Source organism: Paenibacillus agricola, assembly GCF_011440305.1.
GTDB lineage: Bacteria > Bacillota > Bacilli > Paenibacillales > NBRC-103111 > Paenibacillus_S > Paenibacillus_S agricola.
The window spans coordinates 57,672-101,808 of the sequence record NZ_JAAOIW010000023.1; the positions used below are offsets into that span (position 1 = coordinate 57,672).

The 44,137-nt window shown below is 39.5% G+C and carries 38 protein-coding genes and 2 pseudogenes (1 of these 40 running past the window's edge); 1 reads left to right on the forward strand and 39 read right to left on the reverse strand.

Translation table 11 applies throughout. The features are described 5' to 3' along the window. The 3 genes from G9U52_RS34550 to G9U52_RS34560 form a co-directional block, all read right to left on the reverse strand. On the reverse strand, nt 1-359 hold the 5' portion of the coding sequence (locus tag G9U52_RS34550; RefSeq protein ID WP_166156626.1) for a hypothetical protein. 70 nt of this gene lie to the left of the window's left edge; only the first 359 of its 429 coding nucleotides appear in the window; its start codon is at nt 357-359; its stop codon lies off the left edge, out of view. Nucleotides 360-535: 176 nt separating this feature from the next. Next, nucleotides 536-1,003, reverse strand: coding sequence for a hypothetical protein (locus tag G9U52_RS34555; protein ID WP_166156629.1), 468 nt, complete (start codon nt 1,001-1,003; stop codon nt 536-538). After that, nucleotides 1,000-1,542, reverse strand: coding sequence for an S-layer homology domain-containing protein (locus G9U52_RS34560; protein WP_166156632.1), 543 nt, complete (start codon nt 1,540-1,542; stop codon nt 1,000-1,002). The genes G9U52_RS34555 and G9U52_RS34560 overlap by 4 nt, the downstream gene beginning before the upstream one ends. Before the next feature lie 347 nt (nt 1,543-1,889). On the opposite strand from G9U52_RS34560, the gene G9U52_RS34565 reads away from it, so the two are divergent. Beyond that, a complete protein-coding gene (locus G9U52_RS34565) occupies nt 1,890-2,057 on the forward strand; it encodes a hypothetical protein (RefSeq protein WP_166156635.1) in 168 nt (55 codons plus the stop codon). A gap of 478 nt (nt 2,058-2,535) precedes the next feature. Here the strand turns inward: G9U52_RS34565 and G9U52_RS40480 are convergent, their stop codons facing one another. From G9U52_RS40480 to tnpA (G9U52_RS34735), 36 genes and pseudogenes are all read right to left on the reverse strand, one after another. Further along, nucleotides 2,536-4,065 carry a DUF4268 domain-containing protein gene (locus tag G9U52_RS40480; RefSeq protein WP_311764976.1) on the reverse strand — a complete coding sequence of 510 codons (1,530 nt, stop codon included), beginning with the start codon at nt 4,063-4,065 and terminating at the stop codon, nt 2,536-2,538. Then, entirely contained in the window at nt 4,062-5,078 is a 1,017-nt protein-coding gene (locus tag G9U52_RS40485) for a DUF262 domain-containing protein (protein ID WP_243767733.1), read from the reverse strand. The genes G9U52_RS40480 and G9U52_RS40485 overlap by 4 nt, the downstream gene beginning before the upstream one ends. Nucleotides 5,079-5,437: 359 nt before the next feature. After that, a complete protein-coding gene (locus tag G9U52_RS34575; RefSeq protein WP_166156638.1) occupies nt 5,438-6,166 on the reverse strand; it encodes a hypothetical protein in 729 nt (242 codons plus the stop codon). A 12-nt stretch (nt 6,167-6,178) separates the two neighbouring features. After that, complete coding sequence (locus tag G9U52_RS34580; RefSeq protein ID WP_166156641.1) at nt 6,179-7,009, reverse strand: S1 RNA-binding domain-containing protein; 831 nt, start codon at nt 7,007-7,009, stop codon at nt 6,179-6,181. Between the two features lie 17 nt (nt 7,010-7,026). Next, on the reverse strand, nt 7,027-8,781 hold the full coding sequence (locus G9U52_RS34585; RefSeq protein WP_166156644.1) for a type IV secretory system conjugative DNA transfer family protein: 1,755 nt from the start codon (nt 8,779-8,781) through the stop codon (nt 7,027-7,029). A gap of 27 nt (nt 8,782-8,808) precedes the next feature. Next, nucleotides 8,809-9,270 (reverse strand): hypothetical protein, encoded by a 462-nt coding sequence (locus tag G9U52_RS34590; protein WP_166156647.1) that lies wholly within the window; start codon nt 9,268-9,270, stop codon nt 8,809-8,811. Nucleotides 9,271-9,401: 131 nt separating this feature from the next. Next, the gene (locus tag G9U52_RS34595; RefSeq protein ID WP_166156650.1) at nt 9,402-10,427 is read right to left on the reverse strand and encodes a hypothetical protein; all 1,026 of its coding nucleotides are present in this window, start codon (nt 10,425-10,427) and stop codon (nt 9,402-9,404) included. 572 nt (nt 10,428-10,999) lie between these two features. After that, on the reverse strand, nt 11,000-11,587 hold the full coding sequence (locus G9U52_RS34600; RefSeq protein ID WP_166156653.1) for a RusA family crossover junction endodeoxyribonuclease: 588 nt from the start codon (nt 11,585-11,587) through the stop codon (nt 11,000-11,002). A gap of 9 nt (nt 11,588-11,596) precedes the next feature. Continuing rightward, entirely contained in the window at nt 11,597-12,022 is a 426-nt protein-coding gene (locus G9U52_RS34605) for a prepilin peptidase (RefSeq protein WP_166156655.1), read from the reverse strand. Nucleotides 12,023-12,216: 194 nt separating this feature from the next. Continuing rightward, a complete protein-coding gene (locus G9U52_RS34610; protein ID WP_166156657.1) occupies nt 12,217-12,789 on the reverse strand; it encodes a hypothetical protein in 573 nt (190 codons plus the stop codon). A gap of 28 nt (nt 12,790-12,817) precedes the next feature. Next, a pseudogene (locus G9U52_RS34615) lies at nt 12,818-13,971 on the reverse strand (IS256 family transposase). 32 nt (nt 13,972-14,003) lie between these two features. Further along, complete coding sequence (locus tag G9U52_RS34620) at nt 14,004-14,174, reverse strand: hypothetical protein (protein ID WP_166156659.1); 171 nt, start codon at nt 14,172-14,174, stop codon at nt 14,004-14,006. Between the two features lie 177 nt (nt 14,175-14,351). Beyond that, entirely contained in the window at nt 14,352-17,624 is a 3,273-nt protein-coding gene (locus tag G9U52_RS34625; protein ID WP_166156661.1) for a CARDB domain-containing protein, read from the reverse strand. Beyond that, on the reverse strand, nt 17,593-18,693 hold the full coding sequence (locus tag G9U52_RS34630) for a copper amine oxidase N-terminal domain-containing protein (protein WP_166156663.1): 1,101 nt from the start codon (nt 18,691-18,693) through the stop codon (nt 17,593-17,595). The genes G9U52_RS34625 and G9U52_RS34630 overlap by 32 nt, the downstream gene beginning before the upstream one ends. 7 nt (nt 18,694-18,700) lie before the next feature. Then, nucleotides 18,701-19,027, reverse strand: a complete 327-nt coding sequence (locus tag G9U52_RS34635) for a zinc ribbon domain-containing protein (RefSeq protein ID WP_207953393.1) — start codon at nt 19,025-19,027, stop codon at nt 18,701-18,703. A gap of 4 nt (nt 19,028-19,031) precedes the next feature. Next, nucleotides 19,032-19,448 (reverse strand): IS200/IS605 family transposase, encoded by a 417-nt coding sequence (gene tnpA / locus G9U52_RS34640; protein ID WP_166156667.1) that lies wholly within the window; start codon nt 19,446-19,448, stop codon nt 19,032-19,034. A 183-nt stretch (nt 19,449-19,631) separates the two neighbouring features. Next, nucleotides 19,632-25,007: an OmpL47-type beta-barrel domain-containing protein gene (locus G9U52_RS34645; protein ID WP_166156669.1), complete on the reverse strand. Its 5,376-nt coding sequence runs from the start codon at nt 25,005-25,007 to the stop codon at nt 19,632-19,634. A gap of 122 nt (nt 25,008-25,129) precedes the next feature. Beyond that, nucleotides 25,130-25,903, reverse strand: coding sequence for an RcpC/CpaB family pilus assembly protein (locus tag G9U52_RS34650; protein WP_166156671.1), 774 nt, complete (start codon nt 25,901-25,903; stop codon nt 25,130-25,132). Between the two features lie 13 nt (nt 25,904-25,916). Continuing rightward, entirely contained in the window at nt 25,917-26,348 is a 432-nt protein-coding gene (locus G9U52_RS34655) for a hypothetical protein (RefSeq protein WP_166156673.1), read from the reverse strand. Nucleotides 26,349-26,361: 13 nt separating this feature from the next. Then, a complete protein-coding gene (locus G9U52_RS34660) occupies nt 26,362-26,817 on the reverse strand; it encodes a DUF4320 family protein (RefSeq protein WP_207953394.1) in 456 nt (151 codons plus the stop codon). Nucleotides 26,818-26,819: 2 nt separating this feature from the next. Continuing rightward, nucleotides 26,820-27,050, reverse strand: a complete 231-nt coding sequence (locus G9U52_RS34665) for a hypothetical protein (protein WP_166156677.1) — start codon at nt 27,048-27,050, stop codon at nt 26,820-26,822. Nucleotides 27,051-27,065: 15 nt separating this feature from the next. Then, a complete protein-coding gene (locus tag G9U52_RS34670) occupies nt 27,066-27,296 on the reverse strand; it encodes a hypothetical protein (RefSeq protein WP_166156677.1) in 231 nt (76 codons plus the stop codon). Between the two features lie 30 nt (nt 27,297-27,326). Then, nucleotides 27,327-28,232 carry a hypothetical protein gene (locus G9U52_RS34675; RefSeq protein WP_166156679.1) on the reverse strand — a complete coding sequence of 302 codons (906 nt, stop codon included), beginning with the start codon at nt 28,230-28,232 and terminating at the stop codon, nt 27,327-27,329. A 10-nt stretch (nt 28,233-28,242) separates the two neighbouring features. Beyond that, nucleotides 28,243-29,124, reverse strand: coding sequence for a type II secretion system F family protein (locus G9U52_RS34680; protein WP_166156681.1), 882 nt, complete (start codon nt 29,122-29,124; stop codon nt 28,243-28,245). After that, nucleotides 29,121-31,256 carry an ATPase, T2SS/T4P/T4SS family gene (locus G9U52_RS34685; RefSeq protein ID WP_166156691.1) on the reverse strand — a complete coding sequence of 712 codons (2,136 nt, stop codon included), beginning with the start codon at nt 31,254-31,256 and terminating at the stop codon, nt 29,121-29,123. The genes G9U52_RS34680 and G9U52_RS34685 overlap by 4 nt, the downstream gene beginning before the upstream one ends. Before the next feature lie 198 nt (nt 31,257-31,454). Further along, on the reverse strand, nt 31,455-33,461 hold the full coding sequence (locus G9U52_RS34690) for a hypothetical protein (RefSeq protein WP_166156693.1): 2,007 nt from the start codon (nt 33,459-33,461) through the stop codon (nt 31,455-31,457). A 14-nt stretch (nt 33,462-33,475) separates the two neighbouring features. Further along, nucleotides 33,476-33,784, reverse strand: coding sequence for a hypothetical protein (locus G9U52_RS34695; RefSeq protein WP_166156695.1), 309 nt, complete (start codon nt 33,782-33,784; stop codon nt 33,476-33,478). A gap of 21 nt (nt 33,785-33,805) precedes the next feature. Next, nucleotides 33,806-34,231 (reverse strand): hypothetical protein, encoded by a 426-nt coding sequence (locus G9U52_RS34700; RefSeq protein ID WP_166156697.1) that lies wholly within the window; start codon nt 34,229-34,231, stop codon nt 33,806-33,808. Nucleotides 34,232-34,271: 40 nt separating this feature from the next. Beyond that, the gene (locus tag G9U52_RS41510; RefSeq protein ID WP_166156699.1) at nt 34,272-35,720 is read right to left on the reverse strand and encodes a M23 family metallopeptidase; all 1,449 of its coding nucleotides are present in this window, start codon (nt 35,718-35,720) and stop codon (nt 34,272-34,274) included. Beyond that, nucleotides 35,720-38,761 (reverse strand): hypothetical protein, encoded by a 3,042-nt coding sequence (locus G9U52_RS34710; protein WP_166156702.1) that lies wholly within the window; start codon nt 38,759-38,761, stop codon nt 35,720-35,722. The genes G9U52_RS41510 and G9U52_RS34710 overlap by 1 nt, the downstream gene beginning before the upstream one ends. Before the next feature lie 8 nt (nt 38,762-38,769). Next, nucleotides 38,770-40,797, reverse strand: a complete 2,028-nt coding sequence (locus tag G9U52_RS34715; RefSeq protein ID WP_243767734.1) for a VirB4 family type IV secretion system protein — start codon at nt 40,795-40,797, stop codon at nt 38,770-38,772. After that, the gene (locus G9U52_RS34720; RefSeq protein ID WP_166156705.1) at nt 40,772-41,617 is read right to left on the reverse strand and encodes a hypothetical protein; all 846 of its coding nucleotides are present in this window, start codon (nt 41,615-41,617) and stop codon (nt 40,772-40,774) included. The genes G9U52_RS34715 and G9U52_RS34720 overlap by 26 nt, the downstream gene beginning before the upstream one ends. A 362-nt stretch (nt 41,618-41,979) precedes the next feature. Beyond that, entirely contained in the window at nt 41,980-42,369 is a 390-nt protein-coding gene (locus G9U52_RS34725) for a hypothetical protein (RefSeq protein ID WP_166156708.1), read from the reverse strand. 95 nt (nt 42,370-42,464) lie between these two features. After that, nucleotides 42,465-42,653: an HD-GYP domain-containing protein gene (locus G9U52_RS41985; protein ID WP_375790315.1), complete on the reverse strand. Its 189-nt coding sequence runs from the start codon at nt 42,651-42,653 to the stop codon at nt 42,465-42,467. A gap of 122 nt (nt 42,654-42,775) precedes the next feature. Beyond that, nucleotides 42,776-43,879, reverse strand: coding sequence for an IS200/IS605 family element RNA-guided endonuclease TnpB (gene tnpB / locus G9U52_RS34730; protein ID WP_166156711.1), 1,104 nt, complete (start codon nt 43,877-43,879; stop codon nt 42,776-42,778). 6 nt (nt 43,880-43,885) lie between these two features. Next, nucleotides 43,886-44,137, reverse strand: a pseudogene (gene tnpA / locus G9U52_RS34735) (IS200/IS605 family transposase); the annotation flags it as partial.

Genomic DNA, 44,137 nt, shown 5'->3' on the forward strand with positions numbered 1-44,137 from the left:
ACGTCGTCCAGAACAATTTCAACATCCGGATAATAATCGTCATTATGAAGATATTCCAAGTGTTTTTTGGAATCCTCTATAATAGTATCAATGCTTTGGCGTATATCCTTGTTTTGTTTGATAAAACCTTCTGAATACACTAAGGTTGGAAAGTTATTAACGACAATTAGCAAACCATCTTTCAGTAAACTATGACAGTCATCGAATAGCGGATATTCATCTAGCAGTAACTCGTCATATTGTGTTTTGTAATCTTTAAGTAGCTGATGAACCTGTTGGTAAAAAGCACGTTCACTTTCATTTGATACCTTATTTCTATCAAACAATGTAAGAACTGTATCAAATATATCTTTCAGCATAATACAACCACCCTTATTTCCTAGTATTACTATATATAGTATTATATGTTGCTAAATAAATCATCTATTATTTTTGAGGCATACACACCACTAAACAACGACAGCAGCAATCGCACCAATTCAAACTGTGTAGTCAATCGAGTAGGAGGGGACTAGCCGTCCCCTCCTACTCGATCTTAATATCTTATGTGGATGGAAATATCTTTGTACAATTTAGTGGATGGTTCTACGGAAAGAGAGTATTTCCCTGCAATTAGTGTACTATTTTGACGAGTCTTAATGGCACCATTTAGTGTGTCAGCAAAAGAGTCATCGACTGGAATGCCGGCAGCTTGCATGACTTTAACCATCAATTCAAGTGTTGCTGTATCTTTTCCAGTACCTGTCGAAATCATTTCAACCCCTATCATTTTTGGATTGGATTCCAATTTAACTAATCCAATCTTTTTATCCACCGACAATACGACGACTGCATCCTTTTCAACCCGTACAGTTAGACCGTTATCTTCTGCAACTTTGGTTACAGCATCCTTGATTTCAGCAATACGTGGTAACAAGTCTGTAGTTGGCAGACTAGGCAGTGCAGTTGTAGGAGTAGGTGCTGTAGGTCTAGGTTTAATGCTACTTAAGCCTTTGTCTTTCAAGTTCTTAACAAATGGATTGCTTCGGCACGAGTCAAGCTGTCTGCACCTTTGTAGCCTTCGATAGTAGCGGAATCTTTACCTGAAGAATATCCTTTAGCCAACAAGTACTGGATGGCATCTCCACTTGTAAAATTGTAACCTACAGAACCGACAATGATTTCAGCAACCTTTTGACGATTAATCGCTTCGTTACGAATCGCGGCATCAGCAAAGCCGTTCATGGGGTAGTTTTGCTGTTTAGCGAAATCGTAAATAGCGTCTGCCCAGTGGTTCATTTTGTTGTTAGGAACGGGCTTAATACCATACGCTTTGGAAAACATGCCGAGGAACTCAGCTTCAGTAATTTGTTTGTCGGGAAGGAAAGAACCATCTGGGTAACCGTCGACCACTTCATTTTCTTGGGCCCACTTAATTGTGCTTTCTGCCCAGTGATTGCTGGTGTCCGTCAATGGGACTGCTGCCGCGTACATCAGTATGATGGTAGACAGCATGGTGCAAGTAACAACTACACTTGCAAACCATTTTGTAGATTTCTTCAAGCGTCTTCCTCCTCGTAGTCGTACTAATGATAACCCTATGTATAGTAAAATTTACCTATGAAATATTATCCTGTTTTCGAGGCATTATTACCTGAGCAACTGTACAACGCTGTGCTGGTAAGGGGATTATTCACTATGAATTCGACATACCCCATTGGCAGTGTAGCCGTAAGCAGTGCCAGTGTGAGATAGGTTATTTTGAAGAATATAGGCTTGCCTCCTTTTTCAAAACAGTTTAGCGCGGAGAAAGGCGTTGTGTCAGTGTAATTTCACGTGGTTTAACAGCGTTTAACCATGCTTCGGGCTTAGCGTCCGGTGAGACTCAGCGGCTTAGGGTGGTGTACGCCATGGGCTGGATGTTTGAGGTCGGGGAAGGTACAGCGCACGTTTTGGCGCGTGTGGCTCAGCGTTTGGAAGCAGAGGAAGCCTACACAGGAACAGCAGTAGTGGTGCGGCAGGGTGCAGTCGGCGGGCAGTGGAAGATTCTGTGTATACACGTTTCACGTGCCATGTAGCGTTGCGCTTGGTTTTGCTTGGAAGGGTACCCAAGTCCTACAAAGCGAGAGGGCGTCTTGTCGGTAAGGTTGCAGAGGTATACGGTTGATTTTGATCAGTTGGTTCCAGTTGGCGTTTGAATTGGCGTGTCGTCCCTTGGTGCTAACCTTCTCACGGCGCAGGCCAATGCACCGGCACGTGTTGCCCATTTGGTCAGAGAGCGCGGCTGGGGGCTGTAGCGGCAGTTTGGGGGTGTACAGATGGTTGGGCGGCGCAAGGTTTACTGGCGGCATTGCACAACGGGTCGGCAGTAGGGTTGGATGCCACCAGTGCCACTGTTGTGGTACTTAGTGCCACCCCTACCGCAACGCCGCGGCGTTCTTGTCCGCAAGGGCGAGCTGGGGTTCGGGTCTCTCCGGAACTGCCACCCCGGTGAGTGCGGTGGCAGTTCGTTATGAGTTCTGGTATAACATTTCCCGTCCATGATCTATCCACCAATTACAAAGCGTTTTTTAATGCATCAAAATGACGAATCAACCACTCGAAGTGTTGCTCGTATAATTCCGTATTGTGTATATCCGCCTCAATAGAATATAGAATTCGTTTTGCGGTACTTTTGTCTCGGCTGGTATACCACTCGAGAGAGAACCCACAGGTGTTTTCAATTTCTTCTTTATTTGATTCGAGCCGAGCAAAATCCTCTGGGCGATAAACGTAAATCCCAATACGCAGAATTTTCTTTCTAACAAGCTGAAAAAACAAGTGGTAGTCTCGGCTATCAACCGTTACGTCATACCAGTCGACATAGGATGGCTTCCGGGAAGCAATATCCTCTTCACGCCCATGATCACGGCAATACTGAACAAAGCGTGTCCAAAAATCTTTCCGAAGATAATGCCTTTCGGACAATTCCTTTGAAGTCGCTGCTGTGGTCTCTGTTAGCTCGGTAACCCCTGGAACGGGCAATTCGGGAGTGTCCAAGCGTTTATCCTTGACAAAGGATATATGAAGCAAGTCCATCATCTGTTTGTCCTCAAATTTAATGCACCAGCGTAACTCCAAAAAACGTAGCAGAGCAAGACCGCGGTTCAAAATATTCTCAGCTGTCCAATTCTGCTTTTTCGCTACTTCTATTTCCGAATGAGAGCCATTTTCGTAGCCTCTGCGCCCTGCCGCAGAGGAGCTTTTTTTATCTGGAAAACTGTCGTTTTGCAAACTGGAATTAATGCTTTGCGCCAGAGGAAGTAGATTTCCTAGCGATACGGACAGCAGTTTTATTTCGTTGTCCGTGTATTGCCGGAACTGGTTGCGCCAATACCATTTCGTAGGCGTCTGAGGCAAAATATGCTCTATTGTTATTTTGTCTTTATCAACCTTTGTAAAGAGATTCCAGTCAACCTTTTGCAGGTTGTTCTGCGTGGCTTTGTCGTACTCATATTCATAAAGAAAATAGCGCAAATCACGCCAGCCATAAAAGCCCTCGCCTGAAACAAACCGCCGATCCGTGCGTGCAATAAAATTAGTGATGATTGATGACATGTCTTTATCAACAGTATTATTGATATCCTGGGTAACCTCAGCAAGGGAAGTAATCCCACTTAAAACTTCTCTTGATTTGTTATAGTAGTCACTGCTTTTATAACTTGCCTGAAACCCGCCCATTCTGAACGCTAGAAATATATACCGTTCTATAGTTTGAAAAAGGCTTATACGGTCTGCTGCAGATGTGCTTTCCATTGAAGCGAGCGTGACGGCAACAAGTGGACGGAAATATCCAATTCCAATTCGATTGAGTTTATCAATCCACACTTTTTCTCCGTCGGTTAATGTGGTGCTGTCATTTGGAAAGAAGCTGTAATACCAATGTTCTGCCAGAGTCTTGAGGCTGTTAACATAATCGCTAATCTCTTTTGGCGCAAGACGACTGACTATAATTACTTCTGGCTCAGTCGTCTGGACTACTTCTTCATCTTCATGCTCCTGCTCAAAACCGGGTAATGGTTCGTCTATCTCCTCAGCCAGAGTCATGGTTTGCTTTTCGAAGATGTTTTTTGCTGAGAACTTACTAAGCAAAAATCGAATGTAGTCATCACCTTTTTTACGTGAATATTGGAAATATGTAATCCAGTGAGCGCGCAGAAAATCATCATCGGACAAAGGAGCATTTTGATTGCGACCAAGTTGATAGTAAATTCTTTCCACGAATCGTTGATATTTTTCCGCAACTGCTCTTTGTCAGTATTGTCAAGCTGATGATCTTCGAAAAGCGTTGTAAGATAAATCAACCGGTTTTTGAGTAGTTCTAGGTTTGTCAGTTTTTTGCCACGATTATTCATGGTTTCAAATGCCACAAATACATCATAATCATCTTCGATTTCGTGGATATTGAACATAAGCCTTAATGTAAGTTTTTTGTAAACACGTTCAATACCCCTAAACCCTTCACTGATATATAGCTGCTGTAGGTTTTCGGAAAAGAAGGTTTTTGCGTATTTCAGATTCTTTGTATAATAAGTTTCAAACACATAACCGCCAAAAGGTTCCTCAAACACTTTATATTTCAAGTAATCCGCGCTCGGATTATCGGTTTCATATCCGAACAAATAGGTAGTGACGAGATTCTGCGGCGGACGTTTTCTAAGGACATATTTAGCCTTTATATCTTTTAAGGACTCGTAGCCGATAAATATTTCCTCATCTGTTTTTTTGGCGTTTTCCGGAAGCCTTTGAACGAATGTTACAAGCTCATTCATAAGAATAGAAAATGTGGTCAATCGTTGTTGCCCGTCCACAACATGAAAAGCTGTAAAGCCAATGTCTAAAAGCCATGCATCATCTTTCCATGTTCGCGTTTCCATTTGGCTGACAGCCTTCAAAGAGAGCAAACCGGTATAGTGGTACCTATCCTCATGTAGATTCATCAAATCATCCCAAAAATCAACAAGCTGCTCATGCTTCCATGCATAACCGCGCTGGTAATCAGGTATACGAAAAAGTTTATTTTGAAACAGCACAGAAAGCGGCTGTAATTCGTTAGCCATTACTGTAAACCCCCTACCCAAATTCTGTTAACCGCGCTAATAATCTTTTCCAATACGACGGATATTTTCTTCAATGATTTTTTCAAATCGAAGTAAAGCTTTTGCATTTTCACTTAATCTCCGTGACAATTTTGTTGTAGTCGTTTGTATTGAACAGCAATGTAGCATAGTTTTTGAAATTCGACATATTCCATACATTTCCTGCTTTATTTGGTATTTGAATCTACAACTCTATTCCTCTACGCCATAAGATTCACAAATAAATAGGGCGTGCTTTTATGCACAGCCCATACAATATTCCTTCAATGTTTTTACTTGTAACAAACCGTCAACTCAATCCGTTTATCCTCCCGTATAACCTATGCCTTGACCCATTCCATACTTTTCTCATTCCATTTGTAAAACAATTCAGAAAGCGGCGAATTTAACTCGCTTTCTAAAACAACTCTAACTTTAAAATCTACCAGCAGTTCCTCAATCGGCTTCAGCCAATTTATATTCTCAGTGAGAACAATGATTCGCCGCTGCTGATTTGGCTTCCTAAATCGCCATTCTTGCTGGATTTCCCGTGTGTTTTCTTTGACGACCAAGATATCAATAGGCTCCGCCATCTCTATGGTGCCAACAAAAGGTTGGCCAGAACAATAGATGGCAGGCTTATTTGAAATAAACTTGCTAAATAATTTAAAAAAAGCAAATCGCTGCAACACTTCAGCCGTTTTATAGTCCATCCAGTAGTTGACTTCATCAACCATATCGAAATATTTCAAGCTGGATAACCCCAATGTGTAAAAATACCAGGTTTGCCTGGCAGCCCCCCCTGATTCGGCTTTGCCGATTTGAATAATCGGATGCTCCAACACCTTTTTATCCCGTATGAGTTGATTTATCATCCCCTTATCGCCTTTTAGAAAAATCTTTCTATATTGAGCACTTCCAATAAACCTCATATCTCGTAATGGTTTAAGGACTTCAAGCTCTTTTTTTGAGAATTTCACTTTCAAGCTGCTGGCTATTTCACTTGACTCGATCACCTTATATTGAGTTTCCCATTTATAATTTTCTGTTGAGAACGGAGAAATTGGCATATGCTGCTCCCCTTAAATCTTTTGAGAGATTTTACCGTACATTTTTTGTTTTTTTTCGTCAATAGTAACGATCGTTATAGCAACTCGGTCATGCTTGGAGACCTTGCCTATTTTCATGTGCCTGCAGAGGATATCAACACCGGATTCCAGGTTGACGAAAACCCCGTACTCCACAACGCCAGTCACTGTGCCAACACGAGTCTGTCCTTTTTGATAGCGTGTAAGGCAATCCGGGTAAGGGTTTTTCATAGTCGCTTTATGGCTGACTTTCACATGTTTCTTTTCTTTATCCAATTCTACTATTTTAACGCTTAGATGATCGCCAACGTTGTACTTTTCCTCCAATACGTCTATCCATTCATAGCTTAATTCATCTGCCTTTAAAGCCACTTCTATACCGCCAATATCTACTTTAATCCTATTAATATTCACATCTCGTACAACTGCATATAGCTGCTGGTCCAACTCCATACGGTTCCATGTCATGGAAGCCATCTGTTCAAGTGCAGCTTGGCGGGATCCAGTAAATATATTAGCACTTCGGTCATAATTGATTACTTTGAAAGCGATCCGCCTCCCGAGGTATTGCTTAAGCTGCTCTTCTTTTTCTACACCAGATAACTTAAGAGGGATCATGCCGCGGATCGTGCCATATTGGATCAACCCAACGATTTCTTTGCCTTCTTTGTCTATGCCTATAAGTTCAGCTTGTAGTATCGTTTGGTTTTGTACAGCTGTGTAAACCTCCTGCCAGTGCTCATCAATTGGATTTCGCTTAATTTTACTTTCATCGAATCCCTCAACCGTATTTTTCAAATATTCAGGTGTTTTTAATTCTTCCATCACTTTTGCCCCCTAAGTTAGTTTTTTTCGATTAAATCCATTTCTCCAGCAAGAAAGAAATCATCTTTCTTTTTGCCACTTGCTATATCGAGCTGGTTCCGCAGAGCTTCACTCTGCTTTTTGGCAGCTTCTGGTTGCTCACTTACTTCGACAGCCTTGCTCTTAACTGTTTCAATTGGTTGCAGCACTGGCTGGCGTGTCTTTTCATGCTCGTGAACCTCTGGCCGATCTGCTTTAGGCAGCTTCGCCAGCTCTTCAGGTTGCTTTTGTTTAACGATAAATTTAAGCTTGGACAATGGCTTCGCTTCTAAGGCATCAATATCATTAGAAAGATCTTTTGATTCTTTCCCATTTGTTGCATTTTCCAATTCTTCCAGCACTTTCGCCCTCTCCACATTTGCCTTATAGTTTTTTACGCACCACTTAATTAAATTGAAATCCCCCTTTTCTAGTTGGGCAACTTCATTATCCAGCAGCTGCTCCCTCCAATCCTTGGGAATGAATACTCCTTTGCCGATTTTCGGTCGTTGCGGGTGACCATCACTAAGCATTTTGTGAAAGAAATGATACTTGGGTATGCCATCCATTATTTGAGTGTATGTATACCGCAGCTTTGTTTTTTCGGTATCTCGGTAACTATCTGGCATAAACTTAGGCTTGAGTAAATGCGGCTTGTACGTAGATTGCCTCTCAGTTATCGGATCCTCCCCGAACTCTCGTTCCATTTCCTTAGCATCTACAGCACCAACACCCACAAAAATGATTTTGTTTCGGCATGATGTCATAAAAGCTTGCTTCATTGCCCTGCCACTTAATTTTCCGGATTCCACTTCTAACTGTGCAAGAGATTGTACAGCGAATATACCTGCTGTCTTATATTCAGCCGCTATGGAAAGAAACCGTTCGTTTTCTGGTGTCATATAGCGGCTTGCCTCGTCTATGATCATATAGTGAGGGATACGTGTACTTTCGCTCCCAGTTCTACGATAGGTAGCACTTTGCAAATGCATCATAGCGAATTGTCCAAAGGCATCTCCTGCATCACGCAATTTGCCCATTGCCGTATTAATTGCTAGAATGCCACCTAACTCTAAGTGAGCGTCCAAATTGAAGCTGCTTTTACCCATCAAAACTTTTTTTAGATAACGATTGCTTGTGATATTCTCTAATTGACCACGTAAACCCATAACATACTTTTGATATTCCTGACGTTGAGCCCCCAAAAGTTCCGTCTCGAAGAACTGCACCAAATCGGATGAACCTTCTATTTTTTTTAAAGCAGCGACTTTATTATCCAAAGCTTTAGGGTCCCGAATCGTCATAACAACATCCATTAGGTTAATATCATCACCATGCAGTGTTTTCAGCAGTTGTGTAATTTTTCGTGCTGATAATTCTTGGATGATTGAAAAAAATGCTTCTTGCTTACCAAACAAGCTTTTAAGAACAGTTACAGTCGCTTCTGATATATCGTCGATATCTCCCTCCATGACATTGAAAATGCCACTATTATCATCCAGAGGATCGATATGGTTGTATGGAAGCCCTAGCGCTATACTAGTATCAGCGACCATCCTGGCTACATCACCTTTAGGTTCTATTACCGTTAATCCACATCGCTTACCTTTCTTTTTTGCCATTAACAATTGATAGATGATTGGCTTCAGAATGGTTGCTGTTTTCCCGCATCGAGTAGGCCCCACTATTAACAGATGGGTAAAGGCATCCATTCCACCCCACATGATTTTTTCTTTAGTTGCTACCGCTACCATTGTAAGCCCCCTTTTGGAAAGACCTTTCTATCTTTCCCTCTCCCTCACAACCTCACCGATTTCAAACATGATTCCCTCTAAATCTGCATCAGGGTTAACCGCTGGATCCGGAATGCCTTTAATTTGCATTTTGAATTCATTCCACCTATCCCTCCAGGTCTTGGGCTCCTCCATTACGATGCTCTCGCTACCGCGATCCACGTTCCCCCAGCGACCATCCAGCATGCCAATAGCCCGATACCCTATCAACACCATATATGCGGAAAATAGGAAACTGACGACCATAATGATTCTCATAGTGGTACTAGGTTTTAATAGCGAAATACTGCTTGACCAATCTTGGAAAGCATAGCAACCAATCGCTACATTGATTAGTAATACGATCGATATTACATGTAGCATAACGCCGTACTGCTTTTGCAGTACTTTTGCATACACCATGTACGCTAGCAATAGGAATGCCAGGATTAGTGGTATTAATGGTTTCATCCTCGGTTCTCCTGAAAATACCAAGAACCACATTAATACAGCTCCAAGTACTCCTACGATCTTAAGGATCGTATTAACCAATTGAATACATCCCTTCAAATAGAATCATCTTTCTATTGTGTGCCTGTTTCTCATTCGGATGGTTTTGGTATTTTTTCAATATCTTCCGATATGTCCATAACCACCATTTCCAAATGTGAGTGATGTTTCAAATATGGCTCTATTTCATGGACATATGCATTCCAGGTAAACACTAGACACTTCTTCTGTTGTTCCATATGAGCAAGGTCCCCGTATAACTGTAACGAATACGTTCGGTGTAGATCGTGAGTCAAATACTCCATAACGTATTTCCTCTCTCCTTCATGGACAATTTCATAAGGAGCCAGCATATATTTGTTCGATGATTGGATGATTTCCCCATAGTTAGTAGTGAAATATTTCACAAGGCAGGTGGTTTCCAAAGTCCTATTGATTATCTCCACTGATTTTGTGACAAATGGGAGCACATGTACCTGGGCGATCAGCCGCTCACTATCCACAGCCTTTTTATGCGCTTCTCTAATGCGAACATAATCATCCTTTTCGCCCAACGTCCGGTATAAGATCAAAGCACGTTCAAACTGGGAAGATTTTATCTCAGACATTAAAAAACTGATTGTACGATCTTGGAAATTGCGGTCTATCAGATACAACGGGTAATCAATACCCGAAGGAGAGATTAATACACCCAATACCATGCAACTTCTATTCAGATTCCGCTCTTTTTTAAAGACTCTGCTGTCTTTAAACTTCCAACCATCCTTCCGCAAATTCACATATAAATTTCTTGCATCCAGTGAATTTTTGAGATGATAATCCGAATTGAGCTTGCGGTGGTGATATGATAGCACAACCTCGCTTTGCTCAATGAGTCCCTCATCTAGCAAAGCTTTAATCCCCTTCTCTCCTATCGATACAACACCAACTTTTACATTTCCAAGGAATTTCGACTTTACCAGTACATACTTCTGCTTCTCCAGGACCTCAAGCCTCTTATACACATAACTTTGGTTGTTCTCGGAGAAATACATTTGACGAATTTGCTTGATCGTAAGGGCTCGGTATCGGAATAGATCATCCATCAATTCCATATCCCTTTTCTTAAGACGAATCACTTTATCACCTCCCCTCATGCAGCACGTCCCTTCTCCCACTACCTCCACCTGTCCGGTGTCGTACGTAGTCGAACCCTGAAGACGCAACCCTCTCTATGCCACCGGCACTACGTCAAACTCTCCCATTCCTTCCACCTGTCGGTGTCATCCATGGTCGAGTCCCGAGCTTTTTCAATAGCACCTAGGCGATTTTTCTCCATGCCGCATATCCCATTTCAAATGTTTAGCTTACCAATACGAGGCATCACTGAAGCGATAAACATTCAGTGCGGCTGTTTGTCCTACGCAATCTATCGGCATGCTGCCTCACGCTTGCTTCTCCAAACTACCCGTTTTTCGATAAAAAACGTAAATATAGTTATTTGTACCTATTCTAATCGATTTATTTTGGAAAATAAAGTGGTAAATGTCATTATTTTCTTTATATCCAAATTGGTGTTACTGATATGAAAAAAAACCCTTTATTTTTTGGGCACAATGGGATATTAATAATAATGATTTAGTTATCTTCTCAAAATGTGGAAATGGTAGGCTTCATGCACCCGACTAATTATTACTTTATAATTGGAATTTTATGTGTTATTTTCATCAACTTTCTTGATTAAATCTAATTTCGCTTTCTCTGCTGTTATATAGATTTGCACATAGTTTTTTGCATCCTTCGATGCATAGCCACAATCCATTAAAGAGACATTTTTCCATTCATCATCTTTTATCAATTGGCTCAGTTTAACAGCATCGATAAGGTATTTTCGATTGCGATTATCTAGATCCCTGAGGGTTATATCCGCAAATACATGAGCAATAATGATGATGACCTTCTCCTTAAAACGAGTCTGGACATTCTGTCTTTTTACAGCCTGGCTAACAGCTGAGATATAGTATTCTTTCGTCAAAAGACGATATTTTTCACGTTGGTGATCCTTCCTGTCACCATGTTCAAAATATAGTGGGAGCATACCTTCAAAGGTTATTTCGATAACCGGTTCAACTAGGTTATATGCCTTGATCTGGCAGACCGGAAGCGCCTCCTGGTAAGAGACTCCAAATTCATAGGGATACATAGCAGATAATTGATGATAAAGCAGCTGCCGCGCAATTTCCAAGCTTGCAATCGCGTCCTGCAGCCTTTTAATATTAGTTTCCTCAATTGTATTCATCGAATCCTCCTATAGGCTATAAACTATCAATACAGAAGCAGCAATAAAGGGCGCAAGCGGGACGCTGTGATCCATCATAAAGCGCTTTAATACGTATAAAACCAGGTAATAGAGGCATAGTAACAAACTAAAAAATACAAGTGATAATAGGGTCATTTCTACCCCTAATATGAGGCCAATAACACCATAAAACTTTATATCCCCACCTCCTATCTTACCATTTGACATATAAGCTGCTAGAAACAACACTCCAAAGCCAATAAGAGCTCCCAACAAGTAATTGCCTATTGCAAAGGGTTGGCTGATTAGCCGCAAAATTAGAGCTATTGGTGTAATTACTAAGAGCAAATTGTTAGGTATTATCCTCCATCGCAGGTCGGTATATATAACAATTAAGAGAGTCAGAACCAACAAAACATGGACTATTTTCTCCATTTAAATGCTAACCACTCCTTAAAAAAATTATCGAATCTTGCGTTCTTACAATAAAATATCGATCAAGCATCTTGTCCAAACCTAGTTTTTTTTCCACAAATGATATAGATGGGCTGCTTAAGTTAAATATGAATAATAATGTTGTAGACTACTCCATTGAACTATCGTATCCCGTTCGTTTAATTATTTATCAGTCACATTTCTCTAAAAGTAATAAGAATTGCATTGTCGTCCAACCTCGTATGTGGGTATCTAATGTCCTCGATTTCCATATATTTTTGATTCCAAATCACATCTGTAAAATAAGATGAGTTTTGAAAAAAATAATCAGGGGAAATATTCTGATATTGATAACATTCGTTTGGGTAAACTTCATTGCAACCAAATAGGAATTTCACGTCTTCCTCCCAAGAAATCCCGCCAATTATGAAATCATAAACCTCAAACATATCAATGAGGAATTGTTTGAAATCAACATACTCATCTTTCCTGACTCCTACCTGATTCCACTCTGGAGCATCAAACTCACTGCCAAAAAAACAAAAATCAACGATTATTGAATTCGATGAAATTTGTTCTATATGCAAATAAGCCTTTCGTTGTCTAGGAAATGCAACCAATAACCTAAGTTTAAGCGAGTGTATGAATACTGTATTTGGGTCTTTTTCATCGTTTGGATATCCCAATACAAACGATGAGATTAAATTATCGACGTTGTTTTCAGCAACTTGAGGGTCTGTCAAGAATTTTGTGTAAACTCTTTTCAAGCCTTCTCCCCGAGGGGAGAAAAAAATTTCAACGCAAATGCTGGCCGATTCGTTCGGGAAAGAAAACAGAGAGCTGGAGCAGCATCTGGCCCCAATTTTGGACGCGACCTGTCCATTTACGGGTGACGTCCATCGTCGCTAGATAAAGCATCTTGAGCAATGCCTCGTCGGTCGGGAAGATGCTTTTTCCCTTGGTCACCTTTCGAAGCTGGCGGTGGTAGCTTTCAATCATGTTGGTCGTGTAAATCAGCTTTCGGATCTCGGGTGGGTACTTGAAAAAGGTCGCAAGCTCATCCCAGTTCGTGCGCCATGACCGGATAATAAGGGGATATTTGCTTCCCCATACCTCTTCAAAACGATCCAAAGGTCCTTGTAAGACACAAAGCGGGTCGAATTCCGGATCTGGTGGATGATGCATTTTTGGATTTCGGTTTGCGGGTAGCAGGCGGTAATCGCTTGGGAAAAGCCTGTGAGGTTGTCCACACAGGTGATTAAAATGTCTTGGACACCGCGGTTTTTCAGGTCGTTTAAGACCGTCAGCCAGAATTTGGAGGACTCATTCTCACCGATCCACATGCCCAGCACATCTTTGCTCCCGTCTAAGTCAATGCCGATCACCATATAGGCCGCTTTGTTCACGATATGCCCGTCCTGCTTGACTTTGAAGTGGATCGCATCTAGAAAAACCACCGCATAGACCCCTTGTAGAGGACGGCTTTGCCACTCTTTAATGAGGGGAACAATCTTGTTCGTTACGTTGGAGATCATCGTCGGTGATACGTCAATGCCATACAGCTGCTCAAGGTGGTCCTGAATATCCCGTGTGGTGACTCCCTTCGCATACATAGCAATAATCTGGTCTTCAATACCCGTCACGTTGGACTGATGCTTCTTTACAACGATGGGCTCAAACTCGCCTTGGCGATCGCGCGGTACTTGAATCTCTTGGTCACCGTATTCGCTCGTTATGGTTTTCTTGCTTTTACCGTTCCGGCTATTCGGGGTCTGCTTGTTTTTGGTGTCATGCTTGTCGTAGCCTAATTGTGTATCCAATTCGGCCTCCAGCATCTCCTGCAGGGTTTCCGCAAATAGGTCTTTTAAGGCGTTTTGTGCATCTTGTGCGGTGACCAGTTTATTCTCCTTAATAAACTGACGAAGCTGTTGTTTGGTCCATAATCCCATGTGCGCTCCCCTACCTTTCCTATACTTTCATTTTAATAGGTTTTGGAGTTTACACAATCTATTTTACAAACCCCAACTTGAATTTTATAATGAGACTCCAACAGCCTATTTATTATAGACCTAATTGTTTTTTCTTTATTTTCCTTAAGCAGTAGCAAGAAACTCACTTCAAGAAAAGGTCCTCCCATTAGCCATTCCGACATACCAATTCCTCCTCGTGTCTTGCTTAAAATATCTATAGCAGACAAACTCTTCCTCATTTTCTACGTACTACACTAAATATTACAGTTTCTAATGTGGATTGGTAGATAACCATTCACTTCTCAATTTACATTAGAAACAAGCCCTCCTGGTAATCCAGGAGGGCTCAATCAGTATTATTAGCGTTGTTTAATGTTTTGCGAATCATCATACTGTGAACCGAATATTTCTACCGTATCCTCTTTCAGAACACTAACACCTGTTTTTCCGCCGTTATAACCAATAACGGTTACTGTGTATTTGCCGTCTGGTGCATTAACATCCGTATAGAACTTACGATCTATGATGTCATCGCCTAACAAAGTCGAATGCGATTGAATAGGCAATTCCCAAACACCATGGTTAAAGTCGCCACTTGTTTTTTCCAAATTAATGCTAGTAACATAGTTTCCTTTACTATCTGTAATCTCAGCCACGACATTTTGGACACCAGTGTAAGAACCCCCGTATTTCGCTGCATCTCTTGGAGCGCGGGTTTCCCAATCTGTTGTATAATCAGCGTTGAATTTAATTTCAAATCCATAGCCAGCACGAGTTATTTTATTGGGATCCAATCCATTACTTTGTGCATATGGTATGATCGCCCAGCTGCCCCGACTTTCTCGATCCGTTTCTTTCGGATTGTTAAGATCGGTGGATATACCTTGTTTCGTATTTAATTGTAATGTTCCGTTTTGGCACTCTTTGTACGTAATGTTTTCATTTCTCCAAATTGGATTGGAATAGCCATTTGAAGAACTATAAGAGGAATAGCCCGTAATCCACCTATAAGATACAACCCAATTTGAACAACTATTTATATTTGTAGGTGTTGGTTTATCGCTGTTGTATGGATTCACATTTACCAATGTGAAAGCCACGTTATTTGTGAAGTCATTATCGGTTGTTTCCTGATCTGCATCTACATGCACAATCATACTTACAGCCGCGGGCGTTGATGGAGATTGCCATACAAATGAAACCGACTTATGCTCCCCTGGACCAAAATTCGTCCTAGTTTCATAGGCAGTTTCACCATTTGCCATAAATCGAACAAGTATATTTCGTTGTGACAAATTAGAATCATTAAATAACTTCGCAGTAATATTAACAGGATCACCAACCATGACATTTCTAGTTGCTGCAATACTTTCTGCAACCAAATCAAGATCATGATCTAAAGAAACCGTTATCGTATCAGAAAAGTTATTAGCATGTTTATCTTCAGGTTCAAAGATATCGAAATCCTCATTAACTTTTGCACTGAAATCTATAGAATCAGTACCATCAAAATCTATACCCGTTGCAGACAAATCCATAGGAACAATGAACGTTTGTTCTTGATTCATAGGCAACTCTATATCCTGTGTTACTGTTTTCCCGACAGTTTGTACAGTGAGTTGGGTATGCAACGTAACATTTGGAACCTTGCTTCCTAATGGCGTTGCATTTATTTTAACTGTAGCATTCAAAATAGGCTGTTGTTTATTAATTTTGCTCTTATCTAAGCTGAATGATGTTATTGCAATATCCAGTGGCGATACTATTTCTTTTGAGTTATCCGCATACGTATACTCATTTACAGGATTATCTTCCTCTGGATTTACCGTTATTGTTAATTTCGGCAAATCACTTGGTACCGTAATCGTAAATGTTGCTTGGTTTGTATACGTATGACTTGGCAAGTCAAGTGATTGCCTTGCAATTTCACGACCATTGATTTCAAGTTTCAAAGGGACTTGGCTATAATCATCATCTCCTGTATTAGAAATTGTAGCTGCCACCGTAACGGTGTCTCCCTTCTTTATGTCCTCTATATTAGCATTGACTAGATTTATGCCGCTTACAGCTAAATTAGGAGGTCTGGTAGCGTAATAGGCATGCATAACACCTACACCATCTACTACAATTAGTAAGCCATCATGTAAAACAATTTGAGGCGAAGTATATTGCCCGCCTGTAGCAGGTATGCTGGGAGACTCTAATAGATTTCCATTTTCGTCTTTAAACCATGGAATTGCCGCCCAATCATTCTTTTCATCATAGAATTTTAATTCTCCATTTGATTGATAGGCAATCAAATAGCTTGGTGAGTCATAGATTGTAGGATCATCCCAAAATATGACTTGGTTTTGCAAGGGGCTGTCCAATTCGATAACTTTTATTAAATCTAGTCCATCTTTTTTATAAACAGCTATAGCGCCATTTCCTCCAGTTGATAGACTATGATAATGCTTTATAGGCACATACACATAATCGTTGGATATTGTGGGATCTTCAAGGACTAATGTATTTCCACTTACTTCATCATTGAATCCCACAGTGATCAATGTTGAAGCATCCAATTTATACAGGCTTCCTGTCCTATCGACGATATAAAGATATTCTCCATCCCTAGCAATGGATGTCGGAACACCTGAGTTAAATCGAGTTTCTTCAACTTTTCCTATGTAACCATTGCTGATTCCATATTGATACAAAAAACTGAAATTATTGCCCGTATTCACCGTATCTAGTATGAGCCCATTTACTTCTAATGGGCTTCCCGTAACCTCGCCTTCAGTCCTAATTTTATTTAATATATCTACGGAATCTCCCTGATCCTGATAAACGAACATTCCGTTATCCGCGTAATATTGATCTGTGTCTCCAGTCAAGTCGCCTGAAGCTGTACCTAAGGAAAGATATACTTTGTCCTGTATAACTTTTGCTAATGGGCTCGACGTAATGCGATATTTTAATTCAGGATGTTTACCAGCTGATACAATTGTTTTCCATTGTATCTGCATAGTAACGGGATCTATAGACATAAATTGATGATCCCTTGTCGCTTGATATATTCTAGCTCCATTTTCGCTCGTACCATCAAAGCTTGGTGTGCGAATATAGGTTGGTGCGCTTGCTGAAGGCAGCTTGCTTTGCGTTATATCAGTAACTTTAGCCCAAGTAGGAAGCTTAGTTGGTCTGAAGCTATCATAATCCAAACGCCATAGGTCTTTACCAGCTTGTACAAAAATAGCGGTAACTCCAGTCAGTTTATCGTTTACAAAGATAGGTTGACTCTGTACATCGCCTGATTTTTCTACAGGAAGCAATTCTTTCGGATCATCATCAGATGGTTCATATCTCTTTAAATCATAGGTCCATGCCTCTCTATATGGTATATTTCCAAGGGAGAAGGGATCATTAATGTGTTTATTTAAATCGTCATTCATACCAAATCTATTTCCCTTGTCTGTGTAAGGTATTACTGATCCAGAATCGCCAATAGTAGAAGAACCGCCAGAATAAACTGGCGGTAAGTTTAGATCATCTGCTTTAACTACGGGCTGAAAGTTGGTAGATACAATTACTAGAATCAATAAAAAACCTAAGAACCTTTTAATTCGGATGCTGTGCATTATACTTAACAAAGTAAGCACCCCAATCTTTACGTGACATTAACTTAGTATTGTAAGCATCATTACCTTGAATATCAACTACGTAAGTATCTTCCTTCCAATCTACCTTTAAAGAGAGAGCTTCTGTCATCGCTCTAAGAGGTAAATACGTTCTTCCATCTTTTATGGTAGGGGCAACATCATTCTCAATTTTTGTAACCTTTCCTTGTTTATCAATAATTGTCATTATTTTGTCGTCTATTGTAAATATGATCGTCCGACCATCCCTGTTTGTAGCTGTTACCATACGATTTGTTCCATCCCATAAGACAGTGCATTGAACCCAATGATGTTCAAATACAGCTCTCATAGGAACTAAAGTACGTCCTGCTATAGCATCAATATAAGGTTTAGCATCCATAAAATATACAGGCTCGTTATTAACAACAACTGTTACATCTGAAGGAGAAATTACAACTGGCTGTGTAATACTAATATCCCCACCGTACTTTTTGTTTATAGATTCATTATCTCTATACCCAGCATCGTAATAAGCCTTCCAGAAACCACTATTACCTACGTAGGCGTTTGAGGTAACAAAAAAACCATTATATAAAATATTGCCCTTAGCATCCTTAATTGGTAACCCATCGGGATTTCTTCCACCAAGATATGGTTTTGTTACAGGGATATTCCCACCATAGCTTGCCCATTTGGTTTCCGCAATAGGCACACCATCTATTGCATCGATATGAAGGATGTCTCCTTGGTTACCAACCTTAGTCAACCCTCTTAGTTCCTTTTCCATCACTTCATCGTCACTTAGAGGCTTTTCTTCAATAACAGATGTAGTTACAGCCCGTTCCGGATGCTCAACGCCACTTCCAGCAAAGGTAAAGGTGACGAATCCAACTACTTTTGAATTTTCAACCGATTTTTCAGTTACATTTGGCTCAGTGGGAACGATAAGACTTCCATCTATTATTGTTCCCTTTGTATTTGTTTCGTTATATGCGGGAACCGCGGCAAAAGAAGCTGTATTAGCTGAAATTATAGTGATAAGTGCTAAAATTGCTATCAAATGTATTTTTGTTTTTACCATAACTGAATCACTCTCCATCAATTATTATTTTCATTGAAATGCCGCATTTTGAGCAAAAATTACTACCCGGCTGATTCTTGTGTCCACAACTGCATTGATTATTATTATCTGGTGACTCAGCCCAATCCAGAAACTTATCAACTACGTTGGCGAACCCTGCTACTGCAAAGACTACTCCAAGAATTATGAATACCCAAGCAATTTTAACTCTCTCTGCATGTTCGCCGCCGCTTACCATAATCATTTCTGGTGAATTAAGTACAGACCAACCAAAAAGGGCTGATATAACACCTGCTCCTATTAAAACGTATTTTAGCCAACGAATCGTAATCACCTCCTTATTTTTTCTTTTGATCCTCAATGAATGATCGTTCTTCGTTTTCATCAGAAAATCCCAATGATCGAACATAATAAGCATTTGTCCATGGAGAATGATTTTCCAATGTCGGTATTTCTACTTTTGATACCTCCCTAATCTTTTCAGCCGTTATTGTCTTTATTGTCTTTATTAGTTGATGTATCTCATATGCAGGATTAGTACGAATGATCATCCTAACTAAATGCGGCTCTATTCCCCAATCAATAATTTTTCCCCCATATTCTTCAATTATTTCATAAATCCATTTCTTTACATCCTCTGCAATTTGCCCTTTGAAGATCGGTAAATTCCGGAATGTACAAAATACAACCCGATACTGATTATTGTGATTAACTTTTATAGAGATAGGCTTAAATATTTTTTTGGGATGTTTCAAACTATGTATCACCTTCCTTATTTGTATTTATTTTCCTAACTTTACTATATAATAAAAATGGATTTTAGTATATATAAAATCCATTAGATATTTAAATTGAAAAATAGTATTTCTGCACTTACTTTAAAGAATAAGTGCAGAAACCAAGTGTGCGTATAGAAAGTAAGAATCCGTTCGAAAATGTTATTTCATTGCATTGTACTTTAAAGAGAAAGCAAATCTGGCATAACGATTCATCAGTGTAACTGCTTCTTCGCGAGTTGTTAATTCCGAAGGAGCCAGCGTGAAGTTTTCGCGTCCAAGCAATAAATTGTAGTTTGTGGCAATTGCAAGATCCTTGCTGTACATTTCATTAACTTGTGAAAAATCCTTGAAGGCATGAAGCTTAGTAGGATCACTATTCAGATCAAAGTTTTTCATTTCTTCAATTGTTGAATCTCCAGCGAAATTCTTCATACTCAAAACAAGTTCCGTAGATATAGTTTTATTCAGCAAGTAATCTATTTCTTGACGAGATAGATTGAATTTATAAAGGTTTAATCTATCCACTGTATCTACAATTTCGCTATACTGTTGTTCTGTTGATACCTTAGACAACATTTGCATGATCTCATTGATAGATACCTTACCCCTGTAATCATATATTTCTCCCGTAGCCATTAAATCAAGCCCATCCATATTATACATATCGATGAAATCTTCAACTGCCCAGCTTTGGGAAAGATCAATTGGTAAACCTTCTTTTCTCATTGCTTTATAAACGCCAGTTTTAATTCTAGCTTCTAGTTTTCCGTCAGGATTAACGAAGCTAGGTATCATACTCCAGCGTTTTGTTGTTTCGTCCAATTTAAACACTCCCCACTTATGGGGATCCTCACCAACTGGAACCGTATAGGAGGCAAGGAATGGAATATCAATAGTTAGGAGGTTGACGCTTCCGTCTTTTCCTATAACAACTAGCCTCAGCCCAATAGCATCATTAAATAGCATAGCCTGTACACTAATCCTGGCTTCTGTATCATCCAATAGCTTAGTTAAGCCTGCTTTATCGAGCGCAGCATTTAGGTCAATAGTACTTAGATCGATGTCACGCAGTGTAATTGTGCTAGGAAGGCTGTAATTCTCTTTGTCTAAGACTAGTTGGGATGTCGCATTCCCGCCTGTATCGTTTCTCATATCAATTAATTTGGTGTCAAGCGATACACCAATAATATTTGCTAGATCCACATAAGGATCTCTTTTCACTGGAATTTGTTCAGGGACTCCCTTTTCTGGAACGCCTACTGGAGTTACTACTACAGTACTGTCACCACCAGAGCCAGAGCCAGAGCCAGATCCAAAATTAAATTTAAATATTGGGTACTGTTCCATTCGTTTATTACCGAATTTATCCATGCCTTCTACAAAGAATGTGTTCGCCCCATCATTTAATTGGATGGATTGAATCGACCCATACACTTTGTTCTCTCGGTTATAGGAATAGTCCGTTATTACTTTCATTGTTGTTGGATCGGATCCGATTTTCATCCAGCTTAATTCGCTTTGATCCATTACACGAATTTGTATATCAGCGGAAGAAAGCTCAGTCGAATCTGCATAGATAACCATGATCATTGGTGCTGTTGTATCCCATTCATAGCTTTTTACTTCTTTCACTGTATTTCCGGATTTATCTATAACGTTGACTTCAACGATATAGGTACCATCACTTATAGGTTTGTAGACTTCATTGATAGCACCATTAATCAGGTCGGTTGGGATATTTTTTGTTAAAACGATGTTTCCATTTTCATCTTTCACCACAATACTGCCCGTTAATTCCCCATTGCCGCTGTGATCGTCAGCCACAATCACATGGATTGGAAACCCTTCACTTCCAATCCCTGTTTCACTAATAGGGAATGTAATGGTTGGCGTTGATGTATCCAATAAAACGGTACCGATGATTGTGATAAAGGTGTTAACCCCATCAAAACTTTTGAGCACAATTTTATATTGACCACTCGGAACGATGTTTCCATTATTATCTTTTGCATCCCAAACAACAGAATACGTTCCTGATGATTGAATACCTTGTGGTAGTGAACGAACAAGCGCTCCAGCCTCGTTATATACCTCCACAGTGTTATCCATGGTTTTCCCTACTGTATAGAAGAACTTCAATCCGCTTACTCCAAGCCACTGATCTGATGGTGGATTCATTCCTGGGCCTGTTCCTGGTTGTGGAATAGTAATAAATTGTCCGGAATCCGTACTTCCATTCATAAAGAACGTCTGTATAACTGGATTAGATGCAAGACCATAAGCATCATGGACAGATGCTTTGACGGTATAGAATCCATCACTCAATGCCCCAGTATAGGCATAATTTGCTGAAAACGCCGTTGTAAATGAATGATTAGTTTCACCTGTCACTTCGATATCGATAATACCTATCGCATCCTGGTCTGCGTCGGTCGCTTCGAATTGAAAGGTTGGTTTGGAAGCTGCTAAACGATCGGCAATACTAAATTCTAAAACAGGCTTAATGTTTCGTTTAATGATCGCTGTTTGAACGGATGATACATTCTTCAGCTGATCCTCTGTCTGGTAGAAAATTGTTTTATCCCTTCCTACAGCATGATCAATTGGCATTTGCATGGTTCCTGATAAACTGGTCTGTCCTAGAACCATATGTTCGGTATACGTACCTTCGATATCAAAATTATTTGCTATCGATACCCGAACAAATTTAGTTTGAGATAAGCCTGTATTGGTCCAGCTTAATTTATAAGGAATGATCATGTTCGGGTCATTTGGCCCTTCCAAGAACTCAACCCCATTATTGAGCACCAATGCACTACCGACTGCAGCTTTGCTCACGCTGAACTGAAGGTCATGGATCATCGTGCTTTGACCATTTTGATCTTCTATCCAAACATGCATGGACTGTGACCCTTCAGGAATAGTGCTATCAATCAGCACATCGTACGTGAACGGCTGGATCGCTCCATTTGCGGTCAGCGTCATTCCTGCTTTTGCTGTTATCACTCCATCAATTGTGTATTTGAGTGTCATCGTTTCACCAACCTGGGTATCCTGGAACGAACCTGCAAGTGTCAGTTTGTTATGACCAGCCCCTTCAGACAGGATTTGGTTGTCAGCTGTTGTAAAGGCAATCAGAACTGGCGGTTGCTTCGCTTTAATGCTTGATAACATCTTAACGGGTGCATTCTCGGCTTGATTCGCATTCCTCGTTGTGACATAAACATCATAATGATCAGTGATATTCAGACCTAATACTATAATGTTGGTGAGCTGGTTGCTAAAGGCTGTCGTGTCTATAGTTGCTCCATCACCAACTCGTTTAATGATGATTCTAAATTCCGGAAGTATTCCATTTGATGCATCATTGGTAATAGCGAATGTCATACTTGTCGGAGTAGCATTGGTAACGTTTAGCGCTGTTGGATTAGCAGCTAATGTGTATGTGCTTGCCGTAACCGAATAATTGGATTGATTATTGGCAGCATCTCTCGCTTTGTATTTATACGTATAATAGGTATTTGGCAATAGGCTGCTATCGACCAAAGTTCCATTTAGCCAAGTACCTATGTTCCCATTGTTTCTATTAAACAAATACGGAGATGTGTGTAAGCCAGATCCGCTATCACCTGCAGCTGGCTGTACGGTTAGTTGTGTATTACTATCGGCTTGGACAACTGGTCCAGAAATAGTAGGAAACGTCCGGTCTATTTTCACGGTAGAAAGAACCGGCGGGCTTTCATTTGCCGCATTATCCACCGTTCGAACTGATATGCTGGTTTGTCCCTCTGTTATGATATTGAAGGCACCGCTATATGCAGTCCAGCCCAGCGTTGTTGCTCCGGATAATGAGTATTCAATCCGGTTCACTCCAGAGGCTGTATCCGTACCTCCTGATGCACTTACACTCACCGCGGAAGCATTTGTCCAAGCTGTTACCGCGGGTGTCACAGTCGGAACGGTTGGTTCTATCCGGTCAATAGAAACCGTTGCCGTTCCTGAACTACTGGTATTCCCCACCGTATCAATGGATCTGACGGTTATGGTAGTAATTCCGGCGTTTGTGATATTAAAAGCGCCTCCATAAGTTGTCCAGCCTAATGTTGTTGCCCCAGAGAGAGAATATTCGGTCCGGTTCACCCCTGATGCTCCGTCCGTTCCTCCTGTTACGTTAACACTCACACTGGCCGTATTCGTCCACGCTGTAATGGAAGGCGTTGCCGATGGCATACTTGGTGCTGTTCGATCAATACGGACTGTATTGGTTGCATTGCTGCTCGTATTACCAACGTTATCTATCGTTCTTGCGGTGATCGTAGTGCTGCCTTCATTGGCAACATTAAAAGCGCCACTGTACGTAGTCCACCCAAGTGTCGTTGCGCCAGAAAGCGAATATTCGGTCCGGTTCACTCCAGATGCTGCATCCGTTCCTCCCGATATGCCTACACTTACGCTTCCGGCATTTGTCCAAGCTGTGTTTCCAGGTGTTACTATTGGTGATGTAGGAGTTGTGCGATCAATACTAACCATAGATAAGGAGGTTGCCCCTACATTTCCAGCGTTGTCTACCGTCCTCGCTGAAATTGTGGTTTGTCCTTCATTCGTTACGTTAAAAGCTCCACTGTATGTTGTCCAGCCCAGTGTGGTTGCACCGGACATGCTAATCTCAGTTCGATTTACTCCAGAGGCAGCATCCGTTCCTCCAGTGACGGATACGATTACGCTTCCGGCATTTGTCCAGGCAGTAGTTGCTGGGGTTACGGATGGAGTGCCAGGATTTGTGCGGTCTATTCGAACCGTTTGGGATGAGGTGCTACTGATGTTTCCGATATTATCAATCGTTCTTGCGGTAATAGACGTTTGACCTTCATTTATAATATTAAAAGCTCCACTATAAGTTGTATAACCTAGTGATATTGCACCGCCGAGGGTATATTCAGTTCGGTTGACACCCGACTCTGAATCGATACCATTTGTAATGCCTACACTCACACTGCCCGCATTTGTCCAAGTTGTTGTTGCTGGAGAGATAGTTGGAGCTGTTGGTGGCGTGGTGTCAGGGACTGTGTAAGTAAATTCAAGGTAAGGAGGGGTAGCTGAAAGTGATCCCCTTACTGTAATGGGATCATACCATTGGTTTCCATTTCCTATAAAATCAACATATTGGCTGTATGGAAATGACTCCCAATGCCATGTACCACCTTCATCAGAATAGATATATACCAATTTAGTAGAAATAACACTGCCTAGTGGTGTGTATGGCTCGTTAAAAGAAACTCTGTAGTTAACTCCAGTGATACCATTGCCGTATACTTCCAATGTGTTCACAGAACCTGGCTGGCTACTGCATGCACCGGCTGAACATGTACTAGTAGATTCATAAGATATCGAATTTGAAATAGCAGTTGCCGCAAATGCCTTGTCACCAAAGAATGAACTTAATCCAAACATGATTAAGATAAATATGATAACAACGAACCAATATGGCTTTACTCGAAAATTATTACCTGCTATTAGTTCCCGTTTTTGAAACATGATTTATATCACTCCTTCTTTCTTCACGCACAATAATTTCTCTCTAATTTTCAATAACAAAAACCACTACAACCAAAAGGCTGTAGTGGGCATAGGGATAACAAATTGAATGATCTTTCTATCTACTTTGCAGCAGAGTTAAGATCTGTTGTTAAGAGTTTTGTTGCTTCATTTTTCTGGGCATTCTCTTTTAGGTAAGTATCGATGTAACCCTTATCCACACCGACAGGTAATAAATAAACCTTCCCCTCTTCTTGATATTGTACCAAGTCCATCGCTTGTGCTTCATTAACTTCAAGGATCGCAACTGAGGTTACCATGCTTTTCCCTTCTTTGGTCCCTGTCGTAATGCCCTCCTGGTTCTGGCGGTCACGAACTAATAATTCTTTTAGGTTTGGGTTTTCTTTTGATGTAATTGTTTGTGCCCTTCTCTGTTGATCGCCTTTTATGTATACAACGGCATCGACTAGCACGCCAGCTTTAATAAAGTCACCAGCACTTTTGTATTGATCGGATTGCACCCCGATGAGGTGATTGCCAGGCTTGATGGTTAAAGCTAGACCAAAAGGAGAATCTTTTGCATTCGTAATCATGGATTTTCGAATGGGCATTCCTTTGGTTAAGCCTATGCCTCCTGCAAACCACTCTTGATCTTGAATTTCTTTAAGATCTAGAATGGCATCGCTGGCAATCTCGCTAACTACCACTTCACGAGTCGTCAAATTTTCTTTTAAAGAACCGAAGGGTATAATATGTTCTTTTGGGACAAGGACATTTTTGGTCTGAACACGCTTATTCACATAATCATAGTTGATATACAGGGCTGCGCATGTAAGTGCAGAAGCGATAATAACAATAGCCGTGCCTCTAGTATATTGGTTCCATAAACTTTTCAAGCTTCATTCTCCTTCATTTATAATTGGTGAGGTAAGGGGTTCTTTTAGGAATCCTTATTGGATATTCTCCAATGCCTACCATAGTTCCTGAATATAAGGTGATATGGGTACTGAAAACAGCCTCTAGTCGGGGAGTTCCGTTTTGGTAAACCATAGTTACATCAAGCTGGCTATCTTTATAATCATCATTGCTTAATCCGTTATCCAGCTTTAGATTACTCTTTAAAACTTCGTTTACCGCAATCTGTGCTGCATTCATATCGAGCTGCAGCTCCCCTAAGCTGCGTGATGCATCATCCGTGCCTTGTATTAATCCGGCATCCAGTGCTTGTGAGAGTGCATCTCCAATCGCGTCATGCACAAGCTCGATACGGATCCTGTCAACAACAAAGATCATGACAAATACACAAAAATAAATGATAAACATCAATTTAACGCTACTCATGGCTCTTCTACTCCTACCGAATATAAGTCAGTGCAAAACCAGTTCGATATACATCAACAGGCATGGTAATGGTTTGCCCAAAGGGCCTCAAGGCATGGACTTCATAGGTTGTATGAGCACGTATCTCTATGGAAGATCCCCGTTGCACCGTTTTTGGTGTTGCCTGTATGGTTATATTATTTGGATTAAGACCATATTTAGAAGCCAAATCATCAAAGGAAGCTCTTGTAGAAGAATCAAAACCATTTTCAGCTTTTGCAATATCCAAAGTTTCATTAACGGTATCCTTCAAATATTGTTTGGTCATAATGTATCCGTATACGTCCACGCCGATATAAATAAATATAGCCAAGATTAAAACCAAAAACGGGATGAAGATTGATTGCGACTCCCCCCGTTGGTTGCTTACGTATCTCAGCATGCATTTTTTGATCATTTCACCATCACCCACTTGTTTGTCTTCCTTCATAATTAATTGATGGTACTGATTTTACCTGTAATTGTGGTCCAGAACGATTGTAAAAAGCCGCTTAAGAGCCCCCAAATTAAAAGGGCTATTAATACGGTAATCATGATCCATACCAATGCCCCTACACCTCTGCTCTCTCCTCGTTCGTTATTTAGGAGTTCCCATGATTTTGTTGCTTTAGCACGGCTCCAGGTATACAAGGATGTTTCTAGTTTCAATAGTTTCTTTTTCATTGATAGCAGCTCCTCTTAGTTTATTGTACTGATTTTACCTGTAATTGTGGTCCAGAACGATTGTAAAAAGCCGCTTAAGAGCCCCCAAATTAAAAGGGCTATTAATACAGTAATCATGATCCATACCAATGCCCCTACACCTCTGCTCTCTCCTCGTTCGTTATTTAGGAGTTCCCAAGATTTTGTTGCTTTAGCACGGCTCCAGGTATACAAGGATGTTTCTAGTTTCAATAGTTTCTTCTTCATTGATAACAGCTCCTCTTAGTTTATTTGAATTTAAATGGAATTAACTTTTTTAAGTACTTCATACATCGATAAAAATACAGCCACTAATGAACAAAATATTAATAATGCATTTAACACGGCTACTCTTTTAGGCTTGCTACTAGTGATCTGTTCTAAAGCAATCTTTCTTAGATCCAAGATTTCTTCTTTTATATCATCAAAATATGCCTTAGCTTCTTCATATCCATTATTGATACCAATTTTTACGGCTGAAGCAAATTGCATCATGACTGGTATGGTGGTTTCCTTTGCGAATAACTGGATGGCTTCCTCTGGCTTCATATTCAGGATGTTACCGTTGAGCCTTTTAAGAAGAAAGTTCATTCTACCCGTTGTATTCTTCTCTAGTTCCTGGAATACGGTAATGAATGGTTTGCCAGCTTCGAGAGCAATCATCATCTTATCGATTAATAAGGGCAAATCTTTAGTTATGGTCCTTTGCATCCCTTGAAATCGATTTCGAATACCTTTCACTTCATAAAAAAAGGTGAAAATTACCGAAGCTGGATAGGCTAGAGAAAACAACATTTCTCCTGTAACAAGAGGCAAGACTAATGTCGGTATAGAATACAGAATCGCTTTCACTAATTTTGCAGCCAGCATAACTTCAAATGTACTCTTCGTGTTGAGAAGATCATGCATCGTCCGGATATTCCTGCCAAATAACAATTCAATATTAATTCTTTTTTGGATTTTAGGAATCAATGAATAAGCTATAAATGATTCCATTTTCCCTTGTTTTGCTCGTTGATGCTCTGCTTCACTTTTAAGTAAACGGTTTGCCATTGAGCTATACATCTGCGATCTTTTGAAGTCAGGCAGCAATGCATGCGAAAGGTAGACCATAACACTTAAAACAACAATACCAATAATAATCTGAGCTACAAGCAATTCCATCCCTCCAATTCTACAGGTCTTCTAAGTTTAGCGTTAAATATTCATCGCCCTTTATAACACAAAAAATAGTGATGATAAAAAAAACAACGATATAAATTTGTCCGTGTAACGTATTCAAAAAGACGTTGCCATTTCCAGTATTCATTGTTGAAAGGATAGCAGGCATAGCCCATGCTAAAACAATCATTGCGTACAGTTTTTGATACTTCTGCTTATTTTTCAAATCTATTCCTTTGATTAATTTAACATCATAGCTCAAACTCCGATTTGTTTCTTTTAAGCTCTCTATGGATCTTAAATGAAACCCTTCTCGGTTTGCCATAAGCAGCTTGTCCGTAAAATCATTGAACTTCTTTACCCTCACCTCCTTATTTAACTCCTTAAACACCTGCTCTGCCGGCAAGTTTAATTTAAGTCCCTTCAGAGCCTTCTCGAAGAACACCCTGCTTTCGCCGTTAAAATCAGGCAATGCCATTTCCAATGCTCTTTCTAAAGATGGAAAATCGATTAATTTACTGGTATACATCTTCATGCTATCGGGCAATTCAAACAGGATGTTCTTTCTTTTTCTTGTTTTGATTTTCATCACAATAAATTTAGGAAGCATGAAGCTTAAAAATATTCCGACTGCTATAAAAAACAAATTTCCAATAAGTACAGCAATAATTAATCCCACGGAAGCAGACAAAATGACGATCATCATAAATTCCTTAAAATTTAATGAGATTCCAGCTGTTTCCGCTTCTTTTTTGATCTTGTCATACCCAAATAAGTTTGACAGATCATATTTGGCAGCAGTTTGATACCGATTCCCCTTTTTTAATTTAGGAACCAATAAGAATGCTGCAACTAACCAAATGAATAATAAGGCACCACCAAGGTAAGCTGTCACAATTCACACCACCTTGCGATTACTTCAGGGTTATTACGGTAAACCTTTTTCATTTTTGGCACTAGTTTTATTAACTTTCCAACTTTTTGAAACTCGCGTGTTTCAAAATTATATGAGAAAATCCGGTTCATAATTGGAACATTATCACCTTCAAATCCCATCAACTCTGATATGGCAGTAACTACCCTTACTCCATCGACCCACTCTTGAAAAAAGACAAGATCCAGGACACGACCTACCCGCCGAGCAGCTGTTTTTGTATCCCCAAGCAATTCAACTAATCTGCTTGGTACTTGATCGTCACTATCAGCATGGATGCTTAACAAGACCTGGTGACCTGTGTTTGCCGCTGTCATTGATTGTTCTGCAGCATCAGGGTCACGAACTTCACCAACTACAATGACATCCGGATTTTGACGTAAAGTTGCCTTGATAAGTTTGGCTAAATCCTGTCTACGTTCTTTTAATTCATGCCATTTAACAATAAGAGATGCAATGTTGGGGTAGTGCTTGAACGCAATTTTCTCTTTTAAGAGCATTTCTTCAGAATCTTCTACTGTTATGATCCGGTCTAATTTATCCATAAATAAAGGAAGCCGCAGCAAAGTAGTCGTTTTTCCGCTATTCGTTCCACCACCTACAGCAATATTTCCTCCAGTGGGTATGATATCTCTACAAAAATCCACAATCTCTTGTGACAAATTTCCATATTTGATGCAATCCTCATTACTATAGACATCCGGTGGGAATTTTCGTATCGATATTATAGGATACTTTGCACTTACCCCCCCTCGGGATATATCCAGCATGATGTTAATTCGAAACCCTCGATAATTGCTATCCACAATAGGATCATTAGCAGTTAGTGTCTTCCCCATTGGCATCAACATCTTATCAATGGTTCGGTAAATATGGTCCGTATCTTGGAACCGTATTTCCTTCTTATGTACCGGAAATCCATTCTCTTCAGCAATGACTTCGAAAGGCGAATTTATTTCTATGCTAGAAATGGTATCATCATCAAGCAAAGGTTGAAGGACACCCATCTCTGTTATTTCTCTTTGCACAATTGAGATAACCTTATTGATATCCATATTAAATCTCAGTTCAGCATGCTCCTTAATAAAGTCGGCTATATAATAGCAAACCTTGGCTCTTGCCTCTCGATCAATTAATGCCTTAATATATTCATCACTGTAATGATCCCGCAGATATTCCCTAGTTAATTTCATTAAACTTTCTAGCTGTTGGTTGTCGGAAGTGCTGAGCTCAGCTGAAATATGGAGATTTTCGGAATGGTATTCCAAATAATCAATGGGATTAACCATGCCAACATGCCTGGACTCCTCTTTATTTAGATCCTTATCTTCGCCCTTCAATGGAACAAAATCATTTCTGTTTAAAGGTTCTATACTGTCAATACGAAGCAATAGTTCACTCAAGTCCCTTAAAACATTTACTTCGATAAAACCATGTGCCTTTATAGTTGAATTCCAAATAACCCGATTGGGATCAATCCGGTAATCGTCTATAAGCCTCTTATGCATGGATAACGTCCAAATTAACTCAGAGACATCATTAAACGTCAAAACAATGCAATCGGCTTGCTGCAAAGTCATGAGCGTCATAGGAGATATTAATTGACCTTGCAATATGAACCAAACGCGCTGATAATGTTCTTTTAATCGATGGTTGATTAACTGGGGTACATCCAGCAGTGTTTGGTTTTTGTTTAATTTCAGTAATGTGGGCAAATCCGGCCTGCTCTTCTCATAGATCGGAATTAAATCGACTTCATTGGTCTTAACAACATAATCATCAAGAGAACGTAAACTGTCCCGTTCATAATCAATCAGTATCTGGTCAATGGTCTTCTCCTTTTCATATTTGTTTTCAAATGCAGCATACGACAACCGCGGGATCCCCATACAAGGAAACTCCGTTATGATCCCCTTCGACCCTTTTGCAGCATAATCCATCTTTGCCAATGATAAAGCCAGCATTGAAACATCACCGCCGCACGGGTGATAAACGGCAATTGATTTAGGCTGGTTTGCCCAGGCTGCATTAGTATCATTTACATTGGATCCATTAGATTGTTTGGAGCTTGTCCTTTTAAATAATTTAAGCATTCTATTCTTCCTTTCCCTTAATTTTGTATTTTTACACAATTCCACCCTTTCCTAAAATGTAGACGCAATAATAAGCCTCGTTTATGAACAAGGCTCTTAGTCATCATTATAAAATTACATATATTTACATTAAAAAAACGTTGGCTCGCGCCACGTCTAATGTCAATACTACCATGATTTTATTCCACTTGGCAATAGTTACCTTGTAAATATATTCCTCTTATTGTTAACATTTGGTATTATATTCCCATATATACCTTGAAGGATAGAAACATCTTTTGCTAATGTAAAAGGATCAGGTTGCAGCCTATTCATATGAAGACAAGCATTCATTTCTTTCTGCATTTTTTTATTCATCACTGATGTTAATTCCTCAAACATAGAGCCATCAGCAAAATTAACTAACACATGCCATTTTTTACGGAAATCCCATTGTTCAAAAAACGCCCAAGATTTAATAAATTCTTTAAAATCCCAAATCGCTCCTCCCATAGTCATGACTTGTAGATCAGTCCGTAAATATTCTTGGTGTTGTTGAGCATCTACAGCCATGATTGAGCCGAAATCAATTACAATATATTTGTACTGGCTATTTCCAATCTTTAATAGTGTCTCTATTGAATCACTGTGATAAAAATCCACATCTTTAAAAGAAAAACCGTAAGGCAATTGCGCTGCTTCATCTGTGATAAATGTATTAAATACGTTGTTCTTACCCAGCTCCACACACGCTACCTTACCCACATTTAATGATGCTAAATAGAGGGCTGTCTGTATGGAAGCATGTGTTGCTCCCTTCCCTGGACCAATGCCGCATATACCGATACGAACAGTTCCTACGATCCTGTCGTTAAACACAATTCTTGATGGTTTACTTTCTTTATTCGATTTATATTGCAAATCATCTGATTCAACAGATTCACCTGCTCTATCTGCTTCCAGGATTCCTTGCGCCCATGCCAACAACGAGTTTTTCCTTTTTGATATTTGCGAAGCCAAGGTACTGCTAGGGACTGTTTCAAATGCGGCTAAATTTCCAATACCTTGCTCTTCTTTCTTATGGCTCTCCTGGTCATTTTTCAGGATTTCCACATCTTCTATTATTGGTTCTTCATGTTTAATGGAGATCGTTTCTTTTGGAATTGTTATTTCCTGAGATTCCACTATTAACACATTCTCAATCAATTTCTCTTGATTTGCTGGATCCATCTTCGCTTCACGATTAAATTGTGTTTTTTCGATTTCCTCAATAACCTTCATTACATCAATATATTCATTTTCCTTGTGCTTCTGAAGGTTTTCGTCTTTGTTTAATTCCGTCGTTAGCTGCTCGACATCTTTTATTGTAGTGGACGGCAAAGAGTCCTTGTCTTCTTGAATCTTTTCTAGCTCTAGTGGGCTTTTAATTTCTTTGGTAATAGGCAGCGATGAATCCTTGTGTTCGTTTTTAATCTTCTCAATCTTAAGTGGTTGTATAATTTCTTCTGAAACGGGAACAAACTCCTTGACTCCTTCTTTATTAGATACTGGTTGTTCTTCTATTACTGGTTTAATGTCTTTTTCTGCTAATTGATCTATGTGCTTCTCTTCTTCCATCTCTTTGATTCTATTCAGAGCATGTTGGAGTTGTGGAGAAGTTTGTTCTATTGTTGCTTCTTTACCATTCCTTTTTAGAACACTTGAAATTTTAGTTAGTAAACTGTTTTTCTTCTTGGGATTACTAATAACAGGGGGTACAAATTGTTTGGTTTTGTTTTCTAATGGCAATTCATTTTTAGGCTGTACTTCTTGTTTTTTTGTTATATAAGAGAAGTCAGAATAACTCTTGGGTTCATTGATCCATGCCTTAATATTTTCAATTTCAAATTCATCGATAAAATGGAGGTCATATATTCCCAAATTGATGATCTGAAGCGTGAAAGAATGGTCGTTCTGCATTTCTTCAGCAAATTGTATGATCATACGAGTCTGGGACATGTTACTTCGAATTTCTTTTAATAATTCAATAACATCTTGCTTGCGTGTGACCCCTGCAAACGCATCCATTATTATTATTTCATTACGTAACGTTCTTAAGGTAGTGAAGTCTTTGAACTGCTCTAACGTTACATCACTACCTGATATGTAGTAGCCTTCTTGTTCTAATGCCTCTTGTAAAGCCCGATTGATCTCAACATCGTACACGAGATGAATAGTTGTTTTCATGGAGGCTCCTTCCATTAAAGATGAATAGTTTGCCCGCGGTATTTTACTCTAGATAAAAATGTTAAAAGTTCCTGCGGTTTCACATCATAGTTTATAGTAACTTTAGCTTCATTATCCAAAGACCAAGTTTCTATAGATAAGAAGTCCCATTCTCTGGTTAACAATAGGACAAGTTCTATAAAGGCAATTCTATTTCCAATACAATCATAACTAAGCTGGACTTGAAATAATGTAATTTTATTGTGATTTTGTTTCAAGTTAATAATTTGGTCTGGAAATTGCTCTAAGCAGGACTCCAAAATTCTCTTTGCATCAACATCCATTTCATTTTCACCCACATAGTATTATTTAGTTACCCCGTTTGTTAAAAGCTCCAAAATATCTGGTGCAAAATTAATTATAAAATAACCCAATGTTCCTAGGGCTAATACGGAAAATCCATATCCAATCATTTTTTTAAAGAATATTCCTACGAACATACAAATCAAAAATGCACCAATAACAACTGCTATATACATAACTGTTGAAGCTTTAATCGACTCGTAGAGCGTGTTCCCCTTTTCCTTTATCCCTTCTTGAAATTTTTCAGGTGTCGCTTCTGTTATATTCTTCTTTAAGCGATCATTAACAGAATCAAGCTTTTTTGCTTTTTGTGGATTGACGATAGAGTTATCGTTTGAATTGCTAGTTGGTGGCATATCTTCAGCATAAGCAGAGGATATAATAACATTTATTAAAATTATTACCACAAACAAGGATTTTTTGACCATTAATGTTTCCCCCCATACCCATATTTATAAGACTTTTAATTCATTGATCTTCTCTAATCCATTTCGTTCCATTTTGGAGTGTCATCATTCCAATCGCTGGTTTAACATACACAAGTGGATCCACCAGGGTCGTTTTTCCCTTTGCATCCAATATGTTCAATTCAAAATGCAAATGTGGACCTGTGCTGTCACCCACTTTTCCATAACCAATTTGGGCGATATATTGTCCCTTTTTTACTCTATCCCCTTTTTGGACTTGAAATTGATCATGCTGTAAGTGTGCATACAGGGTTTTAAGACCGTTTGGATGGCTTAGTATTACATAATATCCATACCCTACATTTCCACTACCTTGAGCCCCTGCATACTCTACAACACCTTCATCAATAGCATAGATATGTGTCCCTCCTGTGCCTGTAGCAATATCCATTCCTTTATGTGGGGTAGAGTGCCATGCATCAATGTCTCCGAAATGAGTTGTTTGTTTGAATGGCACATCAACAGGAAAAAACAAATTGGCACCGCTAATGGCTCCATTCACATAGGGCAAGCTTATCTTCACTTCCGAACTTCCTTTAAATTGGATGTCGTACAATTTTGCCAACTCAAAGGCAAGTTGTATATCCACTTCTTTCTTTATTCCTTTTGACTTCAAAAATTCCATTAGTGGTAGATTAAGCACATCAGGTGTATTCATTTTTGCTAGAATTTCTTTTATTTCGGTATTTACCAATACTCCACAAGAAGAACTGTATTCTGTACGCTTTACATCTTGCTTATAATCATAATTATAGGCACCCTCAAACGTATCAGCTTTTGCCAATAATAAGATAGGTGTGAGTTTAGTATCTGAATGAATCGAATAATTAACTGATACATTCCCTTCTTTGTCTGTATAGCTAGATGAACTACAAGATTGAGTGATGTTAGTGATCGTACTAGATCTCCAAGTGAAAGCAGGGCGTAACGCTTCAAATATTATGTCAGGCTGGAGCAATAGCTTTTTTTTGCCTGTAGTAGCTGGATCATTTACAATGCGATCCACAGCTGCTATTACTCCCCATGGCATAGCGTGGAGCTGCGCTTGTATCTTTTGGTCATCTGTTAATTTATCACTCCATTTTTTCGAAATATCAGCATAATCTTCAAACACATTTTTACGGCTTTCTATAAAATCAGGATCGTTACTGCCATAAAAAGCTGCGATTTTTTTTCCACTGGGGGAACCATCCAATAATACTTGTTTGGGAATGAGATATAACATGTTATACATTAAAAACCCACCGACGATAATAACGACGATGGGAACCCAAACTGGGGCTGTTTCACCTAGAATTGATATCAGTACTCTGCCTGTTGTTAAAATAACTTGTTTGGCAACCTTACCTACAGCTTTTTTAATTAATCGTTTGGCTACATGTGAAGCTTCTTGGGAAGTCTTTTTTCCTATTCCTGATACCATCTGCTCCATTTCATTATTTGCTTGCACTACAATCGCCCCCGTGTACGAGAGGGCTCATTGTTATCATCTGATTCCAGTGATTTGACCAACTCAGTTACTTTATCTCTTACTGTGTTATTTGCAGCTGGAAGCTCTGTAGCATTATTTTGTGAGTTTCTTTGCCCTATATAATCATTCCATAAGTCCTCATCAAAATTGCTATTTTGTGAATTATTTGTCGGTGCTCCATTCACTGATTGTATCGGGGTAAATCCTCCTTGTGATTCGTCAGATCCTCCACCTCCAACGCCTCCATTATTATCTACCGGTCCATTTCCTTGTGGTTCCGATGGTGGTTCTCCACTAGCCCCACCTTCACTTGGAGGTGATGATGATGCACCCCCACTAGTTCCACCATTACCTGAAGGATAGTTATCAGCAATATATTGTTTTAATTGACTTCTATCTGTTAATATACCTTTTGATTCGAATGCTTTCGATTTTGCAGCTTCATACCTGGCGTTAACGTTTTGATATTGTTGTTCGGCTTTCACTAGTTCAGCTGGTTTTTCTGGAGGGATGGTATATGGTACTTCTCCCGTATTGTCCTTGAACCATTGTGATCCAGGTCCATATAACCCTTGCTGCTCCATGAATTCATCTTTTGCATGATTAAAGTTCGCTTCAGCTGTTTTAAAATCCATGCTGTTATCGTGACCCAGCTTGACTGCATATAATTGTGCCTGTGCAGCCTTGTAATTAACTTCAGCATTACTAAAATCCTTGTGCTGTTCAGGTAGAGCCGGACGTGAAGATTCTGTGGAATTATCTTTATACCACTGAGAACCTTCCCCATATTGGCTCTTTAATTCTTGGAAATGAGCCTTAGCTGAATCAACTTGTGGCTTTAATTGGTTCATTTCGTTCACTGAATTTGCATATTGCTCCTGGTGTTGTTCGATAGCCTCTTTCCTTGCAGGAGCATCTTCAAAAGCGCTACCACCTGAAACAGCATTTATAAATCGTTCTGCACCCCATCCCATTTGAACAAGAGAGTTATTTAAAGAACCACCTTCACCACTTAAATACCTGCTTTCCATGCCAGCCCCTATGCCATCATCATGAGATGCAGATGCCATTAAACCGTCCATTCCTTTTCCCAAACCACCAAGCCCTCCGGTTAAAACTCTGCCTAAACTAGCCCCGATAGAATGCCCAATGATTGGATTACCTGTAATAGCAGTTGATGCAACTGCGCCTGCAAAACCAGCTGACGCTGAAACAGCTCCCCTTAGCAGTCCATTATTTGCAATGCTACCAAACACACCTTGCTTATTATTTGGAATTAATGGCGAATTGCTGGTATCACCCATTTCCGAGTTGCCTAAACTACTTTGATCATTTCCTTGGTTTCTCCCACCATTTGGTCGAAACATCCCTGAGAGTGCCATTACCGATGAAATTCCAGACATAGCACCAAGACCATTAGCAGCTGCTCCTTTAAAACCAGACCCATGGGACTCTATGCCAATCAACTGTCTGAAGAGTGAAACTATAGTGGGCATACCAACAAAATAGGCTATAAACAGCCAGATACTCATTGCTCCTTGAAATTGAAGTGCTAAAAAGAATAATCCTAATGCTAATGCATGAGCTGTATCCATAAAAGTATAAGATATTAACTCTTGCCACCATATTTGTTGCGAGTGTCGGAATGCTGGAAATATGGATAAAACACAAACTATGGGAAAACTAATAAGTAATGCACCTAAAATGAATACTCTAAGTGCATATTGATAATTCATTAACGCAGTCATAAAGGTAGCCAGTAAAGCTAATATAGAAGCGATTATCGTTTTATTGGCTACAAAACCAATCATGCCAACATTTCCCCAGACCATGTGTAAAAAAGTATCTATGTGCACCCCATTATCAATCAATCCGTTCCAAACAATATCTGTAGAATAGCTATTAATCGTAAATACAACATCCCAGAGATGGCTTCCGAATTTCAAGGAGATTAATCCAATTAAAAAGCTCATTGCATAATCTTTCGTCCTTGATCGTCCCTCTTGAGAACCACTAAAAAATGCCATATGAAACCCAAATAACATCAATAAAATCACTAGTGGATATGGCATGTAATTATCGAATAATGAGTATAAAACATTTATAGCTTGGAAAAACCCTTGTTCAAATACCCCGTATACCTGATCGGCCCGACAATTGTATTGGAAACAACCCGTTGTAGATTGTGCTTCATCATCAGCTGCTAGGTCTTTCCCAAAAATAAGTAGGGTAATGTCTTTCATATCGAATAAATTGAATATACCATTCGCAAAATTGTTCATCATTTCACTTAGAAAAGATTCTCCTAGTCCTGGTTCTTCCACTATGTTGTTAACAATTTTATTGTTATATTCTTCCATCTTCGAGCCTAGTACTCCATACTGCGGATTAAACTTCCCTCCATTTGTAGGTATTGTTGGAACAGTCTCTATTCGCTTTGTTACCGTCTGAAATTTTGCTAATTCAGACTCTGTCCTTACTCTAGCTGGATCTGTTACATATTCAAGCAGAGAATCCGGTTTTTTAAGAAATTGTGGAATATCAAATTTAATTCCAGAACCCAGCATAGATTCAGTAACACTGTCTGGATATGCAAGAAAATCATCGTACGTATATTTTTGGAAAGGTCTTGTACTTAATGTGAGAATTTCTCCGTGAAATATAACTCCATAATTACTTAATGCTGCTGCTTTTTGAGATACCTTTGCCCAAGAATTCCAGCATACATTATCTTTACTAAAAATTGACCATGATTCACACTTATCTCTTTCCTCAATAACTGCACTAATGAGTTGACCTAGTGCTGCATTTAATTTTAAGCTCATCTCCTTATCATTTGGATCCCATATCCGAGTAACTTTATTGTCAAAGTTACCATCTTCATCTTTTCCATTAATCGCTGGACTCACCACTGGGGTATACAATGTATAAGTCGCAGCAGCATAAGAATTTGTGGGAAATAGAAAAAATGACTGCAATACGAATGACACAATAACAATAAGAAAAATTATTCTTCTCATTTTACCACCTAACCCGTCTGTTCTTGATTGACAGATTTATTTCTCTTTTCCAGCAAATCTCTTATGTATATTTTCCGTTGGGCATAAGCAGGATCGTTAGGATCTGTAGTAAATAACATGTGCTCGAATTTGGTTGCTTGAACTTGCAATATTGTCGACTCGTTATCTATTTTCAAAACAACTTTCCCTCTCGAAGCTTGGTTAACCAGGAAGTGAGCTTCGCCCTCACTTAAATTAAGCATTCCTTGGACGGAGTCAATATCGATTTTTTCTTGCAAGCCGATGATTTTAATCGGACTATTCTTTATAGCTGCTATCCCTGCCGCTGACTTTGTATACACTTCTAATCCTTGTGTAACTGAAATGATTCCGGTATTAGTTGAACGGCCCTCTCTATACGAGCTTTCCGCCCAAACCCCGCCAACATCAGGATCATTAAAAATGTTTTGTGCTTCTTCTATGACTTCCAATTTTTTTATATCCGGATTTTTCTTTGCCCACTTCTCAGTAATCCAGCGCTGTGCAGCAACAAGCCCAAGAGGACGCATGATATCCTTGTCTAAGCGATTTAAAGCTATCGCAAATATGGGAGCATCTTTTACTGATACGGTCGATTGTCCATCAAAAATTGACATTGAGGGAGCTTTACCTGTTTTGGTGAACTGTATGAAAATATCTGCTGCGATTCTAACTGCTTCTTTATCTGATTTTTCCATCATATCGTGAAGACCATTTAGTTCAGGCATCTTTTTATATGTTCTTCCTATTCTAAATTTACCATCTCCGGTACTAGATGCCGTAAATAAACTCTCTGGATCCTCGGTTATCTCAGCATCTTCATACTGCGTCCTTATGGAATTGGAAATGAATACTTTAACCTCACCAGTCAAAATATTCCGGTCATATACGGATATCATTTTATATACTAAGGCTTGTACAAAATTGGCTGCTTCCTCTATGTCTACATAACGGGAGCCATCCGGCATTTCTGTAATATCAACATCATAAGGATTGATACGATCTTGTGAGTGCTGGCTCAACTCAATGAACGGACAGTTCATGGCAATCATGTAATCGCGATATTCGCCTTTCCAATCGAGAATGCCAACACGCCTGCGGATATGAGTGTTACGATTCACCAAGGTCATAACTACATAAGTTTTACCAGCTCCACTACGACCTATAACGCAAGCATGCTGATTAGTAAGGTCAGGATGCCAATTTTCTAAAAAAACAGGCTTTCCCATAAATATTTCGCGCCCAAGTATGATTCCTGTCCTGTGGCTAATACCTCCATAACCAAATGGGAACAAGTCAGCTACATTTGATGTTTCAAAGCTAAGGAAGTGCTCTTTAGGTACTTCGCTTGTTGTTAAAGGAAGGATCGCCCTGAGAGCATCTAATTGCCGCCCATCGGCTGACCTTAATATGATTGACTTACCAGAAAATCTTTTGACCAAGGAGTTGCAATATTTTTTCAGTGCTTTCCAATCGGTTCCACTGGCAATGGCTTGGATAGAAACACGGTAGCTACGTTCCGTATTTCTCCTTATACGTCCTTGACGTGCCTTTAAGTCTTTGACTTCATCCATCATCGAATCTCTTTTGCTTACATCTTTCTCAGAGGCTAGATCGCTTAATAACCCTGTGATTCTTCTTCCTATGGCATCAAGTTCCCTATCATTAGCTGAAGGGCGAACATGGATAGCAAAATCCATGTCTGCTTCCCCGAAGTCCCCGACAACCAAAGAATCGAGCATGCCCGCCCAGGTGTTCCCAGCACTAATCTGGGCAAAGAACGATCTATAGTACCTTACAGGAACTGCTGTCCCGCCAACTTCTACTGCATAGTCTGTCATCTTTATACCTTCTGCGCTTAATTCTTTAGGCAAAGTTTCTCTAATTATCGAAGGGCTAATAAAATCAATGCCTTCAGGTTTAGCATCATCAAAATCAGGCTGCTTTTTGTAGGGTTTTTGTTTAACTTCACCACTCTTTCCATACCATAACTTAATTAGCATTTTCTTTAGCATCATCTGCACCTCCATATTCAAATTGTAATAGTTTCTTCGTAATTGAATTTATATTTACTGTAAAGCTCTGAGCATCATTAGCATCTTTTAACCTTGCCCACACAGCCATTTCTTTTTGTAGCATTTGGTACGTCATTTGATAAACACCTTCACGATCTAATAACCGGCATTTCATGCCGATTTGCTGGCTATGTGAAAATATTTCATTACATGATTCATCAAGAACTTGTTGAGCAAGATCCATTAATTCGTCTTCAGGCATGCCTTTGGTTTCGCTAGTTTGTTTTCCAATAAAATCATCCAATACATTCATGCCTGTTTTCACGCCAGAGTCAATCGAATCTGAAGTAGGATTAAAATGTAAAATGTAATAATTCTTATAGTCCCTTATATTTTGTTCATCATCTTGTTTATTTAAATCATTAACGACATGTTCAGCACACTCTCTCATTTCTGGTGTAAGAATAGGATTGTCAATAAACTGAGCCTGGTACCACGATGAATAATCTTTTAAGCCCAAGTATTGTGATTGAACCAGGATTGTGTAAGGAAAACCTAATGTGTTTACTAAATCACGAAAATTCATCCAGATCATGGCTTGCTCATTTTTGGATGATGTTTGTCCGTTTACCGATTGCACCTCGATAATATAACGGAACATATTATTATGTTGAATTAAACCTTGAGTACTAACCGTAACATCACTGCCGAGCAAATCTTGTACGGTTTCCAAAGATTTACGCTGTTTTAACCTTGGACGGATAAATAATAGAAAAATGGTTGCCACAATGGCAACCACAAATAGATATCTGATAATCTGCAAGTTAATAATCCCCGCCCTTTTTAATGTTTTTCTTTCTGTATAAGAATTTTCTTCTCCTGAATCGTAATATCAATATAATAAAAAAATAATGACCGATTGTTAAACCGGTCCGAGGATGTTTGGCGTAACAAAAAAACATACTTAATGCCAATGGGAGCCCATAATGAACACGGCTTAAAATAGAATACTCTAGGGGCAGCAACGGAATGATTTGGCTTGCCTTATAGGATAGATAAGCTCCCGATCCTATCCATAGGGTTTGACCAAATGAGAAGCGACCTATTAAACGTTCTTTAATATTAGAATTGTACGGAAGTGGATGGTGCTGTCCCCACATTTATTTTCACGCCCTTACTGATTAATTAAGTTGGGTCATAATCCATAATTCCGAGGATGGCACCAAGTATATCTTCTGGAAAAATAGCTACGTATAATCCAAGTAAAAAGAATATAATTCTCATTTTCATAGCTGCAAGTCCTTGGGGATTAGCAGCTCCATACATGCCCCATCCTATCCAGCATATAAAAAGCACGGCAAATAAGATACCTACTTGTCTTACAATGGAGAGGAGTTTTGTTGTTGATTCATCTATCTTGTCAGTTAAACCCTCACTACTGCCTGCTTTTATTTTATCCATAGTACCTCCAGCTTTTGCGGGGGTTGTTATCGCTGGTGTGCCTCCTGCAAAAACCAATGTGCCAAACATCATTGAAATACAAAGCATCAATATTAAAGCCATTCCCTTTTTCATACAGATCCCCCTATGTAGCTTAATTTACTAGAAATATTTTAATTAGCTCCGTTATTAACTAATTCCATAAGGTTCAATATGATCGCCTCCTTTAACTAATTAACTAATTTCATAAAGCAGCGTACTATATACTCATCGAAATGTGTGCCACTATGATCAAAAATGTACTGTATAGCGTCTTTATGGGACCACTCGTTTTTATAAGACCGACTACTAACCAAAGCATCATATACATCACAAATAGCACATATACGTGCTACTACAGGTATTTCATCTTTTTTCATCAGTTAGGATAACCATTACCTTGAACCTCTCATGACTAAAGTCACGAGATTCTTGGGTAGTCCCTTCTAACGAAGAGAAGTTTACCGAGCTAACCCTGTCGTTCCGACAGTTCGTGTAAGGATTACACAGCAAGAAGTCTTTTGCCTTCGGCAAGAATGTTCAGGCTTGCGTTAAAGTCTCGGTCGTGGTGCGCTCCACATTCTGGGCAGTCCCATTCACGCAACTTTAAGTCTTTTACATCTTTGTGCTTATAGCCACAGCAGGAGCATAGCTGCGAAGATGCGAATGTTTTACCCACAGCCACAACGATGCGACCATACCACTTCGCTTTGTACTCTAGCATGGAGCGAAAAATCGACCAGGAAACCTCGCTAATTGCCTTGGCTAACTTATGATTCTTGACCATATTGGCTACCTGTAAATCTTCAATCGCAATGATGTCGTGGTTTTTGACAATATGCGCTGAAATCTTTTGCAAGTAGTCCGTACGAGCATTCGTGATTTTCTCGTGAATACGCGCTACTTTGATGCGTTGCTTGTTCCAATTGCTGCTGCCTTTCATCATGCGTGAAAGTTTCCGCTGTGTTCTTGCCAGTTTTTCTTCCAGTCTGCGAAAGAATTTAAGGTTTCCAACGACTACGCCATTAGATAGAATTGCAAAATCTTTTAAGCCAACATCGATGCCAACTTCTTTGCCTGTTTGGGGCAACTCAGGGACGTTGGCTTCTGCAAGCACAGATACAAAGTATTTGCCGCTTGGATTGCGTCTAATCGTAGTGTTCAGGATACACCCTTCAACTTCACGGCTTTTAGCAAATTTCACAAGTCCAAGTTTAGGTAACTTGATCTGATTGTCTACAATTTCAATAATTCCATTCGTGTAGTTGGTTTGGTAAGACTGTGCAGGATTCTTTTTACTCTTAAACTTAGGCGCATCGTTTTGTTTTTTGAAAAAGCGATTGTATGCGTCACTCAAATTCCGTAGTGCATTTTGTAAAGAAAATTTGTCCGGTTCTTTCAACCAGTCTATTTCTTGTTTTAGTTTTGTGAGTTCAGCAGAACATGCACCATAAGATAAGCCTTTTCCTGTCTCTCTGTAAGTGTCACTCCATTGGGCTAGAAAACGATTAAACACAAATCGAGCACATCCAATCGTCTTGTTAATGAGTGTTGCTTGTTCAGGCGTGGGGTAAATGCGGAATTTGTAAGCTTTATTCACAACCATTGCTTGTCACTTCACTTTCTGATTTTGAATATACGTTCTGATCTGTGCTTCTGTATGTTTACTTACGGCTGCTACAAAATATGAGGGATTCCAAAGATTTCCTCCCTACAATTTCTGTTTAATCTTTGGAAACTCTTTAAACAAACGTCTCGCGGAAACACCTTTTAATGCTTTAATCATGCCAGGTATCGAATGCTGTGGTGTACAATCCACTAAAAGATGAATGTGATCGGAGTCACTTTCAATTTCAGATATAGT

Coding starts and splice junctions, on each gene's coding strand:
- G9U52_RS41985 (WP_375790315.1), bottom strand. CDS start 42,653: ATGAAAAAAGATGAAATACCTGTAGTAGCACGTATATGTGCTATTTGT.
- G9U52_RS34710 (WP_166156702.1), bottom strand. CDS start 38,761: ATGAGAAGAATAATTTTTCTTATTGTTATTGTGTCATTCGTATTGCAG.
- G9U52_RS34580 (WP_166156641.1), bottom strand. CDS start 7,009: ATGGAAGAATTAAAAACACCTGAATATTTGAAAAATACGGTTGAGGGA.
- G9U52_RS34645 (WP_166156669.1), bottom strand. CDS start 25,007: ATGTTTCAAAAACGGGAACTAATAGCAGGTAATAATTTTCGAGTAAAG.
- G9U52_RS34725 (WP_166156708.1), bottom strand. CDS start 42,369: ATGAAAAAGGGAATGGCTTTAATATTGATGCTTTGTATTTCAATGATG.
- G9U52_RS34565 (WP_166156635.1), top strand. CDS start 1,890: ATGGGCTGGATGTTTGAGGTCGGGGAAGGTACAGCGCACGTTTTGGCG.
- G9U52_RS34665 (WP_166156677.1), bottom strand. CDS start 27,050: ATGAAAAAGAAACTATTGAAACTAGAAACATCCTTGTATACCTGGAGC.
- G9U52_RS34630 (WP_166156663.1), bottom strand. CDS start 18,693: ATGGTAAAAACAAAAATACATTTGATAGCAATTTTAGCACTTATCACT.
- G9U52_RS34585 (WP_166156644.1), bottom strand. CDS start 8,781: ATGGTAGCGGTAGCAACTAAAGAAAAAATCATGTGGGGTGGAATGGAT.
- G9U52_RS34685 (WP_166156691.1), bottom strand. CDS start 31,256: ATGCTTAAATTATTTAAAAGGACAAGCTCCAAACAATCTAATGGATCC.
- G9U52_RS34590 (WP_166156647.1), bottom strand. CDS start 9,270: ATGAAACCATTAATACCACTAATCCTGGCATTCCTATTGCTAGCGTAC.
- G9U52_RS34700 (WP_166156697.1), bottom strand. CDS start 34,231: ATGGTCAAAAAATCCTTGTTTGTGGTAATAATTTTAATAAATGTTATT.
- G9U52_RS40480 (WP_311764976.1), bottom strand. CDS start 4,065: ATGACTCTGGCTGAGGAGATAGACGAACCATTACCCGGTTTTGAGCAG.
- G9U52_RS34670 (WP_166156677.1), bottom strand. CDS start 27,296: ATGAAGAAGAAACTATTGAAACTAGAAACATCCTTGTATACCTGGAGC.
- tnpB (WP_166156711.1), bottom strand. CDS start 43,879: ATGGTTGTGAATAAAGCTTACAAATTCCGCATTTACCCCACGCCTGAA.
- G9U52_RS34655 (WP_166156673.1), bottom strand. CDS start 26,348: ATGAGTAGCGTTAAATTGATGTTTATCATTTATTTTTGTGTATTTGTC.
- G9U52_RS34695 (WP_166156695.1), bottom strand. CDS start 33,784: ATGGATGTTGATGCAAAGAGAATTTTGGAGTCCTGCTTAGAGCAATTT.
- G9U52_RS34660 (WP_207953394.1), bottom strand. CDS start 26,817: ATGAAGGAAGACAAACAAGTGGGTGATGGTGAAATGATCAAAAAATGC.
- G9U52_RS34690 (WP_166156693.1), bottom strand. CDS start 33,461: ATGAAAACAACTATTCATCTCGTGTACGATGTTGAGATCAATCGGGCT.
- G9U52_RS34620 (WP_166156659.1), bottom strand. CDS start 14,174: ATGTCGGAATGGCTAATGGGAGGACCTTTTCTTGAAGTGAGTTTCTTG.
- G9U52_RS34575 (WP_166156638.1), bottom strand. CDS start 6,166: ATGCCAATTTCTCCGTTCTCAACAGAAAATTATAAATGGGAAACTCAA.
- G9U52_RS34605 (WP_166156655.1), bottom strand. CDS start 12,022: ATGGAGAAAATAGTCCATGTTTTGTTGGTTCTGACTCTCTTAATTGTT.
- G9U52_RS34675 (WP_166156679.1), bottom strand. CDS start 28,232: ATGGAATTGCTTGTAGCTCAGATTATTATTGGTATTGTTGTTTTAAGT.
- G9U52_RS34600 (WP_166156653.1), bottom strand. CDS start 11,587: ATGAATACAATTGAGGAAACTAATATTAAAAGGCTGCAGGACGCGATT.
- G9U52_RS40485 (WP_243767733.1), bottom strand. CDS start 5,078: ATGGCTAACGAATTACAGCCGCTTTCTGTGCTGTTTCAAAATAAACTT.
- G9U52_RS34715 (WP_243767734.1), bottom strand. CDS start 40,797: ATGATGCTAAAGAAAATGCTAATTAAGTTATGGTATGGAAAGAGTGGT.